This is a genomic window from Paenibacillus planticolens (genome assembly GCF_013141725.1).
Lineage (GTDB): Bacteria > Bacillota > Bacilli > Paenibacillales > NBRC-103111 > Paenibacillus_E > Paenibacillus_E planticolens.
This window is the reverse complement of record NZ_WHNZ01000026.1, coordinates 57,672-115,342: the sequence shown is the minus strand read 5'-3', so window position 1 is coordinate 115,342 and position 57,671 is coordinate 57,672. Positions and strand designations below refer to the sequence as shown.

The 57,671-nt window shown below is 47.2% G+C and carries 35 protein-coding genes and 1 other annotated feature (2 of these 36 cut by a window edge); of the genes, 3 read left to right on the top strand and 32 right to left on the bottom strand.

Features of this window, described 5'->3' with window-relative positions:
* The 3 genes from GC097_RS13805 to GC097_RS13795 all read left to right on the top strand — a co-directional run.
* Positions 1-2,469, top strand: the 3' portion of a protein-coding gene (locus GC097_RS13805; protein WP_171683877.1) for an S-layer homology domain-containing protein. 1,479 nt of this gene lie to the left of the window's left edge; the window shows 2,469 of its 3,948 coding nt (coding positions 1,480-3,948); its start codon lies beyond the left edge, outside the window; it ends in the stop codon at positions 2,467-2,469.
* 291 nt (positions 2,470-2,760) lie between these two features.
* Positions 2,761-4,416, top strand: a complete 1,656-nt coding sequence (locus GC097_RS13800; protein ID WP_171683876.1) for a family 14 glycosylhydrolase — start codon at positions 2,761-2,763, stop codon at positions 4,414-4,416.
* A 188-nt stretch (positions 4,417-4,604) separates the two neighbouring features.
* Positions 4,605-5,636 carry a stalk domain-containing protein gene (locus GC097_RS13795; RefSeq protein WP_171683875.1) on the top strand — a complete coding sequence of 344 codons (1,032 nt, stop codon included), beginning with the start codon at positions 4,605-4,607 and terminating at the stop codon, positions 5,634-5,636.
* 71 nt (positions 5,637-5,707) lie between these two features.
* On the opposite strand, the gene modB is transcribed toward GC097_RS13795, so the two are convergent.
* From modB to GC097_RS13635, 32 genes are all read right to left on the bottom strand, one after another.
* Positions 5,708-6,364, bottom strand: coding sequence for a molybdate ABC transporter permease subunit (gene modB / locus GC097_RS13790; protein WP_171683874.1), 657 nt, complete (start codon positions 6,362-6,364; stop codon positions 5,708-5,710).
* An 11-nt stretch (positions 6,365-6,375) separates the two neighbouring features.
* The gene (modA, locus tag GC097_RS13785) at positions 6,376-7,227 is read right to left on the bottom strand and encodes a molybdate ABC transporter substrate-binding protein (protein WP_171683873.1); all 852 of its coding nucleotides are present in this window, start codon (positions 7,225-7,227) and stop codon (positions 6,376-6,378) included.
* A 458-nt stretch (positions 7,228-7,685) separates the two neighbouring features.
* Positions 7,686-8,771, bottom strand: coding sequence for an aspartate-semialdehyde dehydrogenase (asd, locus tag GC097_RS13780; protein WP_171683872.1), 1,086 nt, complete (start codon positions 8,769-8,771; stop codon positions 7,686-7,688).
* A 163-nt stretch (positions 8,772-8,934) separates the two neighbouring features.
* Positions 8,935-9,200 (bottom strand) — a binding site (T-box leader).
* 67 nt (positions 9,201-9,267) lie between these two features.
* Complete coding sequence (locus GC097_RS13775; protein WP_171683871.1) at positions 9,268-9,576, bottom strand: hypothetical protein; 309 nt, start codon at positions 9,574-9,576, stop codon at positions 9,268-9,270.
* Between the two features lie 12 nt (positions 9,577-9,588).
* Positions 9,589-10,344 (bottom strand): class I SAM-dependent methyltransferase, encoded by a 756-nt coding sequence (locus tag GC097_RS13770; protein WP_171683870.1) that lies wholly within the window; start codon positions 10,342-10,344, stop codon positions 9,589-9,591.
* 190 nt (positions 10,345-10,534) lie between these two features.
* A complete protein-coding gene (locus GC097_RS13765) occupies positions 10,535-11,542 on the bottom strand; it encodes a DUF3231 family protein (RefSeq protein WP_171683869.1) in 1,008 nt (335 codons plus the stop codon).
* Between the two features lie 211 nt (positions 11,543-11,753).
* The gene (locus GC097_RS13760) at positions 11,754-12,695 is read right to left on the bottom strand and encodes an iron-hydroxamate ABC transporter substrate-binding protein (protein WP_171683868.1); all 942 of its coding nucleotides are present in this window, start codon (positions 12,693-12,695) and stop codon (positions 11,754-11,756) included.
* 23 nt (positions 12,696-12,718) lie between these two features.
* Positions 12,719-13,738 (bottom strand): FecCD family ABC transporter permease, encoded by a 1,020-nt coding sequence (locus GC097_RS13755; RefSeq protein WP_171683867.1) that lies wholly within the window; start codon positions 13,736-13,738, stop codon positions 12,719-12,721.
* Positions 13,735-14,694: a FecCD family ABC transporter permease gene (locus GC097_RS13750; protein WP_376768386.1), complete on the bottom strand. Its 960-nt coding sequence runs from the start codon at positions 14,692-14,694 to the stop codon at positions 13,735-13,737. Before GC097_RS13750 ends, GC097_RS13755 begins: the two co-directional genes overlap by 4 nt.
* Positions 14,695-14,851: 157 nt before the next feature.
* Positions 14,852-16,534 (bottom strand): helix-turn-helix domain-containing protein, encoded by a 1,683-nt coding sequence (locus tag GC097_RS13745; RefSeq protein ID WP_171683865.1) that lies wholly within the window; start codon positions 16,532-16,534, stop codon positions 14,852-14,854.
* A gap of 625 nt (positions 16,535-17,159) precedes the next feature.
* On the bottom strand, positions 17,160-18,161 hold the full coding sequence (locus GC097_RS13740; protein WP_246294217.1) for a FecCD family ABC transporter permease: 1,002 nt from the start codon (positions 18,159-18,161) through the stop codon (positions 17,160-17,162).
* The gene (locus GC097_RS13735; protein ID WP_171683863.1) at positions 18,154-19,173 is read right to left on the bottom strand and encodes a FecCD family ABC transporter permease; all 1,020 of its coding nucleotides are present in this window, start codon (positions 19,171-19,173) and stop codon (positions 18,154-18,156) included. Before GC097_RS13735 ends, GC097_RS13740 begins: the two co-directional genes overlap by 8 nt.
* The gene (locus tag GC097_RS13730; protein ID WP_171683862.1) at positions 19,163-21,133 is read right to left on the bottom strand and encodes an ABC transporter substrate-binding protein; all 1,971 of its coding nucleotides are present in this window, start codon (positions 21,131-21,133) and stop codon (positions 19,163-19,165) included. Before GC097_RS13730 ends, GC097_RS13735 begins: the two co-directional genes overlap by 11 nt.
* Before the next feature lie 248 nt (positions 21,134-21,381).
* Positions 21,382-23,277, bottom strand: a complete 1,896-nt coding sequence (locus GC097_RS13725) for a substrate-binding domain-containing protein (protein WP_171683861.1) — start codon at positions 23,275-23,277, stop codon at positions 21,382-21,384.
* Between the two features lies 1 nt (position 23,278).
* Positions 23,279-24,484 (bottom strand): response regulator transcription factor, encoded by a 1,206-nt coding sequence (locus GC097_RS13720; protein WP_171683860.1) that lies wholly within the window; start codon positions 24,482-24,484, stop codon positions 23,279-23,281.
* A gap of 11 nt (positions 24,485-24,495) precedes the next feature.
* Positions 24,496-26,280 carry a sensor histidine kinase gene (locus GC097_RS13715; protein WP_171683859.1) on the bottom strand — a complete coding sequence of 595 codons (1,785 nt, stop codon included), beginning with the start codon at positions 26,278-26,280 and terminating at the stop codon, positions 24,496-24,498.
* Between the two features lie 36 nt (positions 26,281-26,316).
* A complete protein-coding gene (yjfF, locus tag GC097_RS13710) occupies positions 26,317-27,345 on the bottom strand; it encodes a galactofuranose ABC transporter, permease protein YjfF (protein WP_171683959.1) in 1,029 nt (342 codons plus the stop codon).
* Complete coding sequence (locus GC097_RS13705) at positions 27,329-28,369, bottom strand: ABC transporter permease (RefSeq protein ID WP_216625763.1); 1,041 nt, start codon at positions 28,367-28,369, stop codon at positions 27,329-27,331. Before GC097_RS13705 ends, yjfF begins: the two co-directional genes overlap by 17 nt.
* A complete protein-coding gene (locus GC097_RS13700) occupies positions 28,341-29,873 on the bottom strand; it encodes a sugar ABC transporter ATP-binding protein (protein ID WP_171683858.1) in 1,533 nt (510 codons plus the stop codon). Before GC097_RS13700 ends, GC097_RS13705 begins: the two co-directional genes overlap by 29 nt.
* Before the next feature lie 88 nt (positions 29,874-29,961).
* Positions 29,962-30,987, bottom strand: a complete 1,026-nt coding sequence (locus GC097_RS13695; RefSeq protein WP_171683857.1) for an ABC transporter substrate-binding protein — start codon at positions 30,985-30,987, stop codon at positions 29,962-29,964.
* 512 nt (positions 30,988-31,499) lie between these two features.
* Positions 31,500-35,612: a 3-keto-alpha-glucoside-1,2-lyase-like domain-containing protein gene (locus GC097_RS13690; RefSeq protein WP_171683856.1), complete on the bottom strand. Its 4,113-nt coding sequence runs from the start codon at positions 35,610-35,612 to the stop codon at positions 31,500-31,502.
* A 116-nt stretch (positions 35,613-35,728) separates the two neighbouring features.
* Positions 35,729-36,319, bottom strand: coding sequence for a TlpA family protein disulfide reductase (locus GC097_RS13685; RefSeq protein WP_171683855.1), 591 nt, complete (start codon positions 36,317-36,319; stop codon positions 35,729-35,731).
* A 172-nt stretch (positions 36,320-36,491) separates the two neighbouring features.
* Positions 36,492-40,733: a PA14 domain-containing protein gene (locus tag GC097_RS13680; protein ID WP_171683854.1), complete on the bottom strand. Its 4,242-nt coding sequence runs from the start codon at positions 40,731-40,733 to the stop codon at positions 36,492-36,494.
* Positions 40,734-41,620: 887 nt separating this feature from the next.
* Positions 41,621-41,902, bottom strand: a complete 282-nt coding sequence (locus GC097_RS13675; RefSeq protein WP_171683853.1) for a chorismate mutase — start codon at positions 41,900-41,902, stop codon at positions 41,621-41,623.
* A 125-nt stretch (positions 41,903-42,027) separates the two neighbouring features.
* Positions 42,028-43,629 carry a response regulator gene (locus tag GC097_RS13670; RefSeq protein WP_171683852.1) on the bottom strand — a complete coding sequence of 534 codons (1,602 nt, stop codon included), beginning with the start codon at positions 43,627-43,629 and terminating at the stop codon, positions 42,028-42,030.
* Between the two features lie 20 nt (positions 43,630-43,649).
* Entirely contained in the window at positions 43,650-45,413 is a 1,764-nt protein-coding gene (locus GC097_RS34960) for a sensor histidine kinase (protein WP_171683851.1), read from the bottom strand.
* 73 nt (positions 45,414-45,486) lie between these two features.
* Complete coding sequence (locus tag GC097_RS13660; RefSeq protein WP_171683850.1) at positions 45,487-46,854, bottom strand: ABC transporter substrate-binding protein; 1,368 nt, start codon at positions 46,852-46,854, stop codon at positions 45,487-45,489.
* A gap of 86 nt (positions 46,855-46,940) precedes the next feature.
* On the bottom strand, positions 46,941-47,807 hold the full coding sequence (locus GC097_RS13655) for a carbohydrate ABC transporter permease (protein WP_246294216.1): 867 nt from the start codon (positions 47,805-47,807) through the stop codon (positions 46,941-46,943).
* A gap of 2 nt (positions 47,808-47,809) precedes the next feature.
* The gene (locus GC097_RS13650; protein ID WP_171683849.1) at positions 47,810-48,745 is read right to left on the bottom strand and encodes a carbohydrate ABC transporter permease; all 936 of its coding nucleotides are present in this window, start codon (positions 48,743-48,745) and stop codon (positions 47,810-47,812) included.
* A 224-nt stretch (positions 48,746-48,969) separates the two neighbouring features.
* Entirely contained in the window at positions 48,970-55,482 is a 6,513-nt protein-coding gene (locus GC097_RS13645) for an S-layer homology domain-containing protein (protein WP_171683848.1), read from the bottom strand.
* Between the two features lie 213 nt (positions 55,483-55,695).
* Positions 55,696-56,331, bottom strand: a complete 636-nt coding sequence (locus tag GC097_RS13640) for a YfbR-like 5'-deoxynucleotidase (RefSeq protein WP_171683956.1) — start codon at positions 56,329-56,331, stop codon at positions 55,696-55,698.
* Positions 56,332-56,843: 512 nt separating this feature from the next.
* Positions 56,844-57,671, bottom strand: partial view of a chromate transporter gene (locus GC097_RS13635; RefSeq protein WP_171683847.1) — the 3' portion only. The gene runs 381 nt beyond the window's last position; 828 of the gene's 1,209 nt are visible here — the last part of the coding sequence; its start codon lies beyond the right edge, outside the window; it ends in the stop codon at positions 56,844-56,846.

The window sequence follows — 57,671 nt, the reverse complement described above, 5'->3', positions numbered from 1 at the left end:
ATTATTGAGCACGGCGCTATCACATATACAGCCAAAACGACGCTACCATCCAGCTCTTCCCCGAACTGGGGAGCAATGATAACCGGTGTTGATTACAGCAAACATTTGCTTGATAACCCCGACAGTGCAGCTTATACGTATAGCGAAACTTCGCCGTATCCGTCGTTCTTTAAAAAATTGAGAGCAGCAATGCCTGCGACAAAGTTAGCCGCCTTTGCAACCTGGAAAAACATACTGGGCGGCCATATCGAACCATCCCTTGGTGTGGAGGGCTACTCCTTAGGGGATGAGAGCAATGCGGCAGCCTTCGCTCAGTATGCAGCAAGCGGGAAAGCTTACGATGCGTCCGTGATTTTCTTTCAACTCGATGATATGGATCATGCTGGACATAACTATGGCTTCTATACGAAGAAATATTATCAACAATTGAACAAGACCGATAAGAACGTTGAGACGATCTATAATGCTTTAAAAGATAATCAACTGCTCGACGATACACTGATTGTGATGCTGCCCGACCACGGCGGCGGCACCGAGAATGCCAACCATACGTTAGGAAGCTCCACTTTGCACGGACAAGATTCACCGCTGGCAATAACCACATTTATTGCCGCTAAAGGAAGAACCGTGGCTACGGATGTCGGGAAAGAGAAAGTGCTGCAAGGAGGTACAACCAAAGATTTGGCAGCCACCGTCCTCAGCGCCCTTGGTGTCAACCCAACGATCGGGGATTCTAAGGTGATTGACGGGATGTTCATCCCGCAGAAAGATCAGCATAACGCCGAAGCATCAAACTTGAAATTAACCAAAGTCATCTCCTCAACGACGGAGCAGCTAAAAAGCTATGAGTTATCCATCGATCAACTGAAGTCGGATGCGAAAGCGATGGATATCGAAATTGAGACGACAAATTTGACGGTCAAATCCGTTAACCCTGCGCAAGCCGGCGTTAAGGTGCTTCGCGAGGAAACGGCAAATGGGGTGACAAGACTCATTCTCTCCTCCGACACCGGCATTGTTCCTGCGGAGCCTATTGTGAAAATCAGTGTGGAATCCCAGGGAAGCGATCCGTCTGCCGCACTAAAATCAGCGATGGTTGCCGATTCATCGGCAAAAGAAACGATGCCTAACTTTACAAGCGTTGCAAAAGAAGAAAGTGATATCATCCCTGTATCAGGCGTTGAAGTAACGAGTGCAAATCCGACGATTCTGGAAGGACAAACAGCCGAACTTCGCGCAAAGGTCCTCCCTGCCACAGCCAGCAATACAAACGTGACATGGACCACGAGCGATTCTAGCGTCGCTTCAATCGAACAAGTTAGCGATAAAGTCGTTATTAGAGGCATCAAAACAGGAACGGCAACAATCACAGCGACCACAGCCGAAGGGAACTTCACTTCCCAAAGCCTCGTTACTGTGCAGACTACTCCTTTAGTGACGACATTGTCTTCCATTCAGTTGAAAGGAACAACATACCTGTATAGCGGTCAGCAGAACCAGACTGTCGTCAAAGCAACATACAGCGATCATAGCGTTACCCAGATCGTATATGGGGTCGTTTATAACAGCACAGCTCCATCTATTGCCAAAATTGACGCTAAAGGCTTAGTAAGCGCACTTCAGGTGGGTACGACAGTTATTAAAGCAACTTATGGCGGATTGACGGATCAATATACGCTAACGGTTAGATATGAATCCGGTGAATCTTCAAGCACGGATGCGCCGATAAATAATGCCGGGAAGACGATAACTAAAGAGGAAACTAAGCCAATTGAAACTCCGAAAGAGGTTGAACCGGCAAAACCCGTGCTGCCACATATATTTAATGGCGAGTTTATCAAAACGGATTTGCTGATCAAGAACATGGCGTCCAAAATCGAAGAAGCGAAAAAGCAAATCAACCAGGATCAATTCACGGACTTGCCGGCTACTCACTGGGCAGCGGGCCACATTCACAAATTCGCGGCGATCGGTGTCGTTCAAGGATACAAAGACGGTAAGTTCGAGCCAAACGGCAAAGTAACACGCGCGGAGTTTGCAACACTCATTTCCCGGGTGTTCGCAGTTGACGGGCAGCCTGTACGCACTCTAACTCTTAACGATTTGAGCGGGCACTGGGCTAAAACAGCCATTGAGAAGCTGGCTAATCTCGGCATCGTGAATGGCTATGAGGATTCCAGCTTCAGACCTGACGAAACCATCTCCCGTGCTGAAATGGTGACTCTCATAAGCCGCATCGTAAACATGCGTACTTTACATAAAGAAAGCACGTCTAGTTTCGCTGATATCGGCAGCTCTTTTGCCAAGGAGCAAATCAACGAGGCAGTAAAAGCAGGAATTATTAACGGCTCCGGCGATGGCAACTTCCATCCGGATATGCCTTCTACCCGTGCTGAAGCTCTTACCGTCATCATGAACGTTCTAAATCTCAATCCCGATATGAAGCGATTATTGGATAGTTTGAAGTAATAAGCTACACCAAACACAATTATGCAGACACGGAAAAACGGCTGCTCTGGTTATTACACAGAGCCAGCCGTTTTTTATTGCAGCGGCAACCAAACGGCCAATGTTAGACAATAAAATCCACCTGACGGAACAATATTATCCATCGCCACAGCATGTACACATTTCTTATAATTACCATAGTAAACGTTTACAATTTTCATAGACAGAGGAGTGGATGTCTGTTTTCCAGATGAGCTTCACATGCAACCAAGAAGAAACGATTTGGAATAATCAGCCTAAGGAGGTAATATCATGTATCAATTCTTGAGATCACTAGTTCATCGTATACATAGGTTTGCAGCCGCTTCTCTGGCTGTTATTGTCGCAGTCTCCCTCGTTTTCCCGGCACTTCAAGCCGATGCAGCCAGCATCCGCAGTGATTATAAGGCTTATGCGATGGCTCCGCTCACCAAGATAACGGATTGGAACGCATTCCGCAGCCAGCTGACGACGCTGAAGAATAATGGCATTTATGCCCTCACAACCGATGTCTGGTGGGGAGACGTGGAGCAGGGCGGCGACAATGTATTTGATTGGTCGTATTACAAAACCTATGCCGATACGGTGCGCGCTGCGGGCTTGAAGTGGATTCCGATCATCTCAACGCATCAATGCGGGGGCAACGTCGGGGATGACTGCAATATCAAACTGCCTTCCTGGCTCTGGAGCAAAGGTACTCAAGACCAGATGACAATGCGCAGTGAAACCGGTTACTATAACAACGAAACCTTGTCTCCATGGTGGACAGGAACATCAACGCAATATGATGAGCTTTATGCCTCCTTCGCGACGAATTTCAGTGGCTACAAGGATATTATCACCAAAATCTACCTCTCCGGAGGTCCGGCGGGTGAGCTTCGCTTCCCATCCTATAATACGGCCGACGGCTGGGGTTACCCGGGGCGCGGAAAGCTGCAGGCGTACACCGATACGGCGAAGCTAGACTTCCAGAATGCCATGAAAACCAAATACAGCACCGTCTCCGCTCTCAACAGCGCTTGGGGGACAAGCCTATCCGCCTTCTCTCAAGTAGCTCCTCCAAGCGACGGTGATAATTTTTTCATCAATGGCGTAAAGTCCACGTACGGTAAAGACTTTATGACTTGGTATCAGAGCGTGTTGGAAAAGCATCTGAACACGATCGCTGCGAAAGCGCACAGCCGTTTCGATTCCGTTTTCGGCGTTCCGATCGGTGCGAAGGTGGCCGGGATTCACTGGCAAATGAACAACCCTTCCATGCCGCATTCCGCTGAATTCGGCGCAGGATATTACAACTACAGCACGCTGCTGGACGAGTTCAAGAGATCAAATCTCGATCTGACTTTTACCTGCTTGGAAATGACCGACAATCAAGCTTATTCAAGTCCTTATTATTCTGCTCCTAAATCGTTAGTTATCCAAGTAGCAAACCTCGCGAACCAGAAGGGTATTCGCATCAATGGTGAGAACGCGCTTCCAATCAGCGACGGCAGCGGCTATCAAAATGTCGCGGAAATGCTGTTCAACTACAATTTCGGAGGCTTTACTCTGCTTCGGATGTCCAGCCTCGTCAATGCAGACGGCTCAAAAACCGCTTTGCTGGATGCTTACAGGGATGCTATTGCGATGGCTCCTATTCCGGTTACGTTTATCGTCAAGAACGCGCCAACCGTTTCGGGGGATATTGTCTATGTAACGGGAACACGCTGGGAAATGGGCAACTGGACAACGGGTGTTTACCCTATCAAGCTGACTTACAGCAGCTCCACTGCCGACTGGCGGGGCACAGCTTATATTGGAGCATCCCGCTATTATGAATTCAAAGCGATCATCAAGGATAGCGCAGGCAATTTCAAAAGCTGGGAGCCCGGAGCCAACAACACGTGGTCGACACCTACGGCAGGAACAAATTATACGATAACTTGGTAATTCAAGTCTCACCGCAGTGAAGAATAAAAGCACAAAAGGCTAGAGGATCATAGACGGATCCTTTAGCTTTTTTGTGCTTGGCAGGTGATCGAATGGGACTGTCCCTCTCCCCCACAAATTGGAAGCAACAAAAAAACTTAGTACTGCGTCTATACATTACCTAAGCAAACTAGTAAGGGGTATGTGATATGAAGTTGAAAAATGGCATTCAAACAGGAGCTGCGTGTATGCTGATTATCCTAGGAATGCTCCCGGCAGCAAACGTACATGCAGATGCGAACACATCTATTCCAGTATTTCTAGACGGTCATCAATTGTCCTTTGAGACTGCGCCCATTATCGAAAACGGCTACAGCCTCGTTCCACTGCGTGCCATTTTTGAAGCTGAGGGTGCGAAAGTTTCCTGGGACGATAACAAACGAACAGTTACTGCCTTGAAAAATGATATCGCCTTTACATACCGGATTGGTGAAATGATCGCGCATACAAATAATGACATGATTGAAATGCCTATCCCCGGAAAAATAATCGAGGGAACTACAATGATTCCGCTTCGCTTAATTAGCGAAGCGCTTGGCAATCTCGTGAAATGGCATGAATATTCTCATTCAATTACCATTTCCTCTGCGAAAGACTATGAAACGACGATTGAATACGGCGTTAATCTCCGTGAGGCGCCGAATACGGAAGCGCATGTTCTCCGAATGATCCCGAAGAATGAGAACATCCATGTCATCCGTGAAATCAACGCGAGTTGGTTAGAGGTACAGACAAAAGACGGGACGATAGGATTCATTTCGGCAGCAGCCATGTATACCAATTACGCCAGTACGGTTGTGACAGCAAAGAAAGCGGATGAATTGCTCGCTTTCGGAGCCAAATTCATAGGAACTCCGTACGAGTTTGGTGCAGATTCGGGACAAACCAACACATTCGACTGCTCCTCATTCGTCCGATATGTTTTTAAGCAGGTGTTGTCCGTCGATCTCCCGCGGGTCTCCTACGATCAAGCCTTAAAAGGAAAAGAAGTCGGGCTCGATGAGCTGCGCAAAGGCGATTTACTGTTCTTCAGCGCTCGCGGGCTCGATATCGGTCATGTTGGCATTTATGCGGGAGACGGCCGAATGCTCCATACCTATTCGAAAGAGCTCGGCGTTCATATAGAGGAGTTTGATGACAAATGGAAGAAGCGTTTTGTGACAGCCAGAAGGGTTTTCTGAAAAGACGTGGTCATCCTACTCCCGGACTCAAAAACAAAAAGCCGCAGCATTCTGCGGCTTTTTTGGTTCAACTAATTCTTTTGCCTCGTTAGAAACAGCATAAGGAAGGAAATGAAAATAATCGAGCAAGTCCAAGCCCAAGCCATCGTTGTATTGCCCGAATCAACGGCAACGTAGATGGCTGTCGGAATGGTCTGCGTTTTACCCGGTATATTTCCGGCAATCATCAATGTTGCCCCGAATTCGCCAAGACCGCGGGCAAATCCTAGAATATAGGCGGAAACCAGCGATCGGAACGTCAACGGGAGAGTGATGTACCTGAACACCTGCCATTCGTTCGCCCCGATTGAACGCGCAGCTCCCTCCATATCCCGGTCCACGGCAGAGAAACCTACCTTCATCGTTTGATAGACCAGCGGGAAGGCAACTACAATCGAAGCGATTACGGCAGCCCACCAAGAGAATATAATAGGTGCCGCAAACAGCCATTCGATAAATTTCCCAAACCAGCTTCTTCGACCTAGCATGACTAAAAGGATAAAACCTACCACGGTCGGCGGCAGCACAAGCGGCAGCATTATTGCTGTTTCAAGAATGGTCTTGCCTCTGAACGATCTTCGCGACATCCACCAAGCAATTCCCACGCCGAATACAAGGACAACGAGGCTGGATAACAATGAAACTTGAAGCGATAACCGGATAGGCGTCCAAAATTCGTGCCAATTCATGCCGGCCACAATTAATTCAGGATCGAAAATCCGTATTTAACGAAAACGTCAAGAGCTTCTTTGGATTGCAAATACGTGTAGAAACCTTCAGCTTCTTTGCTGTGCTTCGTTGCCTTTACAATTCCGATCGGATATTCAACTGGCGTATATGTTTTTGGATCGACGGCAAAGGCAACTTTTACTTTTTGGGAAGTTAAAGCGTCTGTTTTGTAAACAAACCCTACATCCGCATTTCCTGTTTCTACATACTGAAGCACTTGACGCACATCTTTCCCTTGAACCATCTTAGACTGTAAGGAATCCCATAGTTTCGTGTTGGTCAACGCTTCTTTCGCATAGCTGCCTGCGGGTACGCTCTCAGGAATGCCAATTGCAACGTTCTTTACTTCGGCTTTGGACAAATCCGCTGCATTTCCGATCGGCGCTTTCGCATCTGTTGAAATGACAGCAACCAGTTCATTCGTCAATAATTTTTTCTGTTGCGCTGTATCGATTAGCTGTTTATCAACAAGTGCCTTCATGTTTTTGGTTGCTGCAGAAAGGAACAAGTCTGCCGGCGCTCCCTGTTCGATCTGCTGCTGCAGGGCACCCGATGCACCGAAATTGAAATTCAATTTGATCGTTGGATTTTTAGTTTCATACGCTTTTTGAATATCCTTTAGCGCATCCGTCATGCTCGCTGCGGCAGAGATCGTTAACTCTACGGTTTCAGCGGGTTTTTGACTGGGAGCACTCGTGCTTTGTGCTGGTGTGCTTGCACTCGGACTCGTTGCCGGTTTCTCTGCTGTTCCGCAGGCAGCGAACACTAGCGTCATCCCTAAGGCGATAGATAAGACCATACTACTTTTAATCATTTTAAACATTGATTTCCCTCCGAATTATATGTAGTTATATTTAAATATAATCATTATACATTCGACCCATTTTCTTGTAAACTTCACACTGCGTATAATTAGGCTTTACGACAATAGACAGCCGATATTCTTATATCTGTAACAACTGCACCTTATCCCCCCTCTCGAAAACATATCAATTATATTTTTTTGCGGGAACTATGATCCTCTATTTTCCAAAAAAACAACATTTCCGAAAATAGAGAGAACTACGATCCCCTATTTGATGCAATATGAAGAAAATGAATGTTTCTTAGAGCTATTAAGACCCTGTAGTTCTGTCTGCAGCCTACAAACAGCCCATTTAGCTCATATAGCGCCCTGTAGTTCCCATTAAACATAAACCATAAACAAAAAGCTGCCCCTCCGTCATCTACGATGACTTCTGGGACAGCTCTTTGATTATCCTGCCAAACCTTCGCCTTCTTCTACTTTGCCTGAATGTATCCTTCAGCTTTCAGCAGTTCGGCGATCAACACAGCGCCGCCTGCGGCTCCGCGCAATGTATTATGCGATAATCCGACGAATTTGAAATCATAGATGGAATCTTCGCGCAATCTGCCTACTGAAACGCCCATGCCGCGCTCAATATCGCGATCAAGCTTCGTTTGCGGTCTATTATCTTCTTCAAAATAAGTGATGAATTGCTTCGGTGCGCTTGGCAAACCAAGCTCCTGCGGGCGGCCTTTGAATTGCGCCCACCTAGCAAGAATTTCTTCCTTGGAAGGCTTTTTCTCGAACGATGCAAATACCGTAGCCAAATGTCCGTCTGTAACAGGAACACGGATACATTGCGTTGTAATTAGTGGCGCAGTTGCTTTAATAATTTCATTATTTACAATGCTGCCCCAAATGCGAAGCGGCTCTTGCTCGCTTTTCTCTTCCTCGCCGCCAATATAAGGAATGACATTGTCCAGCATGTCAGGCCAGTCGGTAAAGTTTTTGCCGGCACCGGAAATCGCTTGATACGTCGATGCAACGACTTGAGTCGGTTTGAAATCCAGCAGGGCATGAAGCGCCGGCACATAGCTCTGGATGGAACAGTTAGGCTTGACGGCAATAAATCCGGTCGAAGTCCCGAGCCGTTTTCTCTGTGCAGCAATGACTTCAATATGCCCGGGATTCACTTCCGGAATGACCATTGGGATGTCTGGCGTCCAGCGGTGAGCCGAGTTATTGGAAATTACGGGAGTACCCGTTTTGGCGTATGCTTCTTCCAGCGCTTGAATTTCATTCTTTTTCATATCAACGGCGCAAAAAATAAAATCAACCTGGGAGGCAACTTCCTCCACTTTGGATGCGTCCTGAACAACAATCTGTTTCACTTCTTCAGGGATAGGGGTGGCTAATTTCCACCTGCCTTGCACAGATTCCTCATAGGTTTTACCTGCAGAACCGGCACTTGCTGCGATGGCCGTTACTTGAAACCAAGGATGTTGATCCAGCAGCTGAACAAAGCGCTGCCCCACCATTCCTGTTCCTCCGACAATACCGACTTTTAACTTTGCTGTCATCTAATATTCAATTCCTTTCAAAGTGGCATAATAATGGGGATCTATTCATTCCCTTGCATGAGGGATCTCCCTAAAAAATATTCAAAGCGTATGATTTGGTGAACCTTGTACGGCAAGAAAGCGAAAAATATAAAAAAATCCCACCCCCAAGACTATAATCAGCCTTAGGGACGAGATTTGTATGCTCGTGGTACCACCCCAGATTCGCTAATATGTCGCCATATCAGCCTCTTCAAGTACGGCATTGCATAGGCAATGCGTATACTTTAGCTCTATAACAGGAGCTCCTGGCACACCATCTCCGCTACAAGCGGTTCCGATGTGCTGCTCTGAGGCTTTTTTCAATAAACAATTCTTTACTCCTTTTCAGCTAACGGAGCTCTCTGTGAAAGAATTTCATTTATTTACTCTTCTCTTCCTCGCATTTGAATGTTGCGATTATTCTATCAGATATTGATTGCAACGTAAACACAATTTTAGAAAATTCGAAAACTTTTTATCCTTCTACGATATCCGCCTGTAATTCACTCGCAACTTCCATCATCTTGGGAATCACGGCTTCATTGCTCCCCGATACGTAGATATCGCCTTGGTAATGCCGGAATGGGATTTTGCTATCGCCGAAGCTCCACATGAAAAAATCCCCGTCAATCGACATCGTCGTAGCGCCCGTTACTGTAAACACGGATGAATAGGTAAAATCGGCTTTGGAGGCAAAGTACTGTTTGCATTCCTCCAGAGATATGATTTGTGCCGAATGGCCTTCTTCCTGTAGAGCTCTTGTAATTCGATACCGTTGACTCATTGCAGATCCTCCCTATACTTCACCCCAAAACACTTGGGTCTCATAGTCAAAAAACACGTTGCCGTCCTGTTCATTCCGTTCAAACACGTTTCGCAGTTCTGCCATCATTGGTTCGTAGCGCGGATCTCCCGGCACAGGGCAATAGGAGGACGAATGCAACCTGCCGCTCAAGCCCTCATAATCAAATACTTGCCCGTTGGTGAACCGTGCTTCTTGCATGGTGCCAGGCTTGAAGAAGGAGAGCAGGATATCCGGCGAAATATTTTGATGGTTAACTTCCTTATAGTCCGTGGAGAATGTACGAAGCAATTGCTCGTACTCCTCCAGAAACAAGCTGCCGCGAGTAAGACGTGCATTCCAAATCAGAACGACCTTTCCGCCCGGCTTCAGTATGCGTCTGAACTCTGCTTGCGCAGCACTGCGGTCAAACCAATGAAACGACTGTGCACAAACAATAGCATCGACAGAGTGATCTGGCAACCCCGTCACCTCAGCGGATCCGGAACCGATGGAAAAACGGCTTTCCTCTCCCAGCATCTTCGCAGCGGCTTCCCGCATTTCTTTATTCGGTTCGAGAGCCGTTACATGGCTCCCCCGCGCAAGCAGCAGCTTCGAAAAAACACCTGTTCCTGCACCGATATCGGCGATTTCAGCTTGCGGATGAAGTCCGATAACTTCGTACAAATAATCGATCGCTTCCTTCGGATAAGACGGACGGTACTTTACATACGTATCGACCCGATTGGAAAACCGTTCTTTGCTGTCCATGAGGAACCACTCTCCCTGTCATTAGTTTCATCAGATGAAATCAAGTTTCATTATTTATAATTCCATTTTATTTCAAAACCGCACAAAATGCTAGCACATTTTTTTCGTTCCCCATTTGCGCCGCCGGAAAAACAGATGCAAAAAAGCCATCTCCGTTAGTGGAGTGGCTATACTATATCGGCTTCCTTCTCTAAGACTTCGTCAGCTGTCTTCGATCCTCGACTTGCGGCGGTTCTTCCATCCAACCGTGTTTGATCATGATTTCCCCGCCTTCTGAGACAAAGGGCAGAATCTTTTGAGCAAGACGAGCCATCGCGAGCGGCAAATCGCTGCGCAGACTGAAAGCTCCGCCAAGCGCATTGCTGCCAATACCGAAAGACCCCAGTAAATTGGTGATGTACATCATTAACTTGTCTGAGAATGGAGCAACCGTAGAATCGGTAGCTTTCCCCGCGTGTGTGGCCGGCGGCTCAATATAATCCTCGCGCAAAAATTCGCCCAAGGTCGTTTCGATCTCTTTTGACAGCTTCATGCCTTTCACAAAATAATCTTTTACTTTCTTATCGTTGGCTACTTGCGCAAATCCGATCATCAGCTGCATCCCTGTAAGATTGGTTTCAATGGCATGATGCAGCAGTGAAACCTCAATCGCATTCAACGATCTTTTTTCCTTAAACAAATTGACTCCCGATAAATAATTATCGTTCCGAATAAAGGTCACTTCCTTGGGCATGGACATGAATGGCGGCCGTACAAGAACGCCCTTATCCAGAAGAAATTGTGCGCACTGATCGAACAACTCTTGCGAGGTTGTCGTTAACTGCTTAAATAACTGCCTGATATCTTTCCGATACGACATGGTTGAATACAACGCAAATAGGCAAGTTTCTATTTTGCTTATCATATGCAGAAACATCGGTTCATACAAATAATCAAACAGCTTAGGGACCCCTTTATTTACGTCATTAGCCGTAAAGCCAAGCGGAATAACGGCCCCCTCATTTTGAAAAATTTGTTTAATGGATTCCACGGTTTGTTCCGAGGAGGCATACGTCGACTTTAAGATTTGCTGAATTTCTTCATTACCCGCGTGCTCAAGCATATAGTCCAAGAATCTCAATAACATGGTTTTCTCTTGATATGTCATCCACAAGTTGCCTAATTCTGACGATGTTAATGGGATATCGGTTGGTTCCATCTGTTAGACTCCTTTATATAAACTTTTATCAACGCATCCTAATGATTACTTTCATTTATCATTTCCTAGTGGGGAAATATTATCCAAGCGATTTATCCAAGGGATATCTACAAAAGGAAGCGGATCTGCCGAAGAAATCGACAGTCGACGTCAAAAAGCAAAGAAGCTAAGCACGTAAGCCGCTTAGCTCCTTTTTCATTCAACTATTTAATTATTTAGCGAAAAGCTTTTCTGCCGCATCAAGCGCCATTTTATTGCCAATGGCCGAATAATCGAGCCAAGGCTGGTCGGCAATCGGGTAAACATGGCCGGCTTTCACCGCTTTAAGCCCTTTCCAAATAGGGTTCGATGACAGCTGTTCAAACAGTTTCTTCGCCGAATCTTCATTATTCACAATGACGAAAATCGCATCGGCATCGTAGTCAGGAAGAACTTCTTGCGAAATTGCTTCGTACGCTTTGTCGATTTTCTCCACACCATTAGCTGGCTTCAACCCTAAATCTGTGAACAGAATCGGTCCCAGAGGACGCTTCATCCCCATAACACGCAGTTCCTTAGCTGTCACACGAATCGCCATGACTTTGCCGTCGCCGATTTTGGCATTGATAAGCCCTTTCACATTCGTTACTTGCTTCTCGTAATCCTTGATGTACGTTTCCGCTTGCTGCTCGCGGTTCACAAGTTTGCCGATTTTTTTCAAATGGTCGCGCCATGTTCCTTCGTCCAGGTCAAACACTTCTGTTTTCGCAATTTTTTCAAACTTGGCGACATCTTTACCGGAAAGCGATTTATCCAAATAAATCACTTCAGGCTTCAATGCCAGCAGGGCTTCCATATCGGGTTCATTCGCAACGCCCAGCTTCTTCGTGTTCTGCAAACGGTCAGCGACGTGCGGTAGAAATGCTTTGAGGTCGCCACCCATGACAGAACCTACAGGCGTAATGCCAAGCGCTAGCAAGTCATTCGTTAAATGAATGGAAATTGACGCAATACGCGGCTCTTTCTCCACCGGTTTAGCGGAACTCGTCACAGCAGGCGAAGGGGCAGCCGATGCTGTAGATGCGGCTTCTTTCGGTGCGGCTGTTTGGCCGCATGCCGTCAGGACGAATAAGGAACTGATCACGCTGAATAATGCTATTTTTTTCTTCTTCACGATAAAAACTCCTTCATAATGTGTTATTTCGTTCTTGCGAGTAAAAATAAAAAGTACGGTGCCCCGACAGCGGCTACTACGATGCCTGCCGGGATGGCGTTAGGCTGAAAAATAGAGCGTCCTATCGTATCCGACGCAACCAGGATGACGAGTCCGATCAAGCCCGCTATCGGCAGTGCATGCTGATACATCGGTCCAACTAACCGCCGAGCCAGATGCGGAGCAACCAATCCCAGGAAGCCAATCCCTCCGGTCATGGCCACGCTTGCACTGGACAAGGCGACTGCGGTCATCAACAGCAGCAATCGTTCGCGATTCACGGCAACGCCCAGACCTGAGGTTACCTCATCGCCCAACGAGAATGAATTCAAAATCTTCCACTTGCTTAATGCAAACGGCAGGAAAATACCAATCCAGGGAAGCAGCGCAACGACATGCACCCAATCTCTTCCCCAAACGTTACCTATCAGCCATCTGGCTGTAAAACTATACGTCGCTTCATCCAACCGCAGCGAGAGAAATAAGGTTACAGCGCTGAAACCCGCTGCGATGGCAATTCCGACAAGAATTAACCGGATTGGCACAATCCCCTTATATCGGTCATAGGCCAAGGCCATGATCAGAATGGCCGTTATGACGCCTCCGGCAAAGGCGAACATCGGAATGAGCAAGGCCGGTGTGCCCTTCATGGAATGAAAAAAGCTAACGAACACAATCAAGCCTAAAGCAGCACCCGAATGAAGACCCAGAATCCCGGGGTCGGCGAGACCATTCCGGGTTATCCCCTGCAAAATAGCGCCTGATACCCCTAAACCGATACCCGCCAACATCGTAATGAGAATGCGGGGCAAGCGATATTCGAATAAGACGAGCTGACTATCCGGAGTGCCGTAGCCTAGAAAGGTTTGCCATACCTCTAACGGCGAAAGCCGAATCGAGCCCGTATTCAGACTAACCAGAATGACGGCCAAACTAATGAGGATCAAACAAATCCCGACCAAGATACTCTTGTTCTTTCGTTGACTATCACGCTTCGAACTCATGACAGATTCCTCCTCTCTTTCCGGGCCAGATACAGAAAGAAGGGGACGCCTACCAGAGCGATCATCAAAGAGATCGCCAATTCCTTGGGAGGATGAACCATCCGCGCGCCTAGATCAGCAAGCACCAGCAAGATGGCTCCAAGCAAAGCAGACAGCGGAATGATGAAACGATAGTCCACTCCAACGAGCTTTCTGGCGATATGAGGGATAACCAGGCCTACAAATCCAATGGATCCTACAGCTGAAACTCCCACACCGGCAAGGATAATTGCCAGAACAATGCCAAGCAGTCGGATTCGCTTTGTTTTGACGCCTAAACCTGCTGAAACTTCTTCTCCCAAAGAAATTAGCGAGACAGAGCGGCTTATCATCACAGCCCCCGCAATCGCCAGAAGAATAACCGGCACCAGCAGGTTTAAATGCTTCCATTTCACACCGGCAACACCCCCGGCGTACCAGAACGCAAGATCCTGACTAAGATTATAGTAGATCGCGATACCCGAACTAAGGGAATGCAGCAATGCCGCAACAACGGATCCCGCAATCGTAAGGCGCAGAGGGGTCAGACCGCCCGGCGTGGATGCACCAAGCAAGTATATGAAAACAGTGCTGAGCACGGCCCCGAGAAAAGAGACCAGCATGAGGCTCGAATAGGGCAAGTTAGGAAAAAATGCGAAGCTAAGAGCAACCATAAAAGCTGCGCCAGCATTAATCCCCAGAATACCGGAATCAGCTAATGGATTTCGCGTTATCCCTTGCATTAAAGCACCAGCCACTGCAAAGCCTGCTCCGATGACAGCCGCACCCAGGACGCGAGGCAAACGCAATTCATGAATAATCTGATGCGATGTTAACTCAGCATTATAATGAAAAACGGCCCCCCATACGGTTGCTAGCGTTAAATCTTTGGCTCCAAACGAAATGGCTGTAAACATGACGATAAGTAAAACGAGCATCGCTATGAGACTAATCCATCCATATGTAATTCTGTTCATGCTTGTATGCTCCGGCTTCATGGAGATGATTCATACCTCTCATTAATACTGATAATCATTATCAATAAATTCATTATAGAAATCTCTACTGCTTTCGTCCATGACATATTTATAGATTTTATCCTTGGATTATTTTCAGATTGGTAGGGGAATTCTGCTTTAATGAAGTTCCGCTTAGCATGGATACCGCCTTTTCCAGCAGCTGTCCAATCGCTTGCGGCGCATAGACCATCCATTCGTCCCACTGGAGCATGAAATACCGCCCCTGCCTAATGGCCGGATGACGCAGCCAAACCGGATCCGTCATAATTTGATGCTGGAGCTTTGCCGAAGATTGCCTAGTCGAATTCAAGAAGATGACATAGTCCGAATCATACTGGTTCATATCCTCCGGCGTTACCCTCAGCCAATTGAAATATGTACCTTCACTGTGCTGATTAATTTCCCGGGCAATTCGACTTGGAGGTGACAATTGTAAAGACCGATAAAAAACATGCCCGACATTTCTGGCGCCATACAATCTCATTTCCGTGTTCATCATGCGGCAAATAGCAACCGTTGGGCTTCCGAACGTCTTTTTCACTCGTTTCCCAGCCTGCTCTGCCTTGTATGTATGGAGCTCTATCCAATCTTTGGCTGACTGCCTGCGGCCTACGATCTGAGCTATTTCTTCTAAATGCTCAAAGACATCCTGCGATGCCCAAGGTACCGAAATAATAGGAGCGATGTCGCCAATATGCTCTCTCGCTTTCAGCAGCACATTCTCTTTACAAAGGATTAGACCCGGCTTCGCTTCCAGAAAAGTTCTTCTGCCTATTTCCCACGAGTCTGCGGCATGCAGCGGCAAAGTTAGCGACGTCGTTTCAGCCGTCAAATACTTTTCATGGTGGAATTGGGCTGCGCTCGGAACAATCCCCAGAGTCAGCAAGTGATCCGTATACGGGTAAGATAGCGAAACAATATTGGTTAACGGCTCATTCGCATATTGCGTGGGTGCATACCCGCAGTTCTCTTTAAAGCGCCGGCTGAAATAAAATTCATCGCGGTAACCTACCCGACCGCTCAAATCGCGTATCTGCGGCGCGGATACAAGCAAAATTTCCTTCGCCTTGTTCATGCGCACTTGAGTAAGAAATTCGATCGGCGATTTATTCATTTTTTGCTTAAAACGCTGCGAATAATAGGCTGGATGCATGCCAGCAATCTCCGCCAGCTTGTCCAGATTTATATCTGAATGGTAAGCATCCTGCATGTACTGAATCGTAAGCTGAATCGAGGCATCGGCATCCTTCGGCGTCGTGATCGAACGCGGCTGATCTTTTAGAATCAACGCCACTAATTCATACAAATATTGCTGACGCAAGTGTTCTCTTACACTTGAATCCCCACATGCGGAGGCAAGTAGCTGCATTTTTCGTTGAAAAAGCAGTCCATCCGTTTGAAGTGCCCCATGAATGGGAAATTGCAGTTCCCGCTCAAAAACCTTACGCGATTGCGTATTCTCTGCCATTCGAAACAGATCGAATTCCAGCTGATAGATCAAGCTATTCGCATTGCCCGACAAGTTCAACGCTTGGACGCTCATACCGGGAAGAAGCAAACACAGCGTTTTGCCATGAAGTGGCACTTCCGTCTGATTGATTTGAAGCTGACCTCCCGTCTTAACAAAGAAGAGCAGCGTGTGATGAGCAACTTCCTCCGACGTTCGTTTCCACTCCGCTAAATCCGTTATAATTTCAAGCTTGATCAGCTCAAGCAATGTCCCTTGTAAATACAGTTCGTGGTCCGAATCACGATTCATCCGAGTCCCTCCCGCGCAAATGATAACCATTCTCATAATAATATAACACAAAACATTTTTTTTCGCTGATCCAGAAATTCTCAGTCGAAACAAAAAGAAGAACCCAGCCAGTGGCTAGGTCCTTGTCTAAACTCCTACGTTGGAGCGTGGGGAGCTTTCTCTTACCCCGATTCGGTTGAAGGAGTCATCTTTCTCATCACGTTTCGGACACAGCGGCCGTTATATCGCGAAAAGCATCGTGTCTCTCTGCTTGCGGACACCAGAGTCCTTATTTGCCAATTTCGCGGAGAAATCAGTCCCCCAGTGAGCATGTAACAGCGCTGGTGTCCGCTACATGTTCGAAGAGGTTTTTTTCCATCGAATAAGGGCCTCTCAGGCCGTAGGCGAGGACGGTGATCAGGGCCTGTTCCCAACTTTAAGCTTGTTTTACAGCGTTAACTTCAGCCTTTTGCCCTCTCCGCCTACTTTAACGCTGAAAAACGACGTCTCAGCTGGAAAAACAAGTGAATCAGGGCTATTCCCCAACTTTTAGCTTGTTTTACAGCGTTAACTTCTACCTTTTGCCCACTCCGCCGCCTACGTTAAAGCTGAAAAACGACGTCTCAGCTGACACATCGGGCCCTCTTCAATGTATCGGCTTGCGTTTGAATAATAAGTACAGGAAGAACGGCGCCCCTATCCCCGCCGTAAATACCCCTGCCGGTATATCAAGCGGCATGAACAGCATGCGCCCGGCCAGATCGGCCAACAGAAGCAAAATCGCGCCAGTTAAAGCCGCCACGGGAATCACGAGCGAATACGAGTTGCCTACGAGTCTGCGAGCGATGTGGGGGGCCATGAGGCCGAGGAATGAAATCATCCCCGCCACCCCGACGGCCGCACCGGCAAGTGCTACGCTGTAGAGCAGCACCATGACTCGGGTAACTTGAATGCGGCTACCAAGCCCAGTAGCTGTCGCTTCGCCTAATGACTGAATCGTCAGCTCCTTCGCATATAGGAGGGAGAGCGGGATAAAGACGGCAATCCACGGAAAAATGATCTGCACATACTTCCAGCTTGTTCCGTAGATGCTGCCCGTCATCCAGTTTAACACTTGAGCTGCCAAGTAAGCCGGCCCGCTAATGAGCAGAAACAGGGTAAGCGCCGCCATCGCGGTGGAGAGGCCTATCCCGATGAGCACCAGTCTATAGGTCGATACGCCCCGCTTCCAGGCAAGGGTATAATTGATCAGAACCGCGAGAAGCGCTCCTATTATCGCAACAACCGGAATCCAATGAACGCTGTAGCCGGTGAACAATGTCATGAAAGCAACAGCCGCTGCCGACGCGCCTCCGGTGACGCCCAGAATGTCCGGCGATGCGAGCGGATTCCGAATCACCCCCTGCAGCAGCGCGCCCGATACGGCCAGTGCCGCCCCGATCAAGATCGCGGCAAGAATTCGCGGCAGCCGAAATTTCAGCAGAATCAGCTCTGAACTGCCCGGATTCTGTCCGGTCAACGAGCGAAAGACATCCTTCATCGGGATGCTTACGCTGCCGACGGAGAGGCAAATCATGGAAAGCACAATCATCCCGAAAAGCAAACTGAGGAGGATCAAAGCCGATCTTGCCGAGCGTGATTTAGTCATTCGCCTTCCTCCTTGCCGCATGGATCAGAAAGGGAACGCCCAGCATCGCCGTGGCGATCCCAACGGGCACCTCCTTAGGCATCAGGACGAAACGCGCAGCAAGATCCGCCGCTACAAGCAACACGGCTCCGCTTAATGCGCAGCAAGGCAGCAGCCACCGGTGATCTTGGCCGATCAGCGCCCGGCACAGGTGTGGAACGATCAGCCCGACAAACGCGATCGGACCGGCAGCCGACACCGAACTCCCTGCGAGCAGCACGACGGCAAGCGACGACAGCAGCCGCACAAGCGTCACCCGCTGACCCAGGCTCCTTGCACTTTCCTCGCCCAACATCATAATGTTGAGGGAGCCTGATAAAAGTAGCGATAAGCCTAAGCCTATCGCCATATATGGGGCTACGGACAGCAAATGGTCCAATTTCCTCCCGGAGACGGACCCGATCATCCAGAACAAGGCCGCATCCAGCGACTGCTTGTTAATCAGAATCAAGCCTGACGTGATCGACGAGGCAAAAGCCCCCATTGCCGCGCCGGCCAACGTCAACTTGACCGGCTCGAACCAGCTGCCCCGCATCGCCATGGCGTAGACACAGATCGAAACGAACAGCGCGCCGGCAAAAGCGATCCAAATCATCATATTCATCGTAAGCGCCGATCCGTAAAGGACCAGCCCAATCACGATGAATAGCGATGCGCCGGCATTGATGCCGAATACGGAAGGCGACGCCAGCGGATTTCGCGTCAACACCTGCATGACGGCACCCGCTACTGCGAGACAGGCGCCTACGGCAACCGCGACCAGAACCCGCGACACCCGGGCCGTCCTAAGTATCAAATGCTCGTTCGAGCCGTTGAAATGCCTGTAACTCGCCCACAAATCGTCAAGCCCAAATGTTTGCTCCCCCATTAGTACGCTCGCTATGGCGAGCACGAGCAGACATGCAGCTCCCGCCGTCAATGCCACCATCTTGCTTTTGCGTGTGTGAAGTAAGGCAGCCGTGTTATTTGACATCGAAATACTTGATCAATTCATCCAACAGCAGGTTGGCGGCTTTGTATCCGCCTGCGGAGTTCCAGATACCTTCATCCACCTGAATCACTTTATTGTTTTTCGTTACATTCAAGTTTTTAAATAACGGGTCATTGGTCCATTCCTTCACCACATTCGCAGCATCCGTCTTCCCTTTTGCTTCCGTGACGAAGTAGAACAGGACATCTCCATCCATTTTGGCGATATTTTCTTTATTCAAAACTTCAATGAAAGCATCCTTGTCCTGCGACTCGGGACGTGCGATACCCAGTTGGCTGAGCAGTACGCCGGCGAATGTCTGTTTCTGGTAAATGCGCACCTGCGCCGCCGAGAAACGCACCAACGAAACTTTCGTAGTCGCCTTGCTGCCAAGCTTTGCTTTCACTTCGGCTACGCGCTTGTCGAAAGCAGCCATCGCTTTCTCGCCTTCATCCTTCTTGTTGACTGCCTCAGAGTACAGCTTGAAGTTGACTTTCCAATCCCCAACCAAGTCAGCTGCGAATACCGTTGGAGCAATTTGCTTCAGCTGATCATAAATTTTCTCCTGCCTAACTTTATTCCCGATAATCAAATCCGGTTTCAAGCTGGCAATCAGCTCAAGATTCGGCTGCAATTCATCCCCGACTACGGTTACATTCTGCATATCGTTTTTTATATGGTCGTACCAGGGCTCGCCAATCCAGGACATAACGGCTCCCACAGGCTTAACGCCTACCGCGAGCAGCGCTTCCGTCCCCTCATTGGTCAGGATAACAATGCGAGACGGCGTACCTTTGATCGTCGTTTCGCCCATCGCGTGTTTAATGACCCGCGGTGCATCGGCTTCCGTATTAACGGCAGCGGATGGTGAGCTGCTAGCGGCCGGGATGGGCGTCACGCCGCTCGTCGTGGTCGGCGTAGCCGTTGACCCTGTGGAACAGGCGCTGAGCAGTAATGTGAAACAGATGACGACCATGGCAGTCATCCAGGCTCTTGTTTTCTTATACATCTGTGAATCTCCCTCTTCTCTATAGTGATAATGATTCTCATAACCATTACTACTATAGCGTCTAAGCCCACCTTCAACAATGGGATATTTCGACAACGGGAATGGATTATTCCGACACCATTCCCGGGCGTAAGACTCTTTAAATCTTTTGGGAGAGACGCCCTCCTGCTTCTTAAAAATCCGACTGAAATAGTAACTGTCTGCGTAGCCGACATTCTCCGAGATCTCTTTCAACGTTTTGTCCGTATAGACGAGAAGCGCCTTGGCCTTGTTCATCCGCAGCCCGATCAAATACTCAATCGGGCTTGTATCCATCTGATTCTTAAACAAACGGAGCAGCTGTCTGGACGTACATTCCAGCGTTTCGGCCAACGCCTCCAGCGTCACCGCTTCCTGATAATGCTCCTCCATGTAATAAATAGCTTGGCTGACGAGATCGGGACGGATGACGTCGACCCCTTGTTCGTGCAGCTGCTCTACCAGTTCGTAAAGCAATTGATAGAATAGCGTCTTCACCTTGAATTTATCAAGCGGACTGGGTGCCTGCCATATTTGATGCATATGCTCCAGCTTCTGCAGCCAAGAGATCGGAAACTTAGGCGACAAACTGTAGCGCAACAGGAAGGGATTCTCCCGCTCCATCAGATTAACCAGCTCATATCGGTTCGGAAGCGGCAATGTCGCCTTGTACAGCACCATAAAATATTCCAGCTGCTCCTCCGCCGTAATGTCGAGAACAATCCCTTTCCCGACGTGCAGAACATGGAATCTCGGCATGCGGCTTTCGCTTCCGTCAATGTACAGCTCGGCGCTGCCCTTGATGACATACAGGAAAGCGCTTGTCGGCACGCGATATCCGCGCATCACTTCACCAGGCTCCAGCAGCATGCGCCGAACGTCTAATACTTTGATGAGAACATGATTCCACAGTACAATATGGTCGCTAATTCTCATAAATCGGTCATTCCTTTCTATCTAACTATCTATTAGCCCTATATTATCACAATTGAAAATAATTCTCATTATCAATTGTGGATCATAGTCGTTGTGGTTGTGGTTGTCGTTGTCATTGTTATTGTTATTGTTATTGTTATTGTTATTGTCGTACTCATACTCTACCTTCTTCTTAATACGCAAAAAAACCTAGCGGAAGATCGCTAGGTTCTTTATAACAACACCGTCGTGCAGGCCCTTTCCTGCTTTCAATACTTACGCGTAGTAACATCCCGCTTCGCCGTTTCCTGGGAGAAAATACTTTCCGCTGTAATGATATTCACCGGAATTTCCTTGCCTGCGACAAGATCCTTGGCCGCTTTAACAATTTGCGGACCCAGCAGGGGATTGCATTCTACAGACATGTTTAGCTTTCCTGCAAGCATAGCTTGAAAAGCAAGCTTCGTGGCATCCACGGAAATCACGGTGACGTCTTTGCCCGGCTTCAAGCCCGCCTGTTCAATCGCCTTAATCGCACCAAGCGCCATATCGTCATTATGCGCAAAAACAACCTGCGGCTTCATGCCCTGCTGAAGCACTTTGCCCATTAACTTTTGACCGCTTTCCATCGTGAAATCGCCGATTTCCGAAGCAATGACATGAAATGCGGCGTTCTGGGAAAGAACCTCCTCAAATCCCTGCCGGCGCTCAATGGCCGGTGCGGAACCTGCGGTGCCTTGAAGCTCCACAATCTTCGTTTCTCCAACCTCCGCCGGCTTGTGCTCGACAACCCATCTGGCAGCTCGCCGTCCCTCTTCAACAAAATCCGAGCCGATGAACGTAGTCCACAAGGAGTCGTCTTCGACTTTCACTTTTCGGTCGCTCAGCATGACCGGTATGCCGGCTGCCTTGGCTTCAGCCAAAACCTCGTCCCAGCCAGTCTCTACAATTGGCGTAAAAGCAATGACATCCACCTTCTGCCGGATAAAACTGCGAATGATCTCGATTTGCCTGGCCTGACTGCCTTCCGCATTCTGCATGATGAGCTCGATGCCGAGGTCTTGGCCGGCCGCTGTTTTGATCGATTCCGTGTTGGCTGCCCGCCAGCTGCTTTCTGAGCCGACGACGGCTACGCCCAGCTTCATCTTTTTCGTATTCACATCCATGCGGGAACCTATCTGCTTGTGGCCCGGATCGTTCGCTGCCTCAACTTCCCTGGCATTTTTGGGAGTAATCAGATGACTGCGCAAAATGATTTTTTTCGGAATCACTTTCTCACGGTTCAGGATATCGAGCGCGTATTGAATCGACTCCCTTCCCCCAGTCGGGCTAGTCACCGTACCGCTCAGAACACCTTGTTTAACTAAATCGAATCCCCCGTTCAGGGTGTCCAGCCCATCGATGCCAATGATTTGCACATCATGCAAGCCTAATGCGTCAATCGCCCGGTAGGCCCCTAGCGCCATAGCGTCACTATGCGCAAATACAAGCTTAACTCCCGGAGAGTTGGGCAAAATACGCCTTAGCTCATCCTCTGCCCGATCCCGCTGCCAGTCGCCGACAATCACTTTATTCACTGTAATAAAAGGAGAATGGGACAAATAATCCCGGAAGCCACGGCTGGTCTCTTCAACGGATCTGGTGCTGACGGCCCCTTTTATTTCCACAATGTCCGCCGGAGTACCGCCGAGCAAATCAGCAGCCAATTTGCCTGATTTTTTTCCGATCGCTAAATTATCAGAGCCGATAAACAGCGAGTAATCATAGCCGGTAACGCCGCGCCCGAGAACGATAACCGGAATTTCCTTATAAACCTCCGTCACGATAGGCGTCAGCTTCTCGGAATCATTCAGCGAAATAATAAGAAGATCGATGCCGTATTTCATCAATTTTTGAACATCGTGAACCTGCTTCTCGCTGTTTTCTGCCGCATCCGTAAAAATGAGCTTAACGTTTTTATGCTTTTCCGCTTCCTTGCGAATTTCATTGTTCATTAACAGCTGCCGTGGTTCATTCAAGTTCGGCTGGCTGATGCCAATTAAAAAATAAGGTTCATCTTTTACCGCTTTAAGGTGCAGCAGGCTTGCGACGAGCATGACCACAACCAGGCCAATCAAGCTGAAAACAAGCAGCCATATGAAACCTATTTTGGAAGGAACCTTCATCCTAGTAGTCTCCACGTTTTCTATATTCCAGAGGCGATACACCGGTCATTTTTTTGAACGTATGGCTAAAATAGTGTTGGGATTGGTATCCGACTTTCTGTGCGATTTCATAAATTTTAGAAGTGGGATCATTCAGATATTGAATGGCTTTCTTAATGCGAATGTCGGTGAGGCAGTCTACGAACGATTTTCCCAGATCTCTTTTTAACAATTTGCTTAAATACGTCGCATTCACGTTCATCTGCTCAGCCACCTCGGATAATGATAAATCCTCCTTATAATAATAAGTTTCCAAATACTTCTTCGTCATCATCACAATGGGGGTCAAAGCGCTTTCACGAAGGAGCTCCTGATGCAGATCTTCATAATGCCGTGGAACATGCTCAAGCTGTTCGACAACCGAATGGGTCAGGAGCAGGCTGACTCCCAAATAAGTCATCACCGTGCGTTCAAACTCTTGGTAGATAGCGCGAATGCCAGCTAGATCTGAAATTTGCGTCAGGGCGGCAATCCGTCCTTTTTCCACGCTGAAAATGACAGACACAGGAAGTTGCGGCAGCATTTCAGTTAAAATGTTTTTGATCGCGAACTCGAGCAAAGGCGGATCCCACATCTTATTCGGCGCATTGGCGGTCATTTTGCCGAGCGGCTTCAACAGCAGCATGCTGATTTTCCCATGAAACTGCGGCTGAAAAAAAAGCCATTCTTCCTCAAACTGTTCCTTCGCAAGCTTTCCGGTAATCCACTTGCTAAAAAACTCCTCGCGCATAGTTAGAGCGTTAAACTCCAGTTTCTGGTTCATCCACTGGGTATGCTTTTGTTCAACGCGATCCTTCGTCAACACGTCTATGGCTTTGTTTACTGCTGCGCCCAGCTCCTTTTTTTGCACAGGCTTTAGCAAATAATCAAAGGCGTTAAGCCTAACCGCTTGCTGGGCATACGCGAACTCATCATGACCTGAGATCACGATTACCAAGCAATTCGGATTTTGCGTTTGCAATTTCTCAATCAATTCGAGACCGTTCATAAATGGCATGTTAATATCCACAAACATCAGATCAGGACAAGCGGAAGCCGCAATTTCCAATGCTTCTTTGCCATTCTCTGCTTCAGCAACAACCTCAATGCCCATGTCAGCCCATGGCAGCGTCTTACAAAGGCCGTTTCGAATGCGCGGTTCATCGTCTGCGATCATTAGTTTCCACATGATTCGTCACCTCAACCTGACTTTTTCATTGCTTGCACCATTGGATGCTTGATTTCAACCGTTGTTCCTTTACCGAGCTCGCTGTAAACCTGGATTCCGAAAGCGGTTCCATAAGTTAATTGTATCCGCTCGTTCACATTGAACAAGCCAATGCCGTAATGATCCTCGCGCATTTTCTCGCCGCGTAGAATTTGGTTGATTTCCTCCAGCTTCTCCGGCGGAATGCCAGCCCCGTCATCTATGATGCGAAAACAGATCAGATCGAGCTCTTGCTTGGCGGAAATGCTGATTTTCCCTTTGCCCGTTCTTGCCTTAATCCCATGATATATCGCATTTTCTATCAAAGGCTGCAGAATGAGCTTCAGGACATGGTAATGATACAAATGCTCGGGAATATCAAACTTAAAATCTAATTTATCCATATAGCGAGACATCTGAATAATCATATAGCTCTCAGCATGTTTAACCTCGTCCCGCACCGGAATCCACTCGTTTCCGCGGTTCAAGCCGATCCGGAACAGATTCGTAAGCGCCCCGATCACTTCAATGATATCGTCGGCTTCATATTCTTGGGCCATCCACCCGATCGTATCCAACGTATTATATAGAAAATGCGGTTTGATCTGGGCTTGAAGAACCTGCAGCTCAGCCTCCCGCTTTTTTTTCTGCTCCATATAGACCACATTAATCAGATTGTTGATTTCCTCCAGCATATGATTAAAGCTGTTTCCCAGCTGTCCGATCTCATCTTTGGTTTCGGCAACAAAACGCTGATTAAGCTCGCCGTTCTTCACCTTGCTCATCAAACTCATCAGCTTACGGATGGGACGGATCAGTGTGCCTGTAAAATAAGCGGATAAAAGCGCTGCCAAAACAATCGTAATAAACGTAACGATAAAGGTATACAGTTGAATATCCGTGATGACCCGTTGATAATCGTCATTGGGAATAACGCCAATGAACCTCCACTTATTCGTTTCGGAATCATTAAACAAAATGCGGTAAGCATGGCCTTTAATTTGTTGCGTAACGCTTCCCTGCGAACCGTCCGGAAGCCATTTTCCTTGAATGCGATACACAATATCATTCGTTGGAGCATACACAATATTGCCGTTGTGATCCAAGATGTACATAAATCCCGATTTGCCCAGCTTCACATTTTCAAATATAGATTTAATCATATCCATTCTCAAATCCATCAGAACGACCCCCGTCACTTCTTTCGTTTGGGGATCTGCCACGGCATGTACGAGCGACAGCACATCGTATGAGCTGTAGTTTTGAGAAGTTGAAACGTTGCGGCCTATCGGATTACTAATAATCATCGTTTCAGAAGGGGCCTTGATCGCATCCTGAAACCAGCTTTCCTCGACCAAAGAATCACGCGTAATCCGGTTCATATCATGCGATGTGAAAGCACCGCTTTTATTGACCAGCATAATCCCCATGATTTCCTTGTTGCGATCGGTATACATGGACAACGTTTTGTCGATCCGGGAAACTTCTTCCTCCGTGATTTCAGGTTCATTCATCCGCATGAACTTCTCAACTTCCGAATCCTGACTTATGTAATAGAGGACATCTTTTAAATGATCGATATAGTAATCCACGTTGCTTTCTACTTGATGAATCATTTGCAGCGTGCTTTGATCCGCCTGATTTTCCGAATAATTACTGTACGTCCGAATTCCCCAAAAGCTTAGGGTAAGAATGGAAATCAGAATAATTAAGAGAAAGATGCAGTTCAGCTTAAACCGAATGCTGCGGTCATGCCACCAACGAAGATATGCCCTCACTGCGATCCTCCTCTTCTTTTATTCGTACTTATAATATCATAGCTGGACTATATTGGGGACGGAACTTTTGGTTTTTTTTGGCATGTGCGGATTCCGCTTTCTTTCCCTTCTTGACACAATAACCCGCTGCAGGGCGATAAAGGCGAACAAGAGGAAGCCGATGACGATTTTCGTCCACCACGAGCTTAGCGAACCTTGAAACATAATCATCGTTTGGATAACTCCAGCGCTTAGTACGCCTAGCATTGGGCCTATGAAGTAACCAAATCCGCCTGTCAGCAGGATGCCGCCAATCACACACGCAGCAATTGCGTCCATCTCGCCTCCCATCAAATGAAGACCATAGCCGGACAGCATGTAAAAAGTAAAAACAATGCCGCTTAGCGCCGAACAAAAGCCGCTTAGCGTATAAACCGCTAATTTGGTTGCATACACAGGAAGGCCCATTAATTCGGAAGATTTCTCATTCCCGCCAATCGCATATACATTTCTGCCGAATGCCGTATATCTTGAAATATAAACAGCTGCAGCAACCGTTACAAGGGCAATGACGACCCCGATGGAAATAGACCCTTCCCCCGGCATTGGTATTCTAAAGTTGGATATGGCGCTGTAAATCGGATTATCGATGACAATACTTTCGGGACTAATCAAAAAGCACGTGCCCCGTGCCAAAAACATGCCGCCAAGAGTGACAATCCACGGATGAATATGAAACCGGCAGATGAGATACCCCTGCAATAAGCCAAATATCGTGCCTAACAGCAGTACGCTTGGCATGACAACGAATGGATGAATGCCGGCTCTTAACATGACGGCAGACAGCACGCTGACAAGCGCAATTAATGAAGCGACGGAAAGATCAATGCCCCCTGTAACAATAACAAAAGCCAAGCCAGTCGCAACGATAATCAGAAACGCATTATCGACAAACAAATTTAGAAATACTTGAATCGAGAAAAAGCTGTCAAACATCGCAGATCCTGTTCCGTATAACGAAATGAACAACAGAACCGTGGCAAGAATGGTGATGTTCGAGGACGTTATTTTAAGCGGCAGTTTCATTGACAAGCACCTTCTTCTCCATTTTTTTGCTAAACGTACGGCTCAACATCTCTCTTAATACATCAGATTGGACTAGACTGACAAGGATAATGACGATTGCTTTCACGACCATGACAGATTCCGATGGAACACCCAGCGTGTAAATGGTCGTCGTTAAGGTTTGAATAAACAGCGCGCCTAAGACGGTCCCGCCCAGGTAGAAACGTCCGCCACGCATGGAGGTTCCCCCGATGACTACGGCCAGTATCGCATCCAACTCAAACCATAATCCCGCATTATTGGAATCGGCTCCTGTAATGTTCGAGGAGACAATTATGCCGGCAAGAGCTGCGCAAAACCCGCAAATGACATAGACGGATATCATGATCCGTGTGGCATTGATGCCGGCGAACTCGCTGGATATACGGTTGGCCCCAACCGACTCCAGAAACAATCCAAACGCCGTCTTCCGTGTGATAACGTGTAAAACGACAAAAACGACAATCGCCAAGATAACGGCAAAAGGCACACCGAACAAGTAGCCTCCTCCTACAAAGCGATACGCTTTATCGGAAATCGTAATGATTTTTCCTCCGGAGATCAGCTGTGCGATGCCTCGCCCTACCGTCAACAAAATCAGTGTGGCGATCATCGGCTGTATTTTCAACTTAGCTACGAGCAAACCATTCCAATATCCGCACACAACGCCTATACCCAGCCCTGCCAGCAAGGCCAACGCAAACGGAACATGCTTCTGCAAAAGAAATGCTGCCAAGGAAGCGGCTATCGCCAGCACCGAACCTACCGAGATGTCGATGCCTTCTTTCGCAATGACAAGCGTCATGCCCAGCGCAATGATGAGAATCGGCGTCCCACGGTTTAAAATATCAATCAGGCTGCCGAATAAATGCCCGTCTTGCATCCGAATGTGGAAAAATCCCGGGGTAAACAGCGCATTAAAAACCAAGATTAAGGCGATTCCTACGGCAGGCCAAAATAACTTTGAGCGGATAGCATTAGGAAACATGCTCATGAACGGCATCATTTTTGCCCCCTCCTTCTGCGATCATTTGCATAATTCGTTGTTCACCGATTTCATTGCCGGCCAATTCGCCAATAATTTGGCGATCCCGCAATACCATAATGCGGTCGCAGCACCCGACCATCTCTTCCCATTCCGATGTAATCATCAAAATGGTCATCCCTTCCGCTGCCAGCGATAAAATTAATTTGCGAATCTCGGCTTTGGAGCCTACGTCGATACCACGTGTCGGTTCATCCAGGATGAGGAGCTTGGGATTCGTAGCCAACCATCTCGCCAAAATCGCCTTCTGCTGATTCCCACCGCTGAGCTGATCGATTCTTTGTTCCATACTCGAGGCTTTAATGCTTAACAGCTTGATGTAATGATCTGCAATCTCTTGCTGCTTGCGAAGCGATAAATTGTGCAAAATTCCACGTTTAGCTTGCAGAGCCAAGACAATATTTTCCCGCACCGTCAATTCACCGATAATCCCTTCGACTTTACGTTCCTCCGGACAGAAGGCTAAGCCGTATTCAATCGCTTTTTTCGGAAACATGGTGCGAATCTTATCATTATCTATCGTCAATGCCCCTTCATCCGCCTTATCGATGCCAAAAATCAATTTGGCGATTTCCGTGCGCCCTGATCCGAGCAAACCTGCAAGTCCTAATACCTCTCCTTTGCGAACCGTTATATCGAATGGCTCCATGGAACCACGGCGTCCTAATTGCTGAGCGGAAACCCACACCTCGCCTTTCTTCATTCCGACAACCTTGCTTTGCTGCTCCTCGTCATTCCATTCGCGGCCGATCATCTTGGAAATCAGCTCAATCCTCGGCAAATCTTCGGTTAAATACTCGCCTACCAGCTCGCCGTTTCTCAGCACGGTAATTCGATCGGAGACCTCATAGACTTGATCCATGAAGTGTGTGACGAATACGATGGCCATTCCCTCATCTTTCAGCTTTCTCATAATCCGGAAGAGCTCCTTGACTTCCTGCTGGTCAAGACTCGACGTCGGCTCATCCAGAATGAGCAAGCCGGACGAGATGTCAACAGCTCGCGCAATAGCCACCATCTGTTGAATGGCTACGGAAAATTCAGACAGCGGCTTTGACACGTCCAGCCCGATGCTGAGCCGTCCCATAAGCTCTTCCGCCTTAGCATTCAAAAGCGGCCAATCTATGCTTCCTCCGCGCTTGCGCGGTTGGCGGCCGATAAACAAATTTTCCGAAACGGATAAATTCGGACAAAGATTCACTTCTTGGTACACCGTGCTGATTCCTAACGCTTGCGCATCTTTAGGCGATTTAATGTGTACGATCTGGCCATTCAAGGCGACGATGCCATGATCCTTCTCATACACACCTGTCAAAACTTTAATCAAGGTGGATTTCCCTGCGCCATTCTGTCCCATCAAAGCATGAATTTCTCCTCTTCTAAGCTGAAAATCCACATTCGTTAAAGCCTTGACGCCGGGGAAAAATTTACTAACGCCAGTCATCGTTAATACGTGCTGCTGCATTCCTCTCCACTCCTTTATTTATCTTTGATGAAACGAAATCAAGAGCTCCGATTGACTCTTGATTTCGCCGAAATGTCGTCTATTTATCTTAGTACTTGCGGTTTGGCAGAGCGTCAATCGCTTTTTGACCTGTGAAGACATCTTCATTGGATTTAATCCATTTTGGAAGTTGTTTGCCTGCTTTCAGATCTTTTGCCGCTTGGAACAATTGTGGCCCGAGCAGCGGGTTACACTCAACAACCGTGTTCAGCTTACCGGCTTTAACGGCTTCGAAAGCTTCTTTAATCCCGTCAATCGAAACGATTTTTACGTCTGAACCTGGTTTTTTACCAGCTTCTTCAAGGGCTTGAATCGCTCCCAGCGCCATGTCGTCGTTATGAGCGTAGACGCCTTGAATATCTTTGCCCTCTGGGGATTTCAAAATAGCTTCCATCACTTGTTTGCCTGTTGCCCGGTTGAAATCGCCGCTTTGGGATTTCACGATTTTAATGTTCGGATGATTTTTCATTTCGTCGTCAAAGCCTTTTTTGCGGTCTGTTGCCGCGCTCGCGCCAACCGTTCCTTCCAGCTCGACGATATTTCCTTTATCACCAAGATGCTCGGCCATTGCTTTTGCCGCATTTTGGCCTTCTACAATAAAGTCAGAACCAATGAAGCTTGTGTACAGGTCTTCGTTCTTCTTGTCGATCCCGCGGTCCACGAGGATAACTGGGATTTTGGCATCCTTCGCTTCTTTCAAAACGGCTTCCCAGCCTGTTTCCACGACAGGGGCCATCGCGATCACATCCACCTTCTGAGCGATAAAGGAGCGAATGGCTTTAATTTGGTTCTCTTGCTTTTGCTGCGCATCCGAGAACTTCAACTCGATCGTAGGATCAGCCTTCGCCGTATCTTGAATGGATTGCGTTTCCGCACCGCGCCAGCCGCTTTCTGCTCCGATTTGAGAGAAGCCAACGGTCACTTTGCCGTCTCCTGCTTTTGCTGCCGCCTTTGTAGCTTGTGGTGCTGTTGAAGCTGTTGTCGTTTCCGATGTTTTGGCTCCGCAGCCTGCGACCAGAGACATCAATACCGTAGCTGTAACAAGTGCCCCCATGACTTTTTTTCTTTGTACCATTTGTGTTCCTCCTCCAAATAATTATTTACATCCTTAGTGTAATAGTTGGGCCAAAGAAGGTCTTTACACGCAAAAGTCATTTTTTGCTTTTTTCCGTCATACTGGATGAAAATGGTGAAGTCCGTGCATGCGCTGCAAATCAGTATGCGTGGAACGATATGATTGTGCTCGGACAAGTGCTATTAGCGGCTCTGCACCCTTTATGGGAACTCCGTTCCCTTATTTAGACGCAAAGTGGAGATTTGGGGGGGGGAGTGGGATCTACAGGGTCTTATTTCGGGGAAAGGGACCCCTTTCTGCCAACAATGGCGAAATAGCGGACCCTAGTTCCCACTCCCCTGCTTAAAAGGCTATTTCGGGCGAAATAGCGCCCTGTAGTTCCCCTACTGCCCCGTACTGCCTTGAAACCGGCACTCGCTGCACCGGAAAGGCTACGCTCATCCCCACCCAACAAGGCCAAAAGGACGTTTCGAACTGATATACATCTCAGTCCAAAACGTCCCATCGTCATTTTACTCTAAAATCTTTTGCGCCATAATCGCCAAGTCCATAATGTCTACTTTATTATCGTTGTTCAAATCTGCTTTTTTGTATTTATCCCAATCTGCGTCAGCAGATGATTTCCCGTAAGCAGCAGCCACCATGCCTAAATCCGCAATGGAATACTTACCGTCTCCATTAAGATCGCCTGGGAACGTTACGGTTGTGATTTGCAAACTGTGGACAACGCGTTCGAGCTCGGTTTCCACCCCGGCCCCATCAGCCAGAACAGCTTTAGATACTGTAATGTTTGTGCTGCCCGGCCCAGCAGTTGATTTGACTTTCCACTTTAGCTTCAGCAGGCGGTCATTGATATTCCCTGCTCCCGCTCCCAAATTGACCACAATGAATCGAATTTGACCGGGAGCTTGCGCTGTATCCACAATCTTGATGCCATCTTTCAGCTCTTCCACACCTGTATACTCTACTAGAGCAGGATCGTACGTTATGGTTAAATCCTCGGCATACACATTCCCAGTAACGTTCGCGAATCCGAAGTCAAGATCAAACGACTCATTCGCACGAACAGCCGCTGCTCCTGTCAAGGTTGCTGATGCAGGAGTATTTGGCTCCGGAGCTGCTGCCTGCAACGGTCTGACGACAATATAGTCCAGTTCGTAAAATCCTGTGCCTTTCATGAACGTGATCGTGTTGGAGCCCTCGTTCAATTCAACTTTCATCGGGACTGCCATAAATCGTCCCCAACTCTTCGTTCCTTGCAGCTTCATCGATTGTTCTTTGCCGTTCACGATGATTTTACCTGTCGCTGCCGTAAAATCGCCGCCATTGGCAAACCAAACATCAACGTTATACGTACCTGCTGCGGGAACCTTAATATCAGCAAACTTGACATAGCTGTCCGCGTAGTCAATTTCACCGACATAGCTGTTGCCGGAAGCATAACTGTTGTTCGTATTCACTTTCGCTTTGAATATCTCAGCCTGTTCAGCCTCATATTTGATGGACGCGACGGAATCGGCATTCTCGGTCACTTCAGGGAAATAGCTGACTCGCAAATTCTCCGCTCCGAATGGAACCAAGGTAATATTTTCCGTCGGTTCGGATGAGAGTAATGGACCGACCGGCGGTTCCGAGGCTTCCACATTATTGGCCGACTTGCCCCAAGACGGGATTTTCTTCGCTTTCGCAATCAGCTTGACCGGACTCGTCGCTTGAATGAATGGGTTCTCCGGCATAGGTCCTCGTACGACCTCAATGGAATTTTCCGGATGTTCACGGTCAATTAACAGGCCGTAATTCCATGGCGTCTTGGACAGCACACGGTACTGACTGAAGCCAAGTCCTGCGGCATTAAATCCTGGCACGGCAGCAATCGTATTGGATTGTACCTGCCAATTTTCTTCCACTTGAAGCGAGAACACGAGCGGTCCCCGTTCGATGCCGACGGAATTGTTTACCCATGTCGATGTTTTCAGCTTCATCGGCACTGTAAGAACGACACGATCGCCTGCGGACCACGTTCTGTCGATCGTGACGTATTCCCCGGCTTTCACAGCCGGCTGCACTTGGCCATTCACCGTCACGGTCGGTTGATCCGCCCATGCAGGAATTCTTAGCTTAAGCGGAAAGCTTACAGATTCCGAAGTGCTCACTTCAAACCCGATTTGATCTTCAAACGGGTAATTCGTTGTTTCTTCCACGGATACATTCGCGTTCTTAATTTTGGTCGATACGCGGCTCGGTCCGTACGCAATGACACCCAGGCCGCCGTCTGGCGTTGCCGCCCACATGTTTTTCACGAAATACGGCCAACCCATGTGCATGTTGAAACGACAGCAAGGGAAGCCGGACGTAGGCGAAGGCATCATCCCGTTATCATAGTTCTGTTTAAAATTATGATCCGCCAGATTGCTCTCTACCTGATTAGGCAAAGAATAATATTGATGCAGCTTCAAATCCTTATCCATCGCGCCGGGCAATGAATTAAAAGCAATTTTCTCAAGCGCATCTCCAATATGGGGATCTCCGAGAATAATCGCTGCTTCTTCGTTGCTTTGCATGCGTTCCGTAATCGCACAGAGCTCCACACCCTGCGTAGAAGCGATACCGGCCAGCATCTCAGTGCCTGAAGGCATTCCCGTAATCTGCGTGTGCTTGGTCAAATTGTTAACGCCCGCTTGGAATGCGTCACGGTCTTTCGCGTCATGCGATCTTTGATAGTAAATGGCCGGCATTTTAATCGCTTCATTTACATTCACGGTATGCGTCGGCTGGAAGTCATTGCCGAAATTTTGGAACCCGTCATCCGTCAATATGTCTGTGTGTGGGTATCCCTGTCCAGCAAGTGTATCCGCCAATTGCAAGAGAAAGGCATCGTCTGTTCGGTTATACAGCCAGAGCACCGTATCAATGTTATCGCCGACACGCATTTTGCCCCAATCTCTCAAAGGTCTGGCTGGCAACTGAGCAGCTTGATAATGGAAATAGTTTGTCATAAAAGGGAGCACGCGAGCGTCATTCGTCGCTTCATAATAGTCCTTCATGACATAGAGCGCGACCATGCGCGGCCACCAATCGTCACTGCTTTTGGGCCCGAAAGAACCATCGGCTTCCTGACTGGCCAAAATGGCTTCAATCCATTTCTGCGACTTGGCAATTAAATTTTGGTCTTTCAGCGTGTATGCAAGAGGAACCAAGCCCTTCAAATAATAGACCGGACGTTCCCAGTCCGAGTCCGGCGCCGTGCCGCCGAGCCAAGCAGCGTTCGTGCTGAGCTCGCCGTACAAATCCTCTGCATATCCGGTAGCTCCGTCGCGCTGGAGTTCGAGCTGCTTAAGCAGCCAGCCTTTTGCTTCGATCGAACCAAGCGGCAGCGGGATAAAAGGCGTTTGAACAAGCGGAGCTTTGTTCGCTACAGGCGAGGCAAATTGTTTATCCGGCACCACATATTCGCTTGCGATCACATTATCATAGCTTGCTTGCGCGCGGTAACTTCTTAATCCGATTCCGCCTTTGGTATATTTCTGCGGACTGGCGTCGGTATAGGCGAGAACAGGCGTATGTGAATCGTTAACATACACTTTAATCTCATCCTGATAAGTGACGATCTTCATGTGATAGAAGCGATTCGGATCGACACTGTCGAAAACTTTCACTTGCTTCAGAGGAGTCCAGTTATTGTTCATACGGCCAAGGGTTACTTTGCCGTCTCCGCTTAAACCGGCGTAATAGCCTTTGACATTATCCGCCCCGGGTGAGGCGCTTTGCGTTTTGAACAGCAATCCCGCATCTCCCGTGCCTGTGTCACTTGGCAGTTTAATATCGCTCTCCAGCGTCATATCCTGGAATTGCGCATGTTGGGCAATGATTTTGTAACCGTCGCCTTTGTTGACCGTGATGGCTCCCGATTGCACCTTCCAGCTTCCGTCGACCAAGTTCCATTGATCAATGACTTGCTCAACCGGCGTATCGAAATTATCCGATAACAAAATGTCGCCCCCGACCGATTTCACCACGATATTGTCGTACGACGGTAGGGAATTGTACATCCTAACCCCCACTTTGCCTTGTGTATACGTACTGTCCGTTTGCTGCAAAACCAGCACATCGTTCACATACACATTGATCTGGCTGCCTACGGCAGAAAGCTTCAAACGGTAGTCTGTATTCGGGTTAATCGTGACGGCCGCCCGCTTCAATTCCGTCCAATTGTTATTCATGCGGCCGAGCATGACAGCTCCGGTTCCGGTAGCGCTAAGCCCTGCATAGTAGCCTCGCACATTATCAACGCCTGGGGTTGCGCTTACCGTCCTGAATAACAGACCGGCATCTCCATTGCGATCTGCCACACGAATATCAGACTCCATGGTGAAGTCGCTGAAGTCATCCTTGTTGGAGACAGCTTTATAGCCTTGGCCTTTCGTAACCGAAAGTTTGCCGGAATCAATGGACCACGGACCTTCAATGGCATTCCATGTATCGTTTATTTTCATTTTATCGAAATGATCTGCAAAATAACCGGGTATTTTTTCTGTTTCCGCAGCTTGTACCGGATAAGGGGAAAGCATGGTCAAATACAAGGCAAAAATAAGCAGTTGGACGATTACCGTTTTTCCTTTTAACACAGGACACCTCTTTTCTTATAATAAAATTAATCTTCCTTCATGTTCACACAGTTGCTAATCGTTGTCGGTCGTCAGCTTTCAAGCTGTCTACTCCTTTCTAAGAATGTAGAAATCGCTCACGGCCCTGCAAGACGGCCAATCTTCTCGTTCAGTTCAAGCGGATCGACCATATGAAACGTGTCCACCACAAAGCCATTCTTATCGATTAAAAAAACAGTAGGCAGCGCGTGGAGCTCATACAGATCAGCGGCATGTTTATGTTCATCGAGCAGGATCGGATACGTGAGATTGTTCTGCTTGACAAACTTTTCGATGTTTTCCGGTTTTTCTTCGGTACTTACATTAATGCCAAGGAAATCAACCTGATTCTTATACTGCGCATACAGCTTTCTCAATTGGACGACTTCAACCGAACAAGCTTCACACCAACTCGCCCAAAAATGGATCACAACCGGTTTCTCTCTCTTGCCACCGATCGTATAATACGAGCCATCCAATGACTTCAAGGTAAAAGAAGGCGCTTTCACATCATTGGCTCCCGGCCTATCCCCCGAGCTAGCCAGATTGACAATGCTCTCCAGCTTATGAACATCCAACTTCTGTCCTTCGCCGGGACTGGGCTCCGTATTCTTGTGTGCGACATGCAGGTACAAAGGCAGGCAGCTTAGCAAAAGAATGCCGACTAGCACACTGATCATCTTTTTCATATGAACCTCTCCCTGAACGATGTTTACTCTGATTATATCTGCCTGAAAAAAGTGCGTCTTTACGCTATTAGGCTAAAGTTTGCGCGATTCTGACAAACATTCAGGTCTGTGCACCCTCACATCGCAAAAAAAGCCGCCCCCCACGAAACAACCCGTGGGGAGGCGAACTTGTTTACTGCAAAATCAATTGAGCCAAAGTTGCCAAATCGACGATGTCTACACGACCATCATTGTTCAAATCTGCGATTTTGTACTTCTCCCAATCTGGGTCTGCGGATGTTTTGCCATAGGCGGCTGCAACAATCGCCAAGTCACCGATAGAGTATTTACCGTCGCCATTCGTGTCCCCAGGATTCGGAGTAATAACCGATTGGTTAAATCTTTGCAGCGCTACATTCAGATCAGCAATTGCCTGAACAACCTGAGCATTGGTCGCACTCGCATCGTTAGCGACAAGGCTTGCTTTGTCGATAGCCGCTTGCAGCGCTGCTTTGGAACCAACAGGATACTGGCCGATAGCCGTGCCTTCTGTAGCAGCATCGTGCTTGCTCTGAGCTTCAGCGATGCGTGTATTCAACACGGTTTTATCCACAGCTGCAAGAATGCGGATGCTTTGAGTGGCTCCGTCCACTTCTGTTTCTGTGCCTTCTCCGCTGGCCAGAACGAGATTGGTGAGCTTGACCGTTGTCGTTACATCCTCACCCGTAGCCTTTGCTTTCCAATGAAGCTTCAATAAATCGCCATTTACGCTTGCGCCCTTTACATTCGCCAAAATGAAGCGAACGCTGCCTGGCCCTGCTTTTTTATCGACGATGATCAAGCCATCTTTTAAGCTTTCCGCAGAAACGAATTCAAGCTTATTCGCATCATACGTAACGCTCAAATCTTGGGCATACACATTTTGTGTGATACTGCTCAAGCCAAATGTCGAATCAAAAGATTGCCCGCTTGAAACCGTTGCCGGTCCGGTTAGCGACGACGTCGGATCATTGACAATCGGGCCGACGGAGAAGTAATCGAATTGTGCCGGGATCGATGTGCCATCGGACGTGGAGATCGCATAGAGCCCGACCTTCGGATTCGTTAATTGTACCGTAACCGGATCTGCACCTTGCTTCCAGCTGGAACCGTCCCAATAATAGGTCGTGTAAACGTTGCCAACTTTACGAATTTGCAGGTAGGACGTATCGAAACCGGGATGTGTCGCCATATGGCCGGCTTTGGTGTAGACCGCGCTTTTCTCATACGCTGTTTCTAAGGATTTTCCTGTTGAGCCATCTGTATCCCAAACATGTCCGAACCTCACGTAGTTATCTTCGTCCTGCCAGACGAACAGTCCGGCCTGCTGGAAGTTCTTCCTTACCTCGGCGGTCACTTTTGTCGTGATGACGAAATCGCCGCTCGGCGCATTTTGCAAAAACACATTCTTAATCGCATTTGAAGTCCCGAAGCTGTCGCCGGTTAGCGTTTGAATCGTCAGTTTACCGGGATTGGTCACAAGGCTCCAGTTCGCATTATTTTGACGATAAATGCTCCAGTTGCTGTTTAGCGTGGTGCTGTCGAAATTATCTACCGTGGAACCCTTAGGAAGCGGATCGTTCACCCCGGCGAAGACGGTTTCCTTTTCAGCCGTTAGTTTGCTCAGCGATTGCTGGTAATCGTTCGCCGTTGATTGGCTGTCCGCAAGCACCTGCTTAGCGGCTTGAATGACGCCTTGGAAGTGCTCCACCACATTTTGCTTATATTGGCCCGGCTTATCGCCTACGACCAGCTTGCTGTAAAGCTGCTCTGCCACTTGGATGCCGCCGGACAGATCGTCAGCATTCACGGTGCCGATCAATTCACGGTGTGCATTGGCAATGCGATCGAAGTCAAGCTTCTCAACCTTGCGGTCATATGAAAGCAAACCGTTAATTTCATACTCGACATCGGTAATTTGCGTATAAATAGCTGCGCTCAAACCAGGGTTTGCTTTGAGATTTTTCAATTGATTAATATAGTCGATGTATTTGTCCGTAATTTCTTTTTTACTTTTCATTTCTTGATACGAGAACACGAGCGGACTCCATTCATGTCCAGGCGTGTGCAGGCCAAGGCCTCCGTATTCGCCGAGAACAGCAGCACGCGTATCCGTAGGCTTCGGTGAGTTCGGAGCTGGATAGGCATGCATGTCGACCAAGTCGCCTGCGCCGGAATCCTGCCAACCGCTGGCGTTGTTGATTAGACGTGTCGGATCTAGACTTTTCACGTAATTGGTCGCGTCCTTGGTTTGCTGTCCGCCCCAATCGAACTCGCCCCAGCCTTCATTAAAGACCGTCCATTCAATGATGGATGGTACGCTGCGGAGTTGATCGACCATTTCTTTATATTCCTTAAGCCACTGCGTTTTGGCAGCTTGTGTAATATCCGAGCCATGGTTGCCCTGACGATCCTCCAAGCTCGGCATATCCTGCCATACGAGAACGCCCAGCTTATCGGCCCAGTAGTACCAGCGAGCAGGCTCCACTTTAATATGTTTACGGATTGTATTCATACCGACACGTTTCACGGCTTGAATATCAAATTTCAAGGCATCCTCGGTCGGAGCTGTGTAAATCCCATCCGGGTAAAAGCCTTGATCGAGCGGCCCCATCTGGAACACGAATTTGCCGTTCAAGAGCGGTCTTGTAATGCCGTCTACTTTCCCAAGTTTGATCTCCCTCATGCCAAAATAGCTGTCCACTTGATCAACAACTTGATTCCCATTTTTCAAACGAACTTGCAAATCGTACAAGAAGGGATCATCCGGTGTCCAAAGTCTTGGATTCGGAACGGGGACTTTCAGTTCCGTACCGGCTTGCCCGCTGATTCTTCCTACCTCTTGGCCGTCTTTCAAAGCAACAGCTTCAACTGTAAGATTGTTAGCAGCTCCCGCAGGAACGGTTAATTTTAACGTTTGATTCGTAAGATCAGGCGTCATATCCAGCTTTTCAATATGCGCCGGAGCGACAGGCTCCATCCAAACCGTTTGCCAAATACCGGAGACAGACGTATACCAAATACCGCCCAGCTTTTTCACGGTTTGCTTGCCGACGGCTTGATCTTCGCCATTATCCGTGTTATCCAATACATGAACGATCAGTTCATTATCGCCTGCTTTTAATTGATCGGTAACATCGAAGCTGAACGATGTGTAACCGCCTTTGTGCTCGCCGACCTTCACGCCATTGACGTACACCGTTGTCAAATAATCGGAGGCGCCGAAATTCAACATGACGCGCTGCCCGTTCCAATCGCTCGGAACCGTAAATGATCGCTTATACCACATGAGATTCTCAACGCGTTTAATGCCCGAAAGCACAGACTCCGCCGCAAAAGGAACAACGATTTTCTCCTTCAGTTTTTGCCCGGTTGGCAGCGCATCCCCGGCTTTAGCAGATTGGAACTCCCATTCCCCGTTCAAATTTTGCCATTTGTCGCGAACAAGCTGCGGTCTCGGATATTCAGGCAGCACATGCTCTTTATCCAATTGGCTTGCCCATGGCGTCATGATCTGATAGGTAGAATCGTTTATCAGCATTTTATCGAAAGCTTGGACGGCTTTTCCATCCTGATCTTGCAGACCGCCCTTTCCGTCATAAGTTGCCTTAACTAACCAAACGTCCTTCGAATACACCGGATATTGAAAAGTAACCACGATGGTGCTGTTATCCCCTTGTTTGAGCGCTGCCGAAGCGATTGGCCAATTGCTGCCCATCACGTTGACATTGAAATGATTTACAAATCCTTCAGGCAGCTGCTGCACGGCTTTATCCAGCTTCACTTCCGCTGTCGCGCCATCCGCAGAAACCTTGCCTCCGTAGGAGAAGCCGCTTGGCGGGGTCAATGCTGCTGTCGGTACGGCTGATTTGGGTACAGATGGACTTGACCAACGCATATGAATGTTTGATCCGCCTGTATGCTCGAAATATTCGACCTTGATTGCATATTTTTGTCCCGCAACCAGTGAGATCGGCGCCGCCACCTGCTCCTTGTCCCAATCGTCCACCCAGTGATCAATAATAAGTTTATTGTCGATCCAGAGACGGAAACCGTTATCCCCAATAATGGAGAACGTGTAATCTTCGGAAAATTCGGGCTCAATGAACCCGCTCCAACGGACATTCACATTATCCTGCTGTCCTGTTAAAATACCGAATGCCGGCTCCAAATTGCCGAAATCCAGATTCGGATCAAGAACAGTTGCCTTTAACGTACCAAAGTTAAACTGCGGAGAGCCCAGATTCGTATAGTACTCTCCTTTTAAGCCGTGAACAACAGGCTCGTTTGGCGATTCCGCTGCTTGCGCATGCAAGGTCATCAACGGAGCCGTTGAGATCGTGCCGAATGCATAAGCGGCGATGAGCAGCTTACTTAACGTCTTCTTTAACTTCATTCTTTTCCAGCCTCCTGATCATAATGTTGAATGGGGGGAGAGCGCTGCTGAGCCTCTCTCTTTTTGTGCATGAACTCCTTTCATTGGAAGAATACAGATACATTATGTATCATTCGGTGTAGGAAGTATTTAAGTTAATCCGCTTTTTTGTACGTTATTTTGTCAAAAGATTATAAATTGACATCGCCGCTTGGGCGATAACGGACCTCATTGTCGTTATCTTCGATAATTGGGCTTATGCTCATCAATAACGGACTCCGGAGTCGTTAGTAGACCAAGCAACCACCTAAATACGCACAGATTTCGTGAATAACTGCTCTGGGGTCCGTTAACATTCATTCATGGCTGTTTTCCTTCGATTAAAGCCTGCTCTGTCCGTTAGCGCCCAGCCGACACGATCTTTGCAGCTGCGGAAACCCAGATAGCTACTTGTCTAAACTCGTACGTTGGAGCGTGGGGAGGGAATTGGGTATAGGATTCCGACCGCTTCTCCATCCCATATCCATTCCCTTTTTGTTCTACTTTGTGCTGCCTTCGACTTCTCTTTTTCCGGAAACATTTCACCTTCGCATGCTTGGTACCGGCTCAACTTGAGACCCGCCCGATTAAGCGGAACTCTGTTCCCTTATTTCGGCGAAAAGCGGTATATCGGACGCCCGAGGGGAACTACAGGGTCTTATTTCACCTCAATGTGGTAACGATCTGCTCAGAATGGTGAAATAGCGGACCCTAGTTCCCTTCCCCCTGCCTAAGGGGCTGTTTCCAGCAAAATAGCGCCCTGTAGTTCCCCTTTCAGCGAGAATCGCCGTCCCTGCAAGAAGGGGGAAGCGCAGCAACAAAAAAGGAGCCAAGCACGTACAAGCCGCTTAGCTCCTTTTTTCATTCAATTAACATTTCGCCGCAAGCAACTCTTTATGGCGAGAAATGACGATATCAATCAAACATCGGTATATGTCTGAGGCATATTCCGGGTTCAAACCATTCTGCTCTGAAAGTTGAGCAATCTTCTGAAACTGTTGATTCTCACGGCTGGCATCTTGTGCTTGCAAGTGATTGTTCGCTTTGTAGATTCCAACTTCTTCTGTATATTTGAATCTCTGTGCTAATAAAGCAATGATTTGCCGATCAACTTCGTCAATGTTAGTTCTAAGTTCTTCCAGTTTAGTCATCCCATGTTCCTCCCAGCTCAATCCGTTCGTTTTTCCCATCTTACATGCGGGATTCTCCGTTTTATTTTAGATTAAAATGGGTGAACATTCAACGCTTAAAGAGGAAGAAGTGGATGGGTAGTCCCTTAGTGCTCGTTATTTTTATAATCCGTAGGCGAATATCCGGTAAATTTCTTGAAGCATTGGCTGAAATATTGCGGATTGCTGTATCCGACTTTCTCCGCTACCTCATAGGACTTTAAACCACTCATGCGAAGCAATTCAATGGCTGATTTCATCCGGGTTTGCAGAAGAAAATCGCTGAAAGTAATCGACTTCTCCTTTTTGAAAAGGATGCTTAAATAAGTCGGACTGATATGAACGTGACGGGCGACTTCTTGAAGCGATAGCCCCTCCGTAGCATAATGGCTCTCAATATAAGCAATTGCCTTATGCACCATGCTCTGAGTTTGAATCTCGCGCTGCCGGTTCGCAATGTCCAGGAAGCGCGATGTTATTTGGCGAATAGAAGCAAAAATATCCTGAATCGTTTGGAAACGTTCCAATTCACTATAATACGAATAAACACTCTCGAGACTTTCCTTCATTTTCGCATTTCGATTCGCAATTTCTTCCAACTCTTTGAACAAAAGAAGGCTGATCTCAATGCCGATTAAGCGAACCTGGGCTAAGGAGACGAATTTGATTTGGAGCAGCCTCTGTTCGATATCATCCAGTATGGCATGGGCTTCTTTTTCCAGTCCCAATTTTACTTTCATGACAAATTCGTTCTCTAACTCGTTTAAAATGATTTCCGTCGAGCTTGTAGGAGGAAGGCCGGTGTCCCAAACGGTCAACACCCTGTTCGTTCCGATCATATGACGGAATTCAATAGCCGCCTTCGCATCGCGATATGATCTGGAAACGTCTCCGGGTTTGTCATAAATAAAGCCAATGCCAACGGTCACCGTCGTTTTCAGAAATTTCTCTACGTTGACTCGAATCGTCTCGGCAATTTGCAACGCCCGCTGTTCAATATGATCCTGCTCGCCGTCTGCATTGTAAATGATAACAATCTCATCGTTTTCCGATTCAAATACAATCCCCTCATAATCGCTTAGCATCGTTTCCTCTGCCACGTTCAAGATGCAGTATTTCAGCATTTCTTTGCCAAAACGGTTCTGGTAATCGGGATAGCTGTAATCGTCAGCGGTTAATAAAATAACAACATATTTGGATCTTGGCAGCTTAACATTGAGAAATTCGCTATGGGAACGGATTTCGTCCTCCGGTAAATTCTCTTTGATCATTTTCCCCAAAAACCTTTGCCTCAACAGCGGCATGCCTTCCAAAACTTTCCGCTTCATTTCATTCTCATATTCAAGCTCGACCTTCGCCCTTTTGGCCGTATCCAAAAGCGTCGGCGTATCGACCGGCTTTAATAAATAATCAAACACTTTTAACTTCAATGCTTTATGAGCAAGCTCAAACTCGTCAAAGCTGGTCAGCATAATAATTTTCATATCCGGGTATTTCTCTTTCACCGCTTCCGTCAACTGGAAACCGTCCATAAAGGGCATTCGAATGTCCGTTAACAGGAGATCAGGCTTCACATCCGCAATCAGACTCAGCGCTTCTTCGCCGTCTCTCGCTAAACCGACAAGTGTAAACCCGTTCTGTTCCCATGGGATTGTACGCGATAACCCTTTTCGAATAATACTATCGTCATCTACTATGATAACTTTCATTCCTAAGCCCCCCCGCACTTTTATTCGTAAAATGGGATTCTAATCATGACGGTGACGCCGCCACTCTGCCTGTTCTCGTAAACAAGACCAAAGCTTGCCCCATAGTTAAGCTGAAGCCGCTTGTTTATATTGCCAATGCCAAAGCCCGGGATACTCCCGCTATCCGCCTCTTCCCTTAAGCTTTGATTGATGGCTTTTACCTCTTCCTCCGACATCCCCTTGCCGTTATCCTCGACATAGAGCCGCACCTCATGATTGGCTGCTTCGCCCCAAATGCGAATTAATCCTTGTCCGCGTTTTAACTTCATGCCATGATAGATCGCATTTTCTACGAGAGGCTGCAGAGTAAGTTTGACAATATTGCAATTCATAATGTCCGGTTCAATATCGATTTCATATATAAAATCTTCGCCATACCGCATCTGCTGAATGTACAAATAATTACGAATATGTTCAATTTCCAGGGAGATCGGAATAATCTCGTTCCCTTTATTAATGCTGATTCGATAAAAGTTAGATAACGCCGCCACCATTTCGGCAGCATCCTTATGTTCTTCCATTTCACACAGTTGTTTGATCGAAAATAGGGTATTGTACAGAAAATGCGGCTTAATCTGTGACTGCAGCACGGCCAGCTCCGCCGACCTCTTTTTTTCTTGTTCTTCCTTGATTTCCGTTAACAAATTTTTGATTCGCAGCATCATATCCTGTATGCCTCTGCTCAGTACGCCGATTTCATTGGAAGGGACCGCTTTATACAAGATAGGCAGATTCCCGTCTTCAATGCGATTCACGGTATGCGTCAATTTAATCAAAGGTTTGGTAATAATATGCGCGATAATATTGGAAAGCAAGGCAGCAGCAACAATAGCGAGCAGCATCACCATGATGATCACCAGTCCGATGGAGTTCACTTTGTTATAAAGCTCCCGTTCCGGTACGATAGCTGCAACCTTCCACTTATTGAGACTTAACGTATCGTAAACGATAAGCATTTTTTCGCCGTGTTTGTTCGTTATATTGATTTTCCCGGACGGTTCGTCTACATTCATCAAATCTTCTTGTAGTCTTACTTCGTCAATCTCGTATCTGTCTTCTACGTTTTTAAAGCTCATAACCCCGTCATTGCTTACGATGCACAAATAACCATTGGTGCTGATCTTAGCGTTGTTCAATAAATCGCTGAAAAAGCGATTTTTCAAATTCATCATGAAAATGCCCTTCGTACGCGATTTATCTTTGCCGAACATCCGGTATACGCTGATGACCTGGGGGGCAGCCAGCTGATTCTCATCATGAATATTGAGCCATTTAATAACGGAGAGACGCTCGCTCTCCAATTTACTGCTATAATCATCCAAGGAAATATTAACGGTTGAAATTAAGGAATTATTTTGTTTATACTGCGATACTCGTCCTTCGTTGTAATAAAATAATACGGAGTCCAGCATAGGATAACGTTCAAAATAGGAGTCCAACGCTTTATTCATAAAGATGTAATCCTCCGGCTCCAAGGGCACGCCCGGATCATCTGTCTTGTTCATAATTGAGATCCATTCGGATTTATTTTCTAAACCAATCAGTTCAGCAATAAATGCGGTTAATTTGTCGCTTAATAAACTTTTCGTTTGAGCGATCGTATCGTTCAAATTGGTGAATGCGTTTTCTTTTAATTGCTGCGAAGCGAGCATAAACGAGATCGTTCCTGTAACCAGTACAAACACAATAGTGATTGGGATGAATAACCAAATGATCGTTGACTTTAATGAACGAAATACTGGCACAGAAATTCTCCCCTAACGAACAGCATTCAGGGAGAGCGAATCATCGCTCACCCTAAAAAAGGATACTGATCTCTTATTTTTTCATTGCAGCTTCATAATCTGCTTTTGCTTTTTCCATCGAAGTCGCCCAGCCGTTCACGAAATCGGCTACGGTCATTTTTCCGGTCAGCACTCTTTGGAAATCAGGCTCCAGCTGCTGTGTCGTAATTTTCGTGTAGTCCGGCAAATGAGTCGGCAGCTTTAAAGCAATCGTATCTTTATCGGCGAGCACTTCTGCGCCTTGTTGAATATGCTGCGTAGTTTTCACGTAATCGCTATTCAATGAGTCTGTGTTGGTAGGCATTTGACCGATATTTTGATTCCAATACGTTTGACTGTCCGCACTCATTAAGAAACTTAAGAATTTCCATGCCTCCTGAGGATGCTTAGAGTTTTTGAACATCACTAAGCCGTTGGCAACGGGAACGACAACTCTTTTGCCGTTATCCGCTTTTGGCGGAATAACACCTGCGAATTTATCGTTACCCAGATTCGTTACGTGGTCGTTGTAAGAACCGAAGTTATGTTGAATCATAGCTGAAGTTCCCGTGTCAAACGTTGCGTTCATCTCTTTATTGCTGTTCGTCACGTCGCTTACAGGCGTATTCTTCTTATAAAGAGCGACATACTTGTTTAAAAATTCCGTAATTTTCGGATCTCTAACGGTAGCTTTGCCATCCGGTGTAAAGTATTCCGAAATGCCGGAGTAGGCATAAATCATCGATGTGAGCTGATTGATACTACCGGCCCCGCCTCGAATGCTGAATCCGTAACGGTTGTTTTTAATATCGGTCAGCTTGTCAATGTTGGTGAAGAAGTCCCCCCACGTTGTAGGCGCTTTCAATCCAGCGTCCTTCACCCAATCCGTTCGATACCAAAGGATATCCAGAAACATCGTATGCGGCAGATAGTACAGCTTTTTGTCCGCTGACAAACCTCGATCGAACTCTACGATATTTGCAGCAATTTTATCTTTCTCGCTCCAATCCTTAAAGTACGGATCAAGCTCTTGAACGGCGCCTTTGGCCACGAAATCCGATAACCATACCATGTTGATACCCGCTACATCCGGGGTGTCATTAGCCGCGATGGAAACATCGTACTTTTGTTTGGCCCCGCTTGCCGGAATCCCTACATACTCGACTTGGATGTTCGGGTTCTTCGCTTGAAAACGCTTAATTAACTCTTCGTAAAAAGGAGTCCGGTTCGGTCCAGGATTCTCATCCCAAAAAGTAAGCTTCACTTTCTCTGCCGGATTGGTTGCTTGTGCTGTAGGTGCGGTTGTTGGTTTCGGCGCAGTCGTCTCCGTCGTCGTGGAACTTCCACCGCTGCTGCACCCTGATAGTGTCAACGATAAAGCCGATCCTACTACCAATAACATCTTAAGCCCCTTTGTGTACATGTGAACATCTCCTTTAATCTTATATTTAATATATCCTAAATCCCCTTTCGAAAATAGCCTCGAAGAGTGAATTAGTTCAAAATCCATTAGCCTTTTACAGCGCCTGCACTAATCCCTTGCACCAAAAACTTCTGTACGTAAGCGAACAAGATTGCCGCCGGCAGCAAAGCAATTACGCTTCCCGCAGCCAAAGCGCCATATTGAATGTCAAATTCACCCTGCATATAGCGAAGTCCAACCGGTAGTGTGAACAGCGCCTTTTTGCTAATCAACATAAGGGCAAATAAGAATTCGTTCCACGATCCGATGAAGGTGTATACCATGGTTGCCACAATACCCGGCACAAGGATTGGAAAAATAACCAGGAAGACAGATTTCAATCGGCTGCATCCATCGACCATCGCCGCTTCTTCAAGCTGCTCAGGAATATTGCTGATAAAGCCGCTCATGAGTATCGCGTTGAATGGAAGCTGGAACGTACTGTTGATAATGACCAATGCCATTAAATTGCTCGTGAGGTGCAGCGTTCTGAAAATCTCGAACATCGGGATAAGAAGCATTGCCCCCGGAATAAACTGGGTACATAACAGTAGCAGCATGAAAAGCTTCTTGCCTTTGAACTTAAACCGGCTGATCGCGTAGCCTACAAGAATAGAGCAAACCAGCACGATGAGGACGGTCAATAGTGCTACGATTAAACTGTTGAAGAAATACTTGGAGAAGCCAACGTTATTCCATGCAATCAGAAAGTTTTTGAACGTTGCAGGCATTGGCAGGTATTTGATAGGAAGCTTGGTAATGTCGGCCTCTCTTTTGAACGCGGTGACGAGCGCCCAAAACAACGGGAATAATGTGAATACCATCGCCAGCAGCATCGGAATATACAACATAAATGCTTTTTCCACGATCCTCGGAAGAATTGGCTTAGGCTTCATCGTTTGCGTGTTTATCATGCTTACTCTTCCTTTCCATATCCGCTTAATTTCAGGTAGAACACTGCAAACAACAATAGGATGATAAAGCCAATGACTGTGAGTGCCGAACCGTAACCAAAGTCTTGCGCGACAATTGCTTGCTTCACGATGTACATCGGGAGTGTTGTCGTTAAATCAATAGGTCCGCCCGTTCCGTTGGTCATAACAAAGATTAAGTCGACGTTATTGAATTCCCATACGGCCCGCAGCAGCGTCGTTAGAATGATCGTTGTTTTCAAGAACGGAAGCGTAATATGGATGAAAGATTTCCATCTTCCTGCGCCATCCACCACAGCTGATTCATACAAATCACCGGGTATTGTTTGCAGACCGGCAAGCAATGCGATGGTGAAGAACGGTATTCCTCGCCATAATTCAGCCGTTACAATAGCAGGAAAGGCGGTCGTTATTTCCGAAAGCCACGCAATTTTATGATCGATAAGGCCTAGTTTTAAAAGGATATCGTTGAGCGGCCCTATTTGTTCATTAAATATAATTTGCCACAACGTAGAGGTTACAACCCCTGAGATCGCCCAAGGCAAGATGGCTGCGGACCGGAATAATCCGCGGAATTTGAAAGCTTGATTCAGCATAAGTGCGATGCCTAACCCACATATGAGCTGAAGCGCGACCTCGATGAAAACCCATTTGGCCGAGACCCATAAGGTTGAAAAAAACAATTTGTCAGAGGTGAAAATCGTTTTAAAATTGCTTAGCCCCACAAATCCATTCTCGTAAGCTTTCGTCGGATTAAATTTCTGCAAGCTGAAGTAAAACACATTTCCGACGGGGTAGAACAGAAAGACAATAATCAGAACAATCGCGGGCGCGATCAAGAGGTAAGGCAACCACTGAATGCGCTGCTTCTGTTTCTTAACGATCGCCCCGTTTACAACGGTTACATGGTTTGTACTCACTGGGTTTCCTCCACTTCAAGTTTCTCGGGTTCAATTGAATCCGTTTCTATATTTCAATTGTAGGACAGATCGGCAACACGGAGAATCAAATATCATTATCAGAGTGTTTAAGATCATTAACAGATATTCCGAAAATAAATCCACTAGAAATTTGTATAAATTAAAAATAGTGGAACAGGTGAAAATCCTGTCCCACTATTTTTAATTTTGCTAAACAAACTGATTTAGTTTATTTTCGTGAGGCTAATAAAGTCGAAAGATGCAGATCCAGCTACTGTAGAAGTGAAAGTAAACGTGTGACTGCCTGCGCTTAAATGCACGTTTGCAAATGCGCTTGCGTACATCCCTTGAGGCGGAGTCGGCGTCCCCACCAGAAGCTCATTTACCGGTGCGCCCACGCTGGTTCCATCAATGGACAACTGTAAGGTAGCTCTGCCTGTATTTTTCTTATAGCCGAACAACACATCGTAGTTCCCGTCCGATGGAGCGATTACCGTAAATTGAATGGACCCGTTCAGCGGAAAGGTGTATTGCAAATGAGTTCCGCTAACTGCGCCGTTCCGAACATAGCTGCCGGCTGTGTCATCGGTAGCCGTTTGTTTGCCGGAAAGAGAACCCGTTATCGGATAAGTTCCGGTCGGATCAATATCATATACGACATCCACTAATTTAATCGTATAAGTCTTGACCACCGTTCCGTCTTGCGAAGTCACTTGCAGCTGGTCTCCGCTGTACAGCACCGCGCTGCCCGTCAAAGAACCCGTAGCATAAACAGCATCGATGACCGTATAAGTCGGCTTCGTTGCGTCTACCGACTCAATCTCGGCAAGCAGGTTTGCAGCCGTGATGCCGGTTTTAGCCATAATGAACATGTCTGCATGATAAATAGCGATTACATTAGGGTGGTCGGCAGCTTTCGGTTGGACGTATGCATTAGCAGCAAGAGCACCCACCATAATTTTGTAAGATGCCGTCGTTGTTCCATCCTCTGCCTTTACAATTAACGTGTACACGTTATTTGCCAGAGCCTGCCCTGCCGCTTGTGCGGTTCCACCTGCATTATTTACGGTGTAAGTTTGTATGGAGCCGTCTGTGGAAGCAAGCTGAGCCGTCAATTGAGCAACTGTGGTCGTTGTTCCGGATACACCCACTCTTAGCGATGAAAGATCAACAGCTGCAACATTCGCATGACTCGCTGCCAATTGAATATTCGTATTGCTGCTTAAAACCGCCGCAGCAACGTTGATCGTGTACTGCGCTGTCGTCGTTCCGTCTGCCGCCGTAACAACCAAGATATCTCCGGTTACAAGCGCTCCGGCATTCTTAGCCAGGCTGCTTGAATCCGTTACGGCATATGTTTGCGTCGAGCTATCGCTGGATGTCACTTGCAGCTTAACTTGATCTACCGTCGCTCCGTTCGTCACGTTCACTACATGCGCGACGGAATCAACAGCCGTCACATTCGGATGACTCGCAGCGTACTGAATATTCGTGTTTGTTGACAGTTGCGGCGTGGCCGTCGCGCCGGTCAATCTTACGTAATCGATCACGATGCTGCCCGCAGCCGTCGCCGTAAATCGCACGGTATGAATACCTTTCGTCAGCGTGACATTTCCAAGAACAACCGGAACAAATACATTGGCTGTAGCCCCGTTCTGGTTCGTTGGAGAACCGATATCCGTGCCATCCAAAGAAACCTGAACCGTCGCTCTGCCCGTCGTATTGGTTTTATACTGATAACTCAGATCATACATACCGGCTGTAGGAACATTGACGGTTAATTCTACATAACCTCCAACGGCAACCGCACTGGTTTGCAGGTAATTAATGCCATTTGTTGACGAGGTTGAGAGCGTAACACCTGCGCTTTTTGCAGCGGTGGTAACTTGTGACTCTCCCTCTACAGTAATGACATTCGGAACGGAAATTTGATAATTTTTCGTTGCCGTTTCGTCCTGAGAAGTGACAACTAACACATCTCCTGTGACCAATTGCCCCGACGACTTTGCATTGTTACTGGAGTCCTTCACAGCATAGGACTGTGTTGTGCCGTTCGTCGACTCTACTTGACTGATCAAATCGCTGACTGTCGAACCCAGTATGGCAGTAATGGTAGAGGTTGCTGTATCTAACGCCGACAGATTCGCATGTCCGGACAGCTTCAACTGGATCTCCGTGTTCTGCAAATTCACAACCGTTTGATTCGGATAAGTCTGATTGCCAGATACGGTTACATGACTAATATCTGCAAGAGATGTTAGCGCTGAACCCCATGTATTCTTGTAGTAAGAGGAATTCGTAACAGTTATATCACTTGCATTCCTTAGCTGTAGGACATTCGGGTTGCCGGAGCCGCTGACCATTTTCACCGTATCCAAAATAGCATTGGAAACATCATCCAGAACGATGGCAAATCGATCATCATTTTGCTCAAAATTTGTCGTGACATTTTTGAACGAAAGACCTTTCACATGTTTGGCCCAGAAGCCGTAGGATGGCTGCTCCCCAATATCACCGATGTTGTATTTCCCAACTCCCAGCTCCGGTGGACTCTTCAATGTATCAGCAAAGCTATTTCCGCCCTTGACTAAAACATCCACATTTTCAAAGTTCAGATTTTCAATGTAGCCGATGTTGCGTCCATCCGGAAGCACAGGACCCCCGTCTCCCACTTTATAGCCCGCAATGATTGGCGCTGCCTTACTCTGATTCGTATAGGCAGCCCATCTCTTGGAAGGATCATTATATTGACTTCCTCCATAAACCTGCTCAATATTAACATCCTTGATGTAAATATTTTTTACCACGCCAATATTTACGTTCGTGCTTAACAGCTCATCTCTCTGTGTGCCGTTTTCCATCCATTTCATTTTAGTCGCGCTGCCACCGATCACACGTCCTCTATTTGAAATAGATATAAAGAACGGGGCCCGCGTGCGTCTCATCTGTGCCGTATGGTGGACAGTACCTGTATGTCCATAATTCAGATATACATTTTCAACATGCGCGCCGTCATTCGTAGAAATGGAGAAGCCTGCTTTATTTCCTGCCAGCACATAAATATTATCCACATAGAGATTTTTAATGTCATCTACGGTTTCACTGCCGATTTGGAATAGATTACAGTTCGTGTCACCGATAATATTGCGGACATAATAAGTCGTTGCAGGTCTGGTAAAGCCTAACGAAGAGTCGCTTCCCGGTTTTACAATATCATCGGAAGAACCTCTGACATAAATATTTTTGGCTGTAACAAAGCTGCTCTGCATATAGTCAAATACATCTCTGGCACTGCCACTTGCATCCTTGCCGTAATAAAAGTCGTGCGTGTTGATATGGTCGGTACCCGTGGCCAGCATAGCAAAATGTCCTGCCTTATCCACTCTGAGCATATTGCTGATATCCGTATTCTTGACTTCATTGGTACCGTCCTCATTAATGCTTTGAATATAATAAGGTTGGTCCGTGGCAGGTGAATTAGTCTCTTGGTACCACAGGTCGAGCCCGTTATCCAAGCCGCCGAATTCGAAATTTGTACACAGCTTCACTGTAACCATCTTGTCTGTACGATTGTCAGCAGCATTATTCATGACTCCATCACTGGTCGTTAAATTCCCATTGCCAGTAATTCTGCCGTTGCCAATGATCTTGATATTATCTAATCTTTCGCCAAAAAACATCGCGTTTCTAAAATAGGTATGACCTACATCTTGCTTGGTCATGTAATTTTCAGGATCTTTATAGGGTCCGGTGTCCGTTGCCGATGTACCCGCGCGATAGGCTTTATCCGAGAAATAAGTTGTCTCAGGAGCATCTCCGCCTTTTAATGCAGAAATTGTTGCATTGCTATGGATGTATAGATATACATTGCTTTGAAGTTGAACCGTTCTCACATTGAAGGTGCCATTCTCAAATAATAGCGTGCCGCCGCCCAAAGAATTCAAATACACAATCGCATCGTTAATGGCTTGCGTATCATCAGCAGTACCATTGCCCTTTGCACCCAACAGCTTAGCATTGAATTTGCCTGTATAGAATTTGGCAACGTTGGAATCTCCGCTATTTTCGCCACCGTTAACTACAAGCTTAAAGTAGTACTCTGAGTCCGGAGTCAGGTTAGCGACCTCCACTTCGTTCCCTTGGATACTGATCGCTGTTTGAATTTCCGCCCAAGTGACTCCCTTATTCGTTGATTCCATCAGCTTAATGGATGTGGCATTCTTAGCAGCACTCCAAGTAAACTTTGCTTTCGTATACGCTTCAGCGGTTTCCTTATAAGTAAGACTCTTATCCAAGACACGATTGAAATTGCTGATCGTATTTACGGCTTGCAGACTCACGGACCCCCAGGGACTAGTTAGTACTTCAGGTTCGGAAGTTTTATAAGAGGCTTCAAATTGATAACTGCCTGCGTCTACGGCCACACCCTCGAAAGTAATTTGAAGATCGGCTCCATTGGCCGGTCTAAGATCAAGTCCCTTAAATGTAATGAACTGGCTGCCATCCAAATTGTCGGTAATCGCAACCGTACCAACCTTTTGGAACCGGTACCCCGCTCCTACTCGGCCTATCGATTGTGTTTCAAGCCCTGAAAGCTTTACTTTACCTCTGCCTATAACATTGACCGATGTATTGTCCAAAGTGGCGCCAATACCTTTTGGAACCTTTAGCACAACCTCTGTTGCGGGACTTCTCATACCTGCGAAAAAATTCAACACAACGTCGGATTGCGTTTTTGCCGTTATTACGCTATTTTCCAACTGCATTTCGCCTCTTAACGCGCCTTTGATCACATTGACCGTATAATTATGCGATTCTTCTCCTGCAGTTACCGTTAAAATGTCACCCTGAGCGATAGGATCCGCCAACTGCTTCGTTCCGCTTCCATCTTTGACTGCATACGTTTGGGACGCCGAAGTTTTCGAAGTAATTTGCCCCAGCAATTCACCTACTGTTTTTATTGCCAAAGTGGTAAGACCTGCGCCTTCAGCTGTATCGACGGTGTACATATAAGTGTTCCCTGATGTAACGCTAATCACATCTTTTGAGATATCACTAACATAGTTATATCCCTGATTTTTGATTTGAATGTCCGTTGCAGCAGCAGTCACACTGCTTTTCTCAGGAACTACTACGGCTATGCCGGTCGTGCTCGCTTTGGTGTTATCGGATGTTCTTGTAATTTCCAATACGATATTCACGGTAGTTTCTGCCGATGGAGGCACTATGGTTCCATTAAGCGCAATAACATCTGTGTTGCTTGATATCTTGATTGCAACCGTGAACCCTGCCGGTACTGCCGGGAGCATTAAATCAGTGCCATCCATCGCCGGCGCTTCGATCGCTGTAATGGCTGCTGCCACTTGGGCGGCTGTTTTGCCGGCTTGTTCTCCTCCGGATGAACCGCCATCGGAAGAACCCCCTCCAGATGTACCTCCTGCGGACGTTCCTCCACCCGCTGATGTCGGCGCAGTTACATCCGTTTTCACGCCATCCGCAATCGTGACATGCGACGGTTTCGGTTCCATCTTCACGCCGTCCGCATTGATTATGGCGTTTTCAATGCTGCCGCTGCCTTTTACTTCCACTTGCGCATCCGCTTTGAAGTTCGTTACGGCAGCGTTCGCTCCCAATTGTACGGTAGTACCGCCAGCCCATTTTTGAATATGGACATTGGCAACTTTTCCGCCTAAAAGCTCAAGCGATGCCTTGGATTGGATCTCGATTTGATCCACCGTACCGTTAAGCAATTGAACTGTAGCGCCAGGGGCTTCCACCGAGATGCCGGTAAAATTGCCGTCCAAAACAATGCGAACTTTCCCATCCTTTTTAAGAACCATTAATGGCCCTACAAGCGTCGATTTGCTAATGAGAATGCTGTGCTCACCGCCACCCCGCACAATCGTCTGGCCTTTCACAGTTACATTTTCCATCGACATGTTTCCATCGCCTACACCCTGTGCTATGTACAAGTTGCCTTCGATCACCATATCTTTTAGTTTTACATCCTTGGTGTTAATCACTAAATTAGAGGATACATGACCGGTGTAAGTCTTCGCCTCATTTTTCAATTCTCCAACGATAGCGTCGATCATTTTGACGAATTCCGCTCTCGTGATGTCGGCCTGCGGATCGAAAGCGCCATTCTCGCGTCCGGATACAAATCCGCCTTCCAGAAGAGCGTTCACAGCCTCCTTGCTCCAGCTTGCAATAAGGCCGGCATCGGTGAATCGATCGGATATTTTACTGTCTTTCGCTTTTAAATCAAATGCCCGGGAAAGAATGACTGCCGCTTCCTGCCGGCTGATCGGTGCCTCTGGTCTGAAATTTCCCTGATCATCCCCGGAAACGATCCCTGCCTCTACAGCTTTGGATACATCATCCGCATACCAAGCGCCCACTTTTACATCCGGGAATGAGCGATTCGCTCTATCCGTATACCCAAATACCCGGCTCACCAAAGAGACAAACTCCGATCTGGAAATGGATGCATCTGGTTTGAACGTTGCGTCTTCATACCCTTGAATCAAGCCTTTCTGAGACCAACGGTTGATCTCGTTTGACGCCCAGTGACGGGCAACGTCTAAGAAACTTGTCGAAACTGCAGCAGCATCGGTCGTAACCCCAACTGCTGAGGGTGTCTCTGCTGCAGCTGCTCCTACACCTAAAGATGCCGATGAAAATAGCATCGATAGAACCTGAATAGCTGCAAGCGCTTTCTTCGTGCTGTGAAGCATATGGTGTCCCCCTTACTTGTAATACTTTTATTATAAAATAAATGTCTATACCAATAGAGTTTAAAATTTTTATGGGATTGTTAAAAATCTTTTCAATAGCATCGATATTCTGACTAAAATTGTTTGTTTTTGTCATTTGGTGTAACTTCGTGAAACCCAAAAAAGCCCTCCCCCCTGCCGGGAAGAAAGCGTAGTCGTCAGCTGCACACCCTTTCAACTATTTCGATTATAAGCTAATGCTTCTTCCGTGATTCGTTTGATATCCACCGGTGAAGTAATTTCGTCGTTAACCATATCCGGCAAAATGTTGTTCAAAAAATAATCAACACAATATAAAGGGATACTATTTATTTTAATGAGTGCGTCACGGTACATTTTAATAAATTCTTTCTCTGTGTTTCCTCTTTGAAGCTCAGCGAATGCCTCATACACTTGATCCATTTTATCTGCTACTTCTAAAATCAAACCTTCCATGGAGCTGTCTTTTCCCTCGCGCAGCTGTTTATGAAAAATGTCTTTATACTCATCGGGAATCTGTTCTTCGATAAAGTTATAAACCATGCCTTCTTCTACTTTTTGAATTAATAAACGAAGCTCCGGCGAAGCATGCTTGACAGGCGTTTTGATATCTCCAATGAAAATTTCACCGTAATCATGACTACTTGTAATTTCATAAAGCTTCTTCCAATCAATGGTTGCGCCGTTTTTTTCCTCAATGTCTGCAAGAGTTTTGGCGTATTGCACGACTTTCCATGAATGAGCGGCGACACTATGTTCCTCAAACTTGAACTTTCCCGGGCAGCGGATAATTCTTTCCAAATCGTTTAAAGACCTGAAATATGAATGGATCCCATACGTTCAATCCTCCCTATTATGTTAAATAGCTCGTCCATTTTATTCATGATCTTCACATTTATTAGTATACTAGCTGCCTGTAAAATCTAGATTAAATATGATGCGCGATATCGTTAAAAGTCTGAAAGCATTGAAACTTAAAGAAACCATCAGGCCACCTCTCCCCGTAACTGCAAAAAGTCTTTTATCGACCTGCAACTGGCAGCATGTGTGGAACAACTGTACTCGAACGAGCGCGGCGTATGGATGCTCTGCTCTAAATAGAGGAACTCCATTCCCTTATTTCGGCGAAAAGCGAAGATCCGGGCTCCTGAGGGGAACTACGGGGTCTTATTTCGTCTCAATGATCTAACAATCTGCTCGGATGGTGAAATAGCGGACTCTAGTTCCCTTCACCTTGCCTAAAGGACTGTTTCTAGCAAAATAGCGCCCTGTAGTTCCCTTCCCCTCTTCCCGCGAAATAAAATACTAAAAAAGCCTGATTTCCCAGGCTTCAGTTAAAGCATTTACACCACAATCAGCATCCCGCCTACCGCACCCGCGATGACCACAACCCAAGGCGGCAGTTTCCAAAAGACGAGCATCATAAACAAAACCGCAGCCAAGACAAAATCGGCAGAAGATAGGATCGCCGTCGTCCAAAGCGGGTTATATAGCGCTGCGAGCAAAATGCCAACGACAGCTGCGTTGACTCCGGTCAGCGCGCCTTGAACTTTAGCGCTCTTCCGCAACGTATTCCAGAAGGGCAGAGCTCCGACGATCAACAGGAATGCTGGAAGAAAAATAGCCACCGTGGCAATTATTGCCCCCGTCACTCCGCTTATCATCGCTCCCAAATACCCAGCGAAGGTGAATAAAGGTCCAGGTACTGCTTGCGCCGCACCATAGCCTGCCAAAAAGCCCGACTTGCTAATCCATCCTGTCGGCACAACTTCGCTTTCAAGTATGGGAAGAACAACATGACCTCCGCCAAAGACAAGCGACCCTGACCGATAAAAGCTGTCGAATAAAGCCAGCCACTCCCCGGCAGCAAATTGCCGAAGCACGGGAAGCAGAATCAAGAGCCCGAAGAAGACCCCCAAACATAGCACTGCAATGCTGCGGCTAATGGGAACGGGGAAATTCGATTCATTCGGAATCTGTGTATTTTTAAATAACAGCATGCCAACAATGCCCGCAATACCAATAAGGAGAACTTGGCTAAAAGGCGTTTGCCACAAGACAGTAACAGCCGCTACAAGGACGGCGATTGTTGCTCTATTGCGGTCAGGAGCAAGTTTCTGTCCCATGCCAAGTATGGCTTGAGCGACGATAGCTACGGCGACGATTTTCAG

What these genes read in the sequence shown, in the direction of transcription:
- GC097_RS13800 (WP_171683876.1), top strand. Translation starts at nt 2,761, where the DNA reads ATGTATCAATTCTTGAGATCACTAGTTCATCGTATACATAGGTTTGCA.
- GC097_RS13795 (WP_171683875.1), top strand. Translation starts at nt 4,605, where the DNA reads ATGAAGTTGAAAAATGGCATTCAAACAGGAGCTGCGTGTATGCTGATT.
- modB (WP_171683874.1), bottom strand. Translation starts at nt 6,364, where the DNA reads ATGAATTGGCACGAATTTTGGACGCCTATCCGGTTATCGCTTCAAGTT.
- modA (WP_171683873.1), bottom strand. Translation starts at nt 7,227, where the DNA reads ATGTTTAAAATGATTAAAAGTAGTATGGTCTTATCTATCGCCTTAGGG.
- asd (WP_171683872.1), bottom strand. Translation starts at nt 8,771, where the DNA reads ATGACAGCAAAGTTAAAAGTCGGTATTGTCGGAGGAACAGGAATGGTG.
- GC097_RS13775 (WP_171683871.1), bottom strand. Translation starts at nt 9,576, where the DNA reads ATGAGTCAACGGTATCGAATTACAAGAGCTCTACAGGAAGAAGGCCAT.
- GC097_RS13770 (WP_171683870.1), bottom strand. Translation starts at nt 10,344, where the DNA reads ATGGACAGCAAAGAACGGTTTTCCAATCGGGTCGATACGTATGTAAAG.
- GC097_RS13765 (WP_171683869.1), bottom strand. Translation starts at nt 11,542, where the DNA reads ATGGAACCAACCGATATCCCATTAACATCGTCAGAATTAGGCAACTTG.
- GC097_RS13755 (WP_171683867.1), bottom strand. Translation starts at nt 13,738, where the DNA reads ATGAGTTCGAAGCGTGATAGTCAACGAAAGAACAAGAGTATCTTGGTC.
- GC097_RS13750 (WP_376768386.1), bottom strand. Translation starts at nt 14,694, where the DNA reads ATGCTCGTTTTACTTATCGTCATGTTTACAGCCATTTCGTTTGGAGCC.
- GC097_RS13745 (WP_171683865.1), bottom strand. Translation starts at nt 16,534, where the DNA reads ATGAATCGTGATTCGGACCACGAACTGTATTTACAAGGGACATTGCTT.
- GC097_RS13740 (WP_246294217.1), bottom strand. Translation starts at nt 18,161, where the DNA reads ATGACTAAATCACGCTCGGCAAGATCGGCTTTGATCCTCCTCAGTTTG.
- GC097_RS13735 (WP_171683863.1), bottom strand. Translation starts at nt 19,173, where the DNA reads ATGTCAAATAACACGGCTGCCTTACTTCACACACGCAAAAGCAAGATG.
- GC097_RS13730 (WP_171683862.1), bottom strand. Translation starts at nt 21,133, where the DNA reads ATGAGAATTAGCGACCATATTGTACTGTGGAATCATGTTCTCATCAAA.
- GC097_RS13725 (WP_171683861.1), bottom strand. Translation starts at nt 23,277, where the DNA reads ATGAAGGTTCCTTCCAAAATAGGTTTCATATGGCTGCTTGTTTTCAGC.
- GC097_RS13720 (WP_171683860.1), bottom strand. Translation starts at nt 24,484, where the DNA reads ATGTGGAAACTAATGATCGCAGACGATGAACCGCGCATTCGAAACGGC.
- yjfF (WP_171683959.1), bottom strand. Translation starts at nt 27,345, where the DNA reads ATGAAACTGCCGCTTAAAATAACGTCCTCGAACATCACCATTCTTGCC.
- GC097_RS13705 (WP_216625763.1), bottom strand. Translation starts at nt 28,369, where the DNA reads ATGATGCCGTTCATGAGCATGTTTCCTAATGCTATCCGCTCAAAGTTA.
- GC097_RS13700 (WP_171683858.1), bottom strand. Translation starts at nt 29,873, where the DNA reads ATGCAGCAGCACGTATTAACGATGACTGGCGTTAGTAAATTTTTCCCC.
- GC097_RS13695 (WP_171683857.1), bottom strand. Translation starts at nt 30,987, where the DNA reads ATGGTACAAAGAAAAAAAGTCATGGGGGCACTTGTTACAGCTACGGTA.
- GC097_RS13685 (WP_171683855.1), bottom strand. Translation starts at nt 36,319, where the DNA reads ATGAAAAAGATGATCAGTGTGCTAGTCGGCATTCTTTTGCTAAGCTGC.
- GC097_RS13680 (WP_171683854.1), bottom strand. Translation starts at nt 40,733, where the DNA reads ATGAAGTTAAAGAAGACGTTAAGTAAGCTGCTCATCGCCGCTTATGCA.
- GC097_RS13675 (WP_171683853.1), bottom strand. Translation starts at nt 41,902, where the DNA reads ATGACTAAACTGGAAGAACTTAGAACTAACATTGACGAAGTTGATCGG.
- GC097_RS13670 (WP_171683852.1), bottom strand. Translation starts at nt 43,629, where the DNA reads ATGAAAGTTATCATAGTAGATGACGATAGTATTATTCGAAAAGGGTTA.
- GC097_RS13660 (WP_171683850.1), bottom strand. Translation starts at nt 46,854, where the DNA reads ATGTACACAAAGGGGCTTAAGATGTTATTGGTAGTAGGATCGGCTTTA.
- GC097_RS13655 (WP_246294216.1), bottom strand. Translation starts at nt 47,807, where the DNA reads ATGATAAACACGCAAACGATGAAGCCTAAGCCAATTCTTCCGAGGATC.
- GC097_RS13645 (WP_171683848.1), bottom strand. Translation starts at nt 55,482, where the DNA reads ATGCTTCACAGCACGAAGAAAGCGCTTGCAGCTATTCAGGTTCTATCG.